Here is a 56665-nt window from a genome sequence, read left to right as displayed (position 1 = left end):
CGCCCCGATCAGGGCCAGGATCACGGCGGCGGTCGAAGCGGTCACCAGCGCCGCGCCGAGCAGGTCGAGACGCGTACGGGAAACCGGGGTTGACCTGGACGGCAGCCGGCGGGCCAGCACGAACGCGACGATCAGACCGACCGGGACGTTGACGTAGAACACCCAGGGCCAGCCCGGACCGGCGGTGATCAGGCCGCCGAGCAGCACGCCGAGCGCCGCCCCACCGCCGCCGAGCGCCGACCAGACACCCAGGGCGCGGTTCCGCTCGTCGCCGTCGAACAAGCCGATGACCAGCGACAACGCGGCGGGGGAGAGTAGTGCGGCGCCGACGCCCTGGGCGATGCGGCCGCCCAGGAGCGAACCGGGTGACCCGGCGAGACCCGCCACCAGGGAGGCCGCGGTGAAGATCAGCAGTCCGGTGAGCATGACCCGTTTGGCCCCGGCCAGGTCGGCGATGCGCCCGCCGAGCAGCATCAGGCCGCCGAACGTCAGGGTGTAGGCGCTCACCGTCCAGGTCAGGGCCTCGCGGCTCAGGTCGAGATCGGCGCCCATGGACGGCAGCGCGATCGCCACCACGGTCACGTCGAGGATCAGCATGAGCTGGGCGATCCCGAGGAATCCGAGGATCCGCCAGCGCAGGGGGTGGGGTGTCATGATCAGCCTCCGGGCTCTAACTCGTACTCACCTGTACGAGATAACCGGCAGCATAACTCGTACATTCCCGTACGAGATAAGATCGGTGACGTGGCTCCCACCCGAACACGCGCCCGCCGGGCCGACGCCGAACGCAGCATCGCCCTCATCGTCGCCGCGGCCCGGTCCACGCTGAGCTGCGATCCGGACGCCACCGTCGACGACATCGCCACCGCCGCCGGGGTGGGCCGGATGACGGTGTACGGCCACTTCAAGACCCGTCCCGATCTGGTCGAGGCGGCTTTGGTCGACGCGTTGCGGGCGGGCGAGGAGACGCTGTCCGCAGTGGATCTGACCGGCGACCCGCGCGACGCGCTGTCCCGCCTGCTGGCGTCCAGCTGGTCCCTTGTGTCGGAATCGGCGGCCCTGCTCGCGGCGGCCGAGAAGGTGCTGCCCGAGGGCCGCATCCGCGACCTGCACGCCGGGGCCGCCGACCGCATCGAGGCGTTGATCCGGCGGGGTCAGGACGAGGGCGTGTTCCGCACCGACCTGCCGCTCACCTGGCTGGTCAACGTCATCCAGCACGTCCTGCACGGCGCCGCCGAGGAGTTGCGGACCGGCCGCCTGCGGGAGGCCGCCGTGGCCGAGGTCGTCACCCGTACCGTGCAATCGATCCTGGCTTCCTGACCGCTTCCCAGGCGTGCCATGATCCCGGCGTGAACGAGTGGCCGTACAACAACCGTCCCGCCGACGTCCGCTTCGTGCCCGACCGGATCGCGGAGACCGCCCGCACCGAGATCGAGGACGAGATCTGGTCCTGGATCGTGCGCGGCGACGACGACCCGGCCGACTTCGTCGACTACATGGAGGACGAGGAACAGCGCCACGGCCTCACCGACGACGAGCTCACCGCCGCCTACGAGACCGCCCTGGAGGCCCGCCGCTCCCAGCAGCGCTCGTGGGGTCCCGTGCGCAGCAACCTGACGCTGGCCTTCGACGAGCTCAACGAGCGGGGCGTCCTGGCCCGCGAGAACTTCACCTGCTGCGGCACCTGCGCCGCCGCCGAGATCCACGACGAGCGCGACGATTCCCGCCATTGGCGCGGCTACCTCTGGTACCACCAACAGGACACCGAGTCCCTGGTCACGAGCACGAACGGTTCGGTCTACCTCGGCTACGGCGCCTATCCGCCGGAGGATTTCGACGAGACCGCCTACGGCGCCCTGTCACAGAAGCAGCAGGAGGCCGCCTATCAGGCCGACGTGGAGAGCCTGATGGACGACCACGTCTTCCCGGTGCTGCGCAGCCACGGCATGACCCCCACCTGGAACCGCAAACAGTCCACCCGGATCCTGGTGACGGGCGCCCACTGGTACACCCCGGTCGAGTAACCGCCGGCGCGTGATCCAGGCCGTCAGGACAAGTTCGGCCTCGCCTTTGCGCCCGCGGCGTCCGCGTCCCGGAGCACCTGTCCGGTGACGTGCGGCCCTCCGGGCTGAGCGGGTGGGCGACGCGATCCGGCCGGGAACGCAAGGCCACCTGTGCGCCGCCAAATCCTTGGTGTCAGCCCCCGGTCCGGCGGCGCATGTCGCTCGGGGTGGTTCCGTACGCGGCCTTGAACGCCCGGTTGACGCCGCTGATGTCGCCGAACCCGCACCCGTGGCGATCGCCGCGACGCCTCGGCCGCCCAGGCTGACGTGACCGCCGTCAAGCAGGTCCTCGACGACATCGACGGACCCGCGGTGCTGGTCGGCCTCTCGTACGGCGGCGTGGTCGTCGCTGAGTCCGGCACTGATCCCCGTGTCGCCGGCCTCGTCTACATCGCCGCCTTCGCCCCGGGCAAGGACGAGTCGGTCAACGTGCTCATCGCCGCCCCGCCGCCCGGGGCGCCCGTCCCGGCAAGGTCACCGAGCCCGCTTGGCGCTCCGGGCTTTGACGTAGGGGCTGTTCCCAACCGCATATCCCACCCTCCCTGGGGGCCTCGGTCCCCGCCCAGTGTGACGGGAAATGGCGATCTCCACGGGCGATGCCGGTGCGCGCTGTGGACAACTCAGGAATGTGGACAGAAGTGGGAGGGGCTGGCCTGGTCGCTGGGGTTGGGACGACCGTGCCGACTTTGCTCAGGGGCGAGGGCAGACCGTCGCCGGGCCGGGGGTCGACTCGACCGTGCCGGCTTGGTTCAGGGGCGAGGGGTGGCCGTTGCTGGGCCGAGGGCCCACTCGACCGTGACGGTTGCGGTCAGGCGCTGGCGGCCGGGCTCGAGCGGGACCGAAGCGTCGGCGGCGGCGTAACGGTCCTGGCCGCCCTGGGGCCAGCTGGGGATGTCGGCCTCGGTCACGCGGACCACGCGGCCCAAGGGGCGGCCGGCCTCGCTTGCGTAGAGGGTGGCCTTGGCCCGGGCGTCGGCGAACGCCTTCTTGCGGGCCTCGGCCAGCAGTGCGGCGTCGTCCTCGATGGTGAACGCGACGCCGTTGAGCCGGGAAGCGTCGCCGCCGGCCTTGATCGCGGCTGTCATGAGGGCGCCGCCCTGGGCGAGCTTGCGGATCTTCGCGGTGAGGCCCTGGTTCACGGTGTAGCCGGTGATCGGGCCGTTGTCCTTGCGGGTCGCGGTGACGTTGACGTTCGAGGTCTGCAGGTCGGCCTTGGCCACGCCGCCGCTGACCAGGGCGTCGCGCATCCGGGTGGTGGCCGTGGTGGCGCGGCTCAGGGCCTCGGCGACCGTGGGGGCGGTGGTCTCGATCGCGAAGTCGGCGTTGAGCGTGTCGGGCTCGCCGAACACCACGCCCTGGCCGGTGACCTGCACACTCTCCCGCGGCTGATCGACCGCCACCGAAACGGCCGCAGCCCGTGCCGCCGGAACGGCCCGCGCCGCCGGAACGACCGCAGCCCGCGCCCCCGAAGAGAACTCAGCCGGCGCTGCCAGGGAGACCGCTGCCCGCGCTCCCGGGGAGGACGCAGCCGGGGAGTAGGCAGCCGGAGCAGCCGAGGCGACCGCGGGAAAGACCCCGACCAGCGCGGCCGAGACCGCGACCAGCGCTGAGACCGTGCCAACGCCCTTGAAGTCCTTTTCCATACCTTCTACGTTATATGTCCATTTAGCAAAAGTGGCGGACCTGAGCCCGTACCGCGGAAATGGTCGTGATCTTTTCGTTACCTGAACCGTGAAATCAGAACTCCGCGTGGGGCGTGTCCGTGGCATAACACCCCCACATGAAGGAGTCACCCCATGCGTTCGATCGTGCTCGGAGCCACCGCCGTCCTCGGCGCCGTCAGCCTCACGGCCTGCGGCAGCAACGCCAAGCCGGCCGCCCAGCCCGACCCCGTCACCTCACCGGTCGCGAACGTGGTGAAGGAGGCGAGCACGGCAGCGGCCACCAAAGCCAAGCCCAAGCCCAAGCCGAAGAAGACGCCGACCTCGGACGTCCGCCAGCTCGTCCGGCTCGGGATCACGATCAACGAGGGTGTGCTGATCGACGTGGCCGACGACGGCGTGAACCGGTGGCTGCAGGTCGGCAAGGGTGGCGTCGTCGACTTCACCGGCACGAAGCGGCTCGACTCCACGATGATGTCGCTCAAGCCGGCGCCCGTGAAGGGCAGGAACAAGGTGCTGATCAAGCCGCCGTTCTGGAACGAGGACCTCGGCGCCGGTTACTGCGTGGCCGACACCAAGGGTGCCGCACTGAAGCTGGAAGTCTGCAGGACCGGGCGTACGCAGCAGGTCTTCACGGTTGTCCCGGCCGGCGACTCGGGGCAATTCGAACTTCGCGGCACGTACGGGATCATTCGCGTCGACAATGGCAAGATCACGACCAGTGGCCAGGGCCGGACCGGACTGCAGACCATCAAGTACGCGAGCTGACCCTCGCCCGGATCGACGGAGTTCCCTCCCGCATGCGCGACGCCGAGGACTTCGACACCTTCTATGCGATGTCCTCGCGTCGCGTGCTGGCCCACGTCGCCATGATGGTGGGCAACCGCAGCGAGGCCGAGGACGCCGTGGCCGAGGCGTACCTGCGCGCCTGGAACCGGTGGGCGAAGGTCAGCCGCTACGAGAACCCGGAAGCCTGGGTGCGCCAGGTCGCTTACCGTCTCGCGGTGAGCGCCTGGCGCAAGGCGGTCAACCGGATCCAGGCCCACTGGCGCGAGGCGACCGATCAGAGCGTCGACGAGCTGGGCCCCGACCATGTCGCGATCGTCGCGGCGTTGCGTAAAATTCCGGCCGACCAGCGACGGGTCATCGTTCTGCACCACATCGCCGGCCTGAGCGTGGCCGAGATCCACCAGGAGACCGGTATCCCCGCCGGCACGGTCACCACCTGGCTGGCCCGCGGCCGACGGGCCCTGGCCGCCCATCTGAGCGACCGTGACACCTTCGAGACGGGCCGGGAGCGCCGCGATGCCTGACGACCACATTCAGGACGGCCTCGACGCGTACGCGCATCATCTGCAGCACACCACGAGCCTCGCGCCCGCCGCCGAGATCCGCCGTCGCGGCGACCGCCGCCGTCGTAACCGCACTACCGCCGCCGCGTTCGCCGCCGTCCTGATCGCCGCGGCCGGTGTGGGCACCCTCGTGACCCGCGACGGCGGCACCCCCGACCGCCCGCTCCAACCGGCGGCGCCCAGCGCGACGACGTCGGCCCCGAGCCCGCCCCGCCCGACGGTGACGTCCAACGTCACGCAGCTCCGCAACGCGACCGTCGACGTGAACACCAGCGTGCTGCTCGACGTCCCGGACGACGCCGGCGACCTGTGGATGCAGGTCGCCCCGGACGGCGTGGTCGACTTCACCGGCACCACGAGGGACGACACGACCGAGCTGAAGCTGGTGCCGGCCCCCGTCTCGGCCCCGAACCGGGTGGTGATCATCCCGGTCGCCCAGCCCACCATGTGCGTGGCGGCCACCGCCGGAGTCCAGCTGTCCCTGCAGCCGTGCAGCCCCGGCGACGCGGCCCAGACCTGGCAGGTCGTCCTCGAGGGCGACGCCGGCGCCTTCTCCCTGCGCGGCCCGGACGGCGAACTGAGAGTCGGCGACACCGGGCTGAGCACGTCCGGCCGGTCCATCCTCCAGACGATCGACTTCTGAGCCCGGCCGGCGCCGGATTTCTGAGCCCGGCCGGCGCCGGATTTCTGAGCTCTGCCGGCGCCGGATGAGGAACCAGGTGATCCAGCCCGCGCCGATGATGAAACCGAAGCTGATGATGCGATAGAGCACGACGGCAGCGATCGCGGCCGGGGTGTCGTGGCCGCCGGCGACCAGGCCCAGGATCAGGGCGCTGTCGATGATGCCGAGTCCACCGGGGACGATCGTGATCGTTCCGGCCGCCATGCCGGCGCAGAAGGCCAGCAGGACCTGCGTGGCGTTGATCGGGTCGTCGGTGACCGCCCGCAGGCACATCCACAGGCAGACGGCGTCCAGCCCCCAGTTCAGAACCGCGAGGACGGCGGCGGCGGTGCCCGTGCCGGCGGTGAGACGGGCCGCGCCCAGCTGCCCGATGAAGCCGCGGACCCGGTCGAAGCCGTCCTCGGCCGGGCGGCGGCGCCAGCGGTTGACCACGGCCAGCGACCACCGGGCCGGCGCGTGCACGACATCGGGTCTGCGGGTCACCAGCCGCACCCCGGCGATGATCAGGCCGACGGTCGCGATCAGGCCGGCCAGGCCGTACCACCGGGGCTGTTGCTGCGAGGCGAGCGCCCCGGCCGCGGTGACAAGGGCGAGGGCCGTGGTCGACAGGATGCCGGAGAGCGCGATGCACCACGCCGCGACGGCCGGTGTCGCACCGAAGCGGCGCATCTGCTGATAGTTGAACCGGGTGGAGAACGCCGGGCCGCCGGGCAGGGTCTCGTTGAGCGAGTGGGCGGCGTAGGCCACGGCGATATTGCGGTACGCGGGTACGCGCAGGCCGGCCGAGCGCAACAGGAACTGCTGCATCCGCCCGTACATGGCCATGGCGACCACCTCGGCGGCGACCGCAGCCGCGAGCCAGCCGGGGCGGGGTGCGCTCAGATGGGACACCGCCGCGGTCAGGGCCGGCCATCCGGCGACGAGCTCGGCCGTGAACAGGGCGATCAGCGCGGCCACGGCGCCCCGCCGCGCCCAGGTGCGGGTTTGTCGGCGGGGCATCGTGGTCAGGCCGCGGCGGGAACGGGCGACGGGGTGGCCTGGCCCGCTCCGGCTTCCGCGCGGACGGCGGCCCGGCGGGACCGCAGGCCACCGAGCAGGCACAGTACGACGCCGAGGGCGAGCCAGCCGCTCAGGACGAGAATCGAGTGGGTGGCCCCGTGCCCGTCGAAGAACGCGGTGGAGCGCAGCAACTGGTTGCCGGCGCCGGGCGGCAGCAACTGGCCGAGCACGCCGGACCAGCCGGGCAGCATCTCGGGGGCCGACGCGCTGCCCGAGAGCGGGTTGCCGACGAGCATCATCAGCACGCCGCCCAGGCCGAAGCCGGGATAGCCCAGCAGCGATTCCAGGCCGAGCAGGGTCAACGAGGTGGCACCGATGCTGAGCGCGACCGCGCCGCTGTTGGCGAGGTAGGAGCCGTCGAGCGAGCCGAACCAGAACTGCAGGATCGCGGTCAGCGCGAACCCGCCCGCGACCGCGAACCCGAGCGCGCCGGCGACCCGGCGGCTGGTGCCCTTGAGCAGGTTGGTGAGCAGCACGGCGGCGAGGAGACCACCCATGACCAGCGGCAGCGCTCCGGCGGCGAGGCCGGCACCGCGCGGGTCGTCGGCGGGCAGGGCGACGATGTCGCGGACCGCGACGGCCGGGCTGCTGCCCTGGGCCTGGGCCTGCGCGAGGGCGGTGCCGATGCCCTGCAGGGTCTGGGCGACCGAGGCGCTGGCGGCGGTGGCGGTCAGAACCTGGGGGTTGCCGCCGCTGACGTCGATCGCGCCGTAGACCTCCCGGTCGCGGATCAGCTGCTCGGCCGCGGCGCCGCTGCCGACCGTGGTGATGTCGAACGCGTCCGGCATCCGCTGCTCGAGGGCGGCCGTGACCTGGGCCGTGGCGGCGGCCGGGCCGGCGATCGCGATCGGCACGTCGTGGACCGAGGACCGCACCGACGGCCAGGCGAAGGCGGTCAGAAGCACGCTGACGATGACGGTGAGCAGGGCGACGGACGCCAGCACCTTCGACCAGGGCGAGGGCTTGGTCTGGGCGGACATGGGGTCTCCTCCAAAAGAACGGACGTTCGTTTTAGTCTGCGCACGACGCTCCCGGTTGTCAAGAACGAACGTTCGCTTTTAACATCGGCGCATGCCACGCGTCTCCGAGCAGTACCGGGCCGACCGTCGCGCCGAGATCCTCGCGGCCGCCGCCCGGCTCTTCTCCGCCAACGGGTTCCACGCCACCTCGATGGCCGACATCATCGGCGAGGCCGGTCTGTCGGCCGGGGCCGTCTACCGGTACTTCCCCAGCAAGGAAGACCTGATCGCGGCGGTGGCCGAGACCGCATTGTCGGCCGCCGACGAGGTGTTCGCGCAGTTGCTCGCCGACGACGCGGCCCCCGCCCCGGCCCACGCCGTCACCGTGCTGATCAAGGAGATCACCGCCCGGCTGGTGAACGAGCCGAAGACCGGCGTGGACTTCACCCGCGTCGGCGTGCAGGTGTGGGCCGAGGCGCTGCGCAATCCCAGCCTGGCCGCCCGCGCCGACTCGGTCTATCTGCGACTCCGGGGCCAGTGCGCCGAGATCGCCCGCCGCCGGCAGCAGCTCGGTCTGCTCCCGGCCGACACCGATCCCGACCACGTCGGAGCGGCCATGCTGGGCCTCGTCCAGGGGTTCGTCCTGCAGCACCTGCTGATCAGCGGAACCGAGCCGGCCGCCTACACCGCCGGCATCAACGCCCTGTTCGCGGAAACGGCGGGAGCAACGGAAACGGTGGGAGCAGCGGTGCCGGCGGACCGCACCCCGCCCGGAAACTGATCGGAAATCCGGCCCATCCGCGACCCGTCCCGTTCCGAATTAAGGGGGTAAAGGCCCCCAAATAGGAGGAACGGACTCATGCGTACGACCAAGATCACCGCCCTCGCCGCGGCCACGCTCTTCTCGATCTCGCTCGCCGCCTGTGGCAGCGACGACTCCGGCGAGCCGGCGGCCGCGCCCACCATGACCAGCCCGGCCCCGATGATGTCGAGCGCCGCACCGGCCACGGAGAACTTCGGCAGTGGCTGCGCCGCCGTGCCGACCGACCCGTCGGACAAGGGCAGCTTCCAGGCCATGGCCCAGGTGCCGGTGGCCACGGCCGCGTCCGGCAACCCGCTGCTGTCCACGCTGGTCACCGCGGTCAAGCAGGCCGGGCTGGTCGACTCGCTCAACTCGGCCGACGGCATCACCGTCTTCGCGCCGACCAACGACGCCTTCAAGAAGATCCCGGCCGCCGACCTCAAGAAGGTCCTCGCCGACAAGAAGATGCTCACCGACATCCTGACCTTCCACGTCGTGCCCGGAAAGCTGACCCCGGCCGACCTGTCCGGCGCCCACAAGACGCTCGAGGGCAAGGAGCTGACCGTGATGGGCTCCGGTGAGGACTTCACGGTCGACGGCAACGCCTCGGTGATCTGCGGCAACGTGCAGACGGCCAACGCCAACGTCTACATCGTCGACACCGTGCTCATGCCGAAGAGCTGATGAGAACCCTGCTGCGCGACGCCGCCGCAGGGGTGATCGCCGCCGGGCTCGGGATCGCGGTCGCGGAACTCTTCGCCGCCGCGACCCGGCCCGACGCGGCGCCCTTGATCGCGGTCGGCGGCGCGATCATCGACGCCACTCCCACGGCGGTCAAGGAATTCGCCGTACGGGAACTGGGCACCCATGACAAGCCGGTCCTGCTCGCCTCGATCGGCCTCGTCCTGGCGTTGTTCGCCGCGGCGATCGGCGTCCTCGGCCGTCGCCGCCGGGTCCTGGTCGTCGCCGGCACGGTCGTCCTCGGAGCAGCCGGCGCCACCGCCGCGCTGAGCCGGCCGACCGCCTCGGCCTTCTCGCCGGTCCCGTCCCTGCTCGCGGCCGCGATCGCCGGATCCGTCCTCTGGTGGCTGTTGCGGACCGCCGAGCCGCCGCGCCATCGACGGGCCTTTCTCCGCGGCGCGCTGCTCGTGGCCGGCGCCGCCGTGCTCGCCGAAGCCGGAGCCCAGCTCGTCACCCGCACGACCGGCCGCGTACGCACCGATCTGGCCCTGCCCGCACCCGCCTCCCCGGCGAAAGCCCTTCCCGCCGGCACCGCACCGGGTTTCACCACCGCGAGCGCGGACTTCTACCGGGTCGACACCGCACTCACCGTTCCCCGCATCGACCCGGACACCTGGACGCTGCGTATCCACGGCATGGTCGGCACCGAGCTGGAGCTGTCGCTGGAGGAATTGCTGCGGCGGCCGCTCATCGAACGGGACATCACCCTCAACTGCGTCTCCAACGAGGTCGGCGGCCCCTACATCGGCACCGCCCGCTGGCTCGGCGTGCCGCTGGCCCCCCTGCTCACCGAGGCCGGCCTGCGACCGGAGGCCGACCAGATCGTCGCCCGCTCGGTCGAAGGCATGACCATCGGCACCCCGGTCGCGACCGCCCTCGACGGCCGCGACACCATGCTCGCGGTCGCCATGAACGGTGAGCCGCTGCGACCCGAACACGGCTTTCCGGTCCGCATGCTGACCCCCGGCCTGTACGGCTACGCCGGCGCCTGCAAGTGGGTCACCGAGCTCGAGCTGACCACGTTCGCCGCGTTCGACGCCTACTGGGTCAAGCGCGGCTGGGCCCGTACGGGAATGGTCCGCACTGCCTCCCGCATCGATCAGCCGCGCCCGTTCGCCCGCCCGGCCGCCGGACCAGTGACCGTCGCCGGAGTGGCCTGGGCCCAGCGCCGCGGTATCACCAAGGTCGAGGTCAGCGTCGACGGCGGCGCGTGGAAGCCGGCCGAGCTGCGTCCGGTCCCGTCGATCGACACATGGGTGCAGTGGCGCTGGACCTGGAACGCCACGGCCGGGCCGCATTCGCTGTCGGTGCGGGCCACCGACGGCACGGGGCAGGCCCAGACCGAGGCCCGGGCCACGCCGTTCCCCAGCGGGGCGACCGGCCGGCACACCATCACCGTCACCGTCGGCTAGATCCCGGCCCATCCGCAACATCATCGGCGCCGAATCCCTCTCATGAATGAGCTGGTAGGCGGCCGGTACCGGCTGCTCGAACTGATCGGCTCGGGCGGGATGGGCCGGGTCTGGCGGGCGCAGGACGAGCTGCTCCAACGGGTGGTGGCGGTCAAGGAGATCACTGTTCCGTCCAGCGCCCTGCTGGCCACACAGACCATGCGGGAGGCGCGGGCGGCGGCCCGGCTCGACCACCCCGGCGTGATCACCGTGTACGACGTCGTCTGGCAGCAGGAACACTCCTGGCTGGTCATGGAGTACGTCGCGGGCCGTTCCCTGCAGGAGGCGATCCGCCAGGACGGGCCGCTCCCACCGGCGGACGCCGCCCGGCTCGGCCTCCGCGTGCTCTCCGCCCTGCGCAGCGCGCACGCCGCCGGGGTCCTGCACCGCGACGTCAAACCGGGCAACGTCCTGCTCGGCACCGATGGCCGGGTCGTGCTCACCGACTTCGGCCTGGCCATCATCGGCGACCGGGAATCCGGGGGGCCCGATCCGCGGCTGGGCTCGCCGCACTACGTGGCCCCGGAGCGCCTGCGCTCGCAGCCCGCAGGGGTGCCGGCCGACCTGTGGTCGCTGGGCGCCACCCTCTACACCGCGGTCGAGGGGCGGGTTCCGTTCGCCCGCGACGAGGTCGAGGCGTCTCTGCACGCGGTCCTCCACGACGACCCCGACCCGCCGCGTCGCGCCGGACCCCTGACCGGTCTGCTGCTGGCCCTGCTCGACAAGAACCCGGACCGGCGGCCGGACGCCGCCCGCACGGCGGCCCGGCTGGAAACGGTCGTCGGTGAAGCGGCCGGCACGGCGTTCGCGCCGGTCGCCCGGGGCATCGCCACCGTGACCCGCCGGCGGCGCCGGCCCCGGGCCGCCGTCGTCGCCGGCCTCTCGCTGGCGCTCGTGATCACCGGTGGGGGCGCCTACGCCGCCCGGTCCCAACGGGCCGAACCGACCCGGCCGGCCGCCGTGGAATCGTCCGCTCCCGCCACCGCGCCGGCCGATCAGGCCGGCGACCTGTGCGGGATCGGTGCCGACCGGCAGTCCGTCGCCGCCGCGACCAGCCGGGTGCCGGCCGGGCTGCCGCCGGGCTGGATCTGGTCGCGTGACCCGGCCGGTTTCGCGCTGGCCGTGCCCGCCGGGTGGCAGCGCTCGACCAACGGCAACGACGTCTGTTTCGGCGATCCGGCCGGGCGGCGCGCCTTCGAGGTGACCCAGTCCCCGGTGCGGACCCAGCAACCACTGGCCTACTGGCAGGCCCGGGAGAAGGCCGGCGGCCGGCCCGGCTACCAGCGGATCAGCATGGGCGTCCTGCTGCTCCGACGAGGTGGCGCCGACTGGGAGTACACCTGGCGGCCCGACTCGGACACGACGCTGCACGAACGCCGAATCCTGGTCGCGACCTCGGACGACCAGTCCTACCTGCTGCGCTGGACGACCGCCGCCCCGGACTGGGCGCGGGCCATGCCCGTACAGAAGCAATTGGTGAATTTGTTCGCCTCGGCCCGCTGACCGCCCCCTGGAAAGGAAACCGCATGAGATTCCGCCGGACCCTGTTCGCCGTCCCCGCCGTGGCCGCGCTGCTGCTGGCCAGCCCGGCCCCGGCCCTCGCCGATGAAAGTGTGCACGTCCAGCTGCTCGAGCTGAACAACTCCGACGCCCGCGGCAGCGCCACGCTCACCGCCACCGACACCGGCGACCTCCGGATCAGCATCCGCTCGACCGGCCTGGTGCCGAACTCGCCGCACGCCCAGCACCTGCACGGCTCGATCACCGGCATGGATTTCCACTGCCCCGACATGTCGGCCGACACCAACGGCAACGGCTACGTCAGCACCGAGGAGGGCATGCCGGCCTACGGCGACATCTTCGTCTCGCTCACCACCAGGGGCGACACGTCCAAGGCCAGCGGCCTCGCGGTGGACCGCATGCCCACGGCGGACGCCAAAGGCACCCTGACGTACGACCGGACGATCGCGGGCGCCGACCTGCCGGCCGGCACGATCAAGCACCTCAAGGATCTGCACATCGTCCAGCACGGGGTCGACGCCAACGGCAACGGCAAGTACGACCTCGACGGCCTCGGGGAATCCACCCTCGCCAAGTCGGCCGGCCTGAGCGGCATCCCCGAGGAGGCCACCGACCCGGCCACGTGCGGCATGGTCTCGGGCGCCGCCGCGGGATCGGTTCCGGTCGGCGGCGTGGCCACCGGCGACGGCAGCACCCGAGACCAGGCCGCCGTCTGGTACGGCGCCGGAGGGCTCGCCCTGCTCGCCGCGCTCGGCATAGTCGTGATCGCGCGTCGCCGCTCGTACGTGCTGAGCCGCGCCCAGCGATGACCCACGCCCGTACGTCCGCCCTGGTGATCGCCGCCGCCCTGGCGGTCACCGGAGTGGCCGCGATCGCCGTCGGCCGGCACGACCAGCCGGTCGCCGAACCGCCCCGCAGCACGCCACCCTCGGTCCAGCCCGCCCGCACCGGCGGCGACGTCCTCACCCGAGGGGAACTGCTGCCCACGTCCGCCCCCACCCGGGTCCGGATCCCGGCGCTCCACGTCGACGAGCCGGTGACCGGCCTGGGCCAGAACCCGGACGGTTCGATGGAGGTGCCCACCGACGCGCGCACCGTCGGCTGGTACACGAAGGCGCCCACCCCGGGTTCCCTCGGCCCGGCCGTGCTCGCCGGGCACGTCAACTACCGCGGCGCCGACGGCACGTTCGCCCGCCTCGCCACGCTGCGCACCGGTGACCGGATCAGCGTCATCCGGCAGGACGGCGTCACCGCGGTCTTCGCCGTCACCCGCGTCGACCGTTACGCCAAGGACCAGTTCCCGGCCGACGCGGTCTACGGCGCCATCGACCACGCCGGACTACGCCTGATCACCTGCGGCGGCGACTTTGACCACCGCTCCGGCCACTACGTCGACAACATCGTCGCCTACGCCGAACTCCGGTCGACGCAGAGCGGGTAACCGGTTGTTGCGCCCCGCTGATACCTAGAACTACTATGCCTCGTACTTCTAGGTATGAGGGGGCTGCCCATGCGGGTGACCAAGGACCTGGTGGCCGCCTCGGCGACACCCATCGTGCTCGGCATCCTGGCCGAGGGAGAGAGCTACGGGTACGCCATCCTGCGCCGGATCAGCGACCTGTCCGGTGGCGAGCTGGACTGGACCGAGGGCTTCCTCTACCCCCTGCTGCACCGGCTGGAGCGTCTCGGCCATGTCGAGGCGACCTGGCAGGCGGTGGCCGGGGAACGGCGACGCAAGTACTACCGGATCACCCGTTCGGGCCGCGCCGAGCTGGCCGAGCAGCAACGCCAGTGGCAGACCGTCGTCGAGGCGCTCCAGCAGGTCTGGCCGAGCGTCGGCGGCATCCGGCCCCTGTTCACTCCGCTGGAGGGCAACGCGTGACGGTCACGAACGGCGAGGACGAACTGGAGGCCCAGTTCGCGCAGTGGCGGGAGTACGTACGCCGGCGCCCCGAGCTGGTGGAGTCGGACGCCGACGAGCTGGAGGACCACCTCCGGGGCACGGTCGACGATCTCGTCGCCCGGGGGCTGGCCCCCGACGAGGCGTTCCTCATCGCGGTCAAGCGGATGGGCGGCCTGGACGACCTGTCCCGCGAGTTCGCCCGTGAGCACTCCGAACGGCTGTGGAAGCAGCTGATGTTCACCGGCGGGTCCGGTGACCCGGCCCGGGCCGGGCGGTCCCGGCGCGACGTGATCGCCATGCTGGTGTGCGCGTTCGGCGCCGCCGTCTCGGTGAAGGTCCCGGAGCTGGCCGGGCTGAGCTTCGACAGCGGCGACGACACCTTCTACGGCCGCAACATCGCCCTGTTCGCGCTGCCCTGGCTGGCAGCGTTCCTCGTCTGGCGGCGGCGGCCCGGCGCCGGTGTGATCGCGACCCTGGTGGCGCTGTTCGCCCTCGGGGCGGTGGTGGTGAACGCCTACCCGCTCGACGACGACTCCCAGTCGTTTGGCCTGATGGTCACGCATCTGCCGATCGCCCTGTGGCTGGTGGTCGGGCTGGCCTACGTCTCCGACGACCTGCGTTCGGCCCGGCGGCGGATGGACTTCATCCGCTTCACCGGGGAGTGGTTCGTCTACCTGGTGCTCATGGGGCTCGGCGGCGGGGTTCTGATCGCCTTTCTGCACGGGATCTTCGATGCCATCGGGGTCGACTCGGACTCGGTGATCTCGAACTGGGTGGTGCCCTGCGGCCTGGTCGGCGCCACGGTCGTCGCCGGATGGCTGGTCGAGGTCAAGCAGGGCGTCATCGAGAACATCGCGCCGGTCCTGACCCGGCTGTTCACACCGCTGTTCACGGTGGCGCTGCTGGCCTTCCTGGTCACCATCGGCTGGAACGGCCGGGGCATCGAGATCGACCGGGAGACGCTGGTGATGTTCGACCTGCTGCTCGCGGTGGTCCTGGGCCTGCTGCTGTACTCGCTGTCGGCCCGCGATCCCCAGGCCCCGCGCGGCCCGTTCGACGTGCTGCAGCTCGCCCTGGTGGTGAGCGCGCTGGTGATCGACGCCCTGGTGCTCTACACGATGACCGGCCGCATCGCCGAGTACGGCACCACCCCGAACAACGTGGCCGCCCTCGGCGAGAACATCGTGCTGCTGGTCAACCTGGCCTGGTCGGCGTGGCTGCTGCTGGGTTTCGTGCGCCGCCGCAACAGGTTCGCCGCCATCGAGCGCTGGCAGACCTCGTATCTGCCGGTCTACGCCCTCTGGTTCTGGACGGTGGTCCTGGCTCTGCCCGTCCTGTTCAGCTTCCGGTGACCCCGCCTCGGCACGGCGTCAGCGCTTGGTGCAGACCGGGACCGAACGGTCGATGTTGTTCGTCGAGTACGCCACGGCGATCGTGAAGCAGTAGTTCAGCGACTCGTTCAGGCCGTAGACCACATAGTCGCTGCTGCCCGCGGCCAGCTGCTGGAACGGCTTCTGGGGCTGACCGGCCCGGCCGCCCGAGACCAGCACCGGGCCCTCGGAGCCCTGGGGATAGGTCCACTGCAGCAGGACGCTGTCACGGTTGTCGCGCAGCCGCACGTTGGTGGGGGCTCCCGGGTCGGCCGTGGGCGGGCGGGTGGTCGCCCGCGGAGGCGGCGTCGTCACCGGCGCGGCGGGAGCCGAGGCCCGGGTGGTCGGCGCGGCGGCGGTCGGACCCTCGGCGCCGTCGGCGTCGGGAAGGGTCAGGGCCACCACCGCCACCGCGGCCGCCACGCCCGCGACCAGCACCGCGGCCAGCACGAACGGCTGCCGGCGGCGCGGTGCGGTATCGGCGGGAGGCTCCGTGCGTACGGGAAGACGTCTTTCGGTGTTGGGTGGCAGCGTGTATGTCGAGGCGGGCGCCGAACCGATCGGCTGTGGACGGCCGTCGGGACCGTAGTCGGGGGCGCGCCGGCCCGGCATCGGCGGCGGAGTGTCGGCCCGGGCGTGGCGTCCTTGCAGGTCACCGGGCTCCTGATGCACGTCGGCGAGATAGAGCGGCTGCTGATAGACCGTGCCGTTGGGGTCGGTGGGCCGGTTGTCGGGCGGCGGCACACTCGGGTCTTCGGGCGGGAAGCCCTCGCCGGGGTCGGGCACCGTGGGACGCCGGGGAAACGGCAGCGTGCGTACGCCCGGAGCCCCGACCGTGGTGACGCCCGGTGTCTCCTGGGTGACCTCGGGCGGCCCGTCGGACTGTTCGACCCGGCCGCAGACATGCTTGCCCGACGCCTTGGCCTGCACCAACGCGGCCACCTGACGGACCAGGGGGTGGTCGGAGGGCAGGTAGCGCGCGCACAGCTCCTGCGCCTTGGCCAGGTGGTCGCGGGCCTCGGCGTCGCGGCCGCACTCCCGTTCCATCGCCCCCAGGCGGGCCAGCATCTTGATGCCGGCCGGAGCGGCGTCGCCGTAGCGCTGATGGTGGCGCCGCCACGCGGCCGTGAGGCGCGAACGGGCGGCCGAACAGTGGCCCGCGGCGTGTTCGGCGGTGGCCAGGTCGGCCTCGGCGGCGAGGACGCGCGGGGAGTCGGCACCCTCCAGCTCGGTGAGGTCGCCGACGAGCTGGCGATAGACCTGGGCGGCCCGGCCGAAGTGACCCGCCCGCTGCAGCACCGCCGCGTGGGTGGCCGCCGCGCCGATCGTGCGGTCGTGGTGCGGGCCGTGCAGCCGCTCCTCGGCGGCGTGGGCGTAAGCGGCCCAGAGCCGGGCCCCGTGCACGTCGCCCAGCGCGATCAGGATGCGCGCGTGCAGGGCGGCGGCGAGGGCGAGGTCGGCGTTGGCCCGGCGCGGGTCGGCGGCATCGGCCGGATCGAGCACATTGGCCAGCACCCGCCGGGCACCCGCGAGGTCGCCGGCAGACGACAACGTCTGGGCGCGCGCGGTGAGCTCGGCGAGCGGAGGAGGGGCCACGTGTCCCATAGTGCTCATGTGACCACTGTAGGTACAAGTGCAATGTTGCGAACGCCTCGCTGGCCGGACACTGTAGAACTCGTATATGTCCTACGCCGAGATCGACACCGTCAAGCGGGAACTGCTGGTCCGCTACCTCGAGGCCTGGGTTCCGGCCGCACTGCACCGTGCCCGGCGGGTGATCTATGCCCACGGATACGCGGACGCCGACGGCGGTGCTGCGGCCGAGGCGGCGATGCGGGTCCTGGCCGAGCAGAGCGATCTCGTACGGGGGCGGGAGCTGGCCATGGTGGCCACCGGCGACGACCTCGGCGCGATCTCGGAGCGGCTCTCGGCGATCCAGGAACAGTCGGGCGCCGGGGCCGGTCTGGCCGTGCACACGATCTCGGGCGGAACGGACGGGCGGCTGCCGGTCGGGCTCAAGGCGATCGGGGCTCAGCGCGTACCGGTGCTGGGGTTTCTCGATGCGTCCGGCACCGGTTCGCCGCCCGCGCCGGCCACGGTGGCCGCCCTGACCGCGGGCAAACCGGCCGAGGTCATTCTGGTGCTGCCGGCGGGGGCGTCAACCGATTCCCTCCGTACGGGCTGGCCTCTGTTCACCTCGGTCGAGCTCGCGGTTTCCGACGAACCGGGCGAGTTGCTGGCCTTCGGCACCACGGCCGGCAAGAGTCTCGAAGGCTTCAAGGAGGCACTGTGGTCGGTCGACGAGTTCGCGGGCGTACGGTATCGGGACCCCGGTGACCCGGACCGGCACCTGATCGACATCTCGCTGACGCCGCACCCGGGGCCGCTGCGCCGCGAGCTGCTGGCTCACCTGGAGCAGGTCGGCGAGGCGACGGTGACCGAGCTGCGGACGTTCGCGCTGACCGAGACTGTCTATCGGGCGGCCGACGCCACGCGGGTGCTGCACGGGCTGGTCGACGCGGGGACGGTCGCCCGCCGGCCGTCGCACGGACGGCTCGGCGGGGACGTCGTTATCGCCCTTGCCTAGGTTCTTTTCGTAGCTGAGGCGGGGCGGCGGCGCGGCCCCGCTCCGAAACAGGCGCTAGGACCGGCTCTTGTCCTGCTTCCAGCTGAACGGGCCGGGCAGGTCGTAGCGGTGCGCCCGGCTACGGGAGTTCCAGGACCAGCGGCCGATCTTGAGACTCCACGAGGAGTAACCGTTCTCGGTGAAGTTCAGGATCAACGGGCCGATCTTCTTGCGCTTGCGGAAAACGAGGCCCATCGGTACGTCCCTCCATGTTCGTTCGGATAGACGTTCGATTCCCTGCGTACGAAATCGGCAAACTTCGTGCTGTTGGGCCGGCGCTTACCCGGCTTTGGCCGCGCTGCCGCTCACCTCGGTTGCCACGCGTCCGGGCGTGTCGTCAGCTTGCGGACGTGGGCCGGCATGCGCCCGCTGATCAGCTCGGCCAGGTTGACCTCGTCGACCACTTCGCGCACGGCCGCGCGTACGGCGACCCAGAGGTTCGGAAGGTTTTCGGCGGCGCCGGTGTAGCGAGTCTCTTCCGGACGGAGGCCGCGGACCCCGGCCAGCGGACCGTCGACCGCGCGCAGGATCTGGCCGATCGTCACATCGCGAGGAGACTGTGACAATGTGTAGCCACCCTCCGCGCCACGCTGCGCCCGCACGACCCCGGCGCGGCGCAGATCGGCGAGCACCGCCTCGAGAAACTTGCGAGGCATTTCCTGGTCCTGGGCGATGGCTTGGGCCGACATCAATGCCGGGTAGGCCCTAGCCAAGCTCAGGGCCGCCCGGACCGCGTAGTCGCCGCGCGCGGAGATCTGCACCCATTCATCATGCCCCCTCCGCGCTCGGGACTCGCACATACCCCACGGTTTTATGGGAATTACGCTCAGTCAGATGATCGTCGCTGTGCGGGGATGACGCCGCGGGGTTCGGACGCGGCCTCGGCGCGGAAGTGGCCCGGGCTCATCCCGACCTCGCGGTGGAAGAAGCGCCCGAAGTTCGTCGGCTCGGGAAAACCCAGGTGACGGCCGACCTCGGCCACCGACAGGGGGGTGCACGCGAGCAGCCGGCGGGCCTCCAGCGCGACCCGGTCGTCGACCACCTGCTTGGCCGTGCGGCCGGTGACGGTCAGACAGGCCCGGGTGAGCGTACGCACGGAGCAGCCCAGTTCCTCGGCATAGTCCTCGACCCGGCGGCTGTGCGGGTGGCCGGCCTCGAGCAGGCCCCGGAACCGCGAATAGGTGCGGCTCTCGGGCCCCGGCGGCGCGTCCGTGCTGAGCAGGGAGAGGCGTAGCCGGAGGACGTGCAGCTGGTGACGCAGCAGGTCGGCGGCGAGCGAGCTCGGCGCGAGCCGGTCGCAGTCGACCGCGAGCTGGCTGAACTCGCTGATCACAGCGTCTTCGTCCTCGCCGCGCAGCTGCCAGCGGTTCTGCAGGGGCTCGTCCTCACCCTGCTCGGCGAAGCGGGGCTCGAAGGTCACCACGGAAGCGATCAGGCCGTTGCGGCCGACACGCAGGGCCTGGCCCGGACGGATCCAGAGGAGGGTGCCGGGACGGCAGGCGTGGCCGAAGAAGTCGACCTCGACGGTGCCGTGACCCGCCGTGGCGAGCAGCAGCACGTGGTACGGAAGACGCACCGGCGGTTGGGCCGAGGTGGCGTCCAGGGCGCAGGTGCCGACGCCCGCCCAACCGGGCGGACGGAACGTGATCGCGGTTTCTTCCCGCGGGGCTGCAGTGGACATCGCGCCACGACGGTAACCGCCCATGACCAGCGATGCACGAGGCAAAACGCGACGCGGACCCCTGCTGTCGCCTTTCCGCCTGTTCTCTGCCGTTCTCCGCTCGATCTCCGTCCGATCGAACGGCATTTCTGCGATGAATGTCCGGTTATTTGTATTCGGGACGGTTTATGCAAAAGGCGACCCTCGCGGACCGGCAGTGTCCGCTTGGGTCGCCTGTCGCTTTTCGCCCGTTATCGGCCGGTCAGCGTTATCGGCCGGCCAGCAACCGATTCACGGCCGCGTCGACGTCCAGGTGTTCGGATTCCCGGCCGCGCGGCACCACCACATAGGTGCGACGGAGGAATCGGACAAGGACGCTGCGAGGCACTTCGAACAGCGCGTTCCCGTCGGGTGACGACAACGCCAGGGCCACGAAGTCGCCCCGCGGCGTGGCCCACGGCCACACCCGGACGTCTCCGATACCCGCGGGCTCATCGAGCCCGGTCACGAGCAGTTCCCGCGCAAAGGACCAGCTCACGGCTTCCCCACCGGCTGATTCTGCGTGGAACAACACGTGGACCGCATAAGGGTCGGCTGGGTCGTAGCGGAGACTGGCGCGCACGGGCAGAGCCGTGGCGTCAGGTGCTACGAGCCGCAGTGAGGTCTCGACCTCGACGGTCGTTGGACGAATGGTACTCATGGACGAACTCCCCCCGGCACCGCTGCGAGGCTGGTGAACCCCGCGTTTCCCATACTCAGGTGATCCCTGTCGTTACGCTCCGCCATACGCTGATCTCACCCAGTAGTGGGAAGACGGTTCCGAAAACCCTTTCGCACAAGACGTAAAGCGATATCTTGTACTGTTCTGCCCCAAGTACTCGGTTCCGCCCGGCGTCGGGTGGTCCAGCAGTTGACTTACTCCGGTAACGTCCATTTCTCCCGGGTGGTGACGGGGCTCCGGAACACTGGGGGATGAAATGACTACGAAACCGGACGAAGACCGGGCCCCGTCGGGTGTGCTGGAGAAGATCCGCGCCAACCCCACGGGCCGGCTCGCACTCAAGATCTCCATCGCCGCCCTGGGCGCCATCGTCGTCGCCGTGGGCATCGTGGCGATCCCACTCCCCGGCCCCGGCTGGGCGATCGTGATCGCCGGCCTCGCCATCTGGGCCATCGAGTTCGCGTGGGCCAAACACCTGCTCGAGTTCACGAAGAAGCACGTGCTCGCCTGGACGCACTGGATCGGCCGTCAGTCATGGCCGGTGAAGGGGCTGGTCGGCCTGGCGACGTTCCTCTTCGTGAGCGCCGTCGTCTACGTCTCGTTCCGCCTGAGCTTCGGCATAGACCTGATCGAGGTAGGCCGCGACTGGCTGTCCTGACCCCAGCCGGCGGCGACCGTGACACCTATAAGTGGCAGTCCCGGCCCCGGGCCCGCGGCGGCCGTGACACCTGTTGGTGGCGGTTGTGACCCCTGTTCGCGGAGAAGGGCTGCCGTCTAGTACAGTCAGTCTCCGTTGAGGGCGATTAGCTCAGCGGGAGAGCGCTCCGTTCACACCGGAGAGGTCACTGGTTCGATCCCAGTATCGCCCACGAGTCGGGGGCGGTCGTGTGTCTGCGGAAAGCGCAGACCTGGCCGCCTCGTTCCTTCCGGCGCGACTTCGTCGCGCCAGAGCGGGGGCTACGCCACCCGCACCCCCTCTGCCGCTCTCGCCCTTCGGTGATGGGCTGGGCTGGAAGGTGGCTTCGCCACCTGGCTTTCGGGCATGCCTGCCCTCCGCGTGACTTGACCTTCGGTGATGGGCTGGGGTGGAAGGTGGCTTCGCCACCTGGCTTTCGGGCATGCCTGCCCTCCGCGTGACTTGACCTTCGGTGATGGGCTGGGGTGGAAGGTGGCTTCGCCACCTGGCTTTCGGGCATGCCTGCCCTCCGGGTGACTTGACCTTCGGTGATGGGCTGGGGTGGAAGGTGGCTTCGCCACCTGGCTTTCGGGCATGCCTGCCCTCCGCGTGACTTGGCCTTCGGTAGCGAGTGAGTCGGCGGTCCGAGCGTGACGTCCGTGGCCGGCGTGCTTTCCCTCTGATCCTGATGCGGGACGAGCCGGATTTGTTGCTGCTGGACGAGCCGAATGTGTTGCTGCTGGACGAGCCCACCAATCACCTGGCGTGCGCCTGGGATCGCAAAGACATCGTGCACCTGAGTGCGGTCAAGGCGGGCGCCCGCACCTCTTGCGCGGAAGGTGAACACGGCTCGTACGGTGCTGTCGAGGACGTTCCCCTCAGCGAGGGGCAGCGACAGTTCGACGTCAACGTGTACGGGGCGATCCGGCTCATTCAGCTGATCACGCCGATCATGCGGCGGCAGAGGTCCGGGCGCATCATCAACGTGTCCTCGGTCGGCGGCGAGATCCACACCCCGTTCGGCGCCTGGTATCACGGCAGTAAGTTCGCGCTGGAGGGCATGAGCAACGTGCTGCGCATCGAGCTGGCCCCGTTCGGCATCGACGTCGTCGTGGTCCAGCCGGGCGCCACCAAGAGCGAATGGTCGGCCATCGCCGCCGATCACCTGCGCAAAACCTCTGCTGGCCGGCCTGCGCCAAGCCTGAAGTTCCCGCTCCTCAGGGGGCCCTCCTGTCACTCCACGCCCGCCCGCAGCCGAAGGTTGACTGCGCCGGCGGGTGGAAGCCTGCGGGCTGGTGGGTGGGAAGTCCTGGGGCTGCGGGTGTCTTGATCCGCCGGTAGCTTGCAGCCATGGTGTGGATGCGGGGGCTGGCACTGGCTGGGGTTCTGTGGTGTGCGGGGCTGTTGGTGGCGCTTGCACTTCCCGGGGGGCTGTCGTGGCCCATGCCCGTCATCGTGGTGACGGCACTGCTGCCGATACTGCCGGGCTTTGTCGCCGTCGTGGTGACGGGCCGGAATCTGCCTGGCTCGGAGAGCGGCCGTCGTGTCGACCGGGCCCGGGCGTTGTGGGTTCTGTTGCGGGAAACGCTGCCGGGGTGGCTGCTCGCCGGCAGCTTTCTGCTGTTCACCGGCTTCTGGCTGGTCGCCGTTCTCTCCTCCGTCGCCTCGGAGGGCGTGCCGGAGAAGCGCGACGGCACGTACGTCGTCAACAACCACGGCGAGACGACGGTCATCAGCGAGTCCGAGTTCCAGAGCCTGCGGACACGGGATTCGCGGAACCTTGTCGCCATAGCGGGTGGCTTCGGCGTGGGTACCGTCGTCCTCTCCACCGCCCTGCTTCGCCGAAAAGCTGCCGAGGCCGTACGACTGGAAGAGTGATCTCCGAAGTGTCGGCGATCGGCACCGCCGAGACTGCGTTGACGCTGATGACCGGCTTGTCGCGCGCGCCCGGCCCGGGTCGGCGTGGGTGGATTCACCGAGGGGTGGGTGGGACGGGCCCGCCTATAGATAGGTGAATCGACCGACGCGTGAGGTGTGGGCTCGTTCCTACCGTTCTCCTGTCAATGTTGCTGGAGAGAACGGAACACAACGACCATGACTACGTCAGTCGTCGACAATGGAGTGAACGTCGAGGCCTTGCTGGGGGCCCGTACGGCGTTTGCCGACGCGCCGCAGATCGCGCAGTTTCAATGGCGGTCCACGGTTTCGTGGATCAAGGGGACGCACAGCCGGGCCGGCGTCGAGACCTTCTTCGGGTTTGCGGAGGAGCAGCGGCACAGCACGGATTTCTCGTTCGACATCGACCACCCGCTGCAGTTCGCCGCGCAGGACAAGGGGATCACGCCGGTCGAGTACGTGCTGGTGGCCCTGGGCGGATGCCTCACGGCGGGGATCGCCGCGGTGGCGCAGCAGCGGGGGATCCAGCTTCGCTCGGTGCACGCGACCGTGTCCGCGGAGATGGATCTGCACGGCATCCTCGGCGCCGACCCGGACGTCCGTAACGGATTCAGCGGGGTCCGGGTCGAATATCGCATCGACGCCGAGGCCGACCGGCAGGAGATCGAAGCCATCGTGGCGCAGTCGCAGAAGCGGTCGGCCGTCTTCGACATCCTGACCAACCCGACCGCCGTGACCGTCTCCGTCGTCTGATGCCGTCCGGCCAGCGTACGACGACGGTGATCGTCGGCGCCGGGCAGAGCGGGCTCGCCATGAGTCGCCACCTCGCTGACCGCTCGGTGGACCACGTGGTCCTCGAGCGGGGGGTGGTGGCGAACTCGTGGCGGAGCCGCCGGGCCTCGCTCCGGCTGCTCACGCCCAACTGGATGACCCGGCTGCCGGGGTTCGCCTACACGGGACCCGACCCGGACGGCTATCTCAGCGCACCTCAGCTGGCCCGGCTGATCTCCGGCTACGGGGAGGCGGCGCCGGTGCTGACCGGCACCAGCGTGACCTCGGTCCGCCGACAGGCGACCGGCTACCTCGTCGACACCGATCAGGGCCCATGGCGTACGTCGTCCGTGGTCGTCGCCACCGGGGCCGCGGCCCTCGCCTCCGTGCCGGCCGGGCTGGCCGCCCAGGTGCCCGCCGGGGTGGTGAGCAGGACCGCGGCCGACTATCGCGTCCCGTCCGATTTGCCGCCCGGCGGTGTGCTGGTCGTCGGGGCCTCGGCGAGCGGCGTGCAGATCGCCGCCGAGCTGCGGCGTTCCGGGCGGCCGGTGACGCTGGCGGTGGGCGAGCACGTACGGGTGCCCCGGCGCTACCGGGGGCGGGACATTCTCTGGTGGATGGACGCCGCCGGTGTCCTCGACGACCGATTCGAGGACCAGCCGGACCCCGAAAGGGCGCGGAATCTGCCCTCGATGCAACTGGTGGGATCGGCCGGGGACCCGCTCGATCTCAACGCGTTGAACCACTTGGGCGTACGGCTGGTGGGGCGGTTCGCCGGCGTACGGGATGGGTGTGCGCAGTTCGCGGGGTCGCTGGCCAACGTGTGCGCCCTGGCCGATCTCAAGCTGGGCCGCCTGCTGGACCGCATCGACGGATGGGCCGCTCGCGCGAGCGTCGAGGCCGGCCGCCCGGACCGGCCGCCACCGACGCTTGTGCCCGCGCCGGTTCTGTCCGCGCCGTTCGGCGGAGACGGGATCAGGTCGATCGTCTGGGCCACCGGGTTCCGGCCGGACCTGTCCTGGCTGGACGTCGACGTGTTCGACCGTCGCGGGCGGGTGGTGCACGACGGCGGCGTCACCGCGGCACCCGGCCTCTACGTGCTCGGTATGCCGTTTCAACGGACGCGCCGGTCGACGCTGATCGACGGCGCCGGAGCCGACGCGCGAGAGCTGACCGAGCGGCTGACCCGCCGGCTGGTCCTCGCGGCGTGAAGGAGGAACAGATGAGACCCCACCCCGTCGCCAAGGGGATCGCCGACGCGATCGCCCGTCGCGACCCGCCCGGGCTCGCCTCGGCGCTGACCGAAACGGTCAGGCTGCGCGCCCTGCTCCCCGGCGGTGCCATCCAGACGCACGGCCGGGAAGGCGTCGCGGCGCGCCTCGTGTCGTTCTTCGCCGATTTCGACACCGTCGACGTGCTCGAGTCGGCCGGCGAGGACGTCGCGGACCTGCTGCTGATCCACTACCGGCTCGCGGTGAGCCAGGGCGCCACCGCGTGGCTCTGCACCCAGACCTCGGTGTGCAAGCTCGTCGACGAGCGGCTCGCCGTCATCAACCTGCTGTGTTCCGGCTTCCGAGAGGTGAACCACGATGACCACGTCGCTGTCTGAACTGGACGCCTGGGGCGACTTCGACCGGGACGACCCGTTCCCGCTGTTCGCCCAGGTGCGGTCGGCCGGGCCGGTGCACGAGGTCACGCTGGCCGACGGCCACCGCGCCTGGCTGGTCGCCGGTTATGAGGAGGCCCGGGCCGCACTGAGCGATCCGCGGCTGTCCAAGGACATGCACGCCGCGCTGGCCCACAGCGGCGAGGTCGTCGCGGAGGGGCTGCCGGGGCCGGCGCTCGCCCGGCACATGCTCGCGGTCGATCCGCCCGACCACACCCGGCTGCGCCGGCTGGCGATGCCGGCCTTCAGCAAGGGCCGGATCGACGGCCTGGAAGCCCGGGTCCGGGCGATCTCCGACCGTCTCCTCGACGCCCTGGAGAGAAGAGGTGGCACCGCCCGCCCGGTCGATCTCGTCGCGGGCTACGCCTTCCCGTTGCCGTTCACCGTCATCAGCGAACTTCTCGGTATCCCGGAGGGGGATCGGGCCGATCTCGGCGGGTGGTTCCGGGCCTTGCTGGACCCGCACCCGGGCCCGGCCGGGCACAACACCGCGGTGGCAGCGTCCCGGCAGCTCATCGCCTACCTGGGCGAGCTGATCGAGCTGAAACGCCGGGCGCCGGGCGTGGACCTGGTCACCGACCTCGTCGTCGCCGCCGATCGCGACGGGGCGCTGACCGAGCAGGAGATGGCGTCGACGATCTTCCAGCTGGTGGTGGCCGGGCACGACACGACCACCAGCCTCATCGGCAACGGAACGGTTGCGCTGCTCCGGCACCCCGTGCAGCGCGACGCCCTGGTCGCCGATCCGAGCCTGGTCCCGCGCCTCGTTGAGGAGTGCCTGCGCTGGGACGCACCCGTCCCGCACTCCACGTTCCGCTACACGACGGAGGAGGTGCGCCTCGGCGGGGCGGTCATCCCGGCGTACGCGCAAGTGATCGTCTCTCTGGCGGCGGCGAACCGCGACCCGGCCCGCTTCCGGGATGCCGAGTCGTTCGACCCCGACCGCTCCGACGCCGGTCACCTCGCCTTCGGTCACGGCATCCACCACTGCCTCGGCGCACCGCTGGCGCGTCTCGAGGGGCGTATCGCGCTCGGGGCGTTGCACCGGAGTTTCCCGGCCATGCGCCTGGCCGTGGACCCCGCCGACCTGCACTGGAATCACGGCGACGGCCTGGTGCTGCGCGGTCTTACGGAGCTTCCGGTGCTGCTCGGGCCGCGGGCGGCTTGACGACGTCCAGTCCCAGCCGCCGGGCCGCCGCGACCGCCTCGCCCCGCGAACGGACCTGCAGTTTGGCCAGGATCGCCGACACGTGATGGTCCGCCGTCTTGGGCGAGATCACCAGGCGGGCGGCCACGTCGGCGTTGCTCATCCCCTCGACGAGCAGACCCAGCACGTCGAGTTGGCGGTCGGTGAGCCCGGCCGGGTTGGTCCGCGTGGTCTGCGCCGGACCGCGGGGCGAGCTCGGCACCCCGAGCTCGCGCAACCGGCCCCGTACGCGGGTGGCCACGGCCCGGGCGTCCAGCCCGTCCAGACCGGGCAACGCGGCGAGCAACTGCGGGACGGACCCGTTGTCCCACTGCGTCATCGCCTGCTCGTACGGCAGGTGATCGGCGCGGGACCGCTCCGGCCCGGTGCCGCCGACGTCCTGGATGCCCTCGACGGCGAGCCGCCACAACCACTGGCGTTGCTGATCCCCGCTGACACCGGGGGTGTCGCGAACGGCTCGCGCCGACGGGTCGCCGAGGCGGGGATCGGGCCGGCGGGTGATCCAGGCCTGTTCGGCCAGCGCCGCGACGGCCGGAGTCAGCTTGCCGGCCACCCCGATGTTCGTCCCGATCTGCCACAGTTCGTCGAGGTGCGGGTTGTCCGCGGGTGCTTCGCGGCGTGCGGCGAGCAACCCGAGCACAAAATGCGCCCACAGCCGGCCCAGCGGGAGGTGTCCCGCCGCCAGCACGGCGAGGGCATCCTGTTCCGCCTCGGCCCAGCGGCCCTGGAGCAGCCGCAAGCGGGCCCGGATGCCCTGTTGCCACATGTGACAGATCAGGACACCGCGTTCCTCACTCAGGCGCAGCGCGTCGGCCAGCACGGCGTCGGCCTGCGCGAACCGGCCGTGCTCGACATCGGCGTTGGCGAGGTTGCTCATCGGCACGGTCACCAGGTCGTCCACCCGGAGCCGGATGCCCTGGTCGCGGGCCGCCAGCAGGTCGGACCGCGCCGCCGGATCGCCGGCCGGGAGCCGGGCCAGGGCGTCGCCGACCATCGCGGCCGACCTCAGCGCGGCGTCGTCCAGCCGGTCCGCGATCCGGAGCGCGTCCTGGGCGGCCCGCAGGCCCATCGCCTGGTAGCCGTAGCTCGCGGCCAGATAGGAGCGATTGACCAGCGCGTACCCCATGGTCCGGGGTTCGTCGGCGTCGCGGAGGAGCGCGATCGCCGCCTCGTCGTGCCGTTCCGCCTCCGGCCGGTTCGCCGCATAGCGCTCGAACCGCGAGAGCGCGCAGTGGCCGGCGCCGACCCCCGCGACGTCGCCGGACTCCCGGCGCAGTTCCAGAGCCCGGGTCCGGGCGCCGATCGCGTCGCCGAGCCGGTCGGTGAGGTAGAGCTCCTCGGCGAGGGCTTCGAGCAGGTCCGCGTCGTCGCCCCGATGACGCAGCACATGCCGGTAGAAGGCGACGGCCTCCCGATGGGCTCCGGACCGGGCCGCCTCCTCGGCCGCGGTCCGTGCGTACCGGATGACGCGGGGCACGTCGGCGGCGGCGGACGCGTGGTGGGCCAGCACGCTGGCGTCGGCGCCGATCGTCTCGAGCGCATCGATCAGGGTCGCGTGCAGAGCCGGCTCCGCTCCCGGGGGGATTCCCTCCAGGACCGCCAGCCGGGCGATCTCGTGCCGGAACGTGACGCCCTGCCCGTGGCGGTCGAGCAGCCCGGTGGCCCCGAGCGCCTCCACCGTGGCGTGCGGCATGAAGAGCACCGCGAGCAGTTCGCCGCTGACCCCGTCCGGAGCGCACGACAACAGTTCGAGCGCACGGCGGTCGGGCGGGGAGAGCCCAGCCGTACGGGCGATGACGGCGTCGCGCACGCTGCCGGGCAACGGCGAGTCGGGCTGGGCCAGAATCTGACTGACGTAGAACGGATTTCCCGCGGTCCGCGCGTGCACGTGGGCCGGGTCGAGGCGCCGGCCGCCGATCAGCTCCGCGACCGCCTTGCGGCTCAAGGGCGCCAGCTGAAGCCGCTCGGTGTCGGGCCCCGAGCCCAGGTCGCCCAGCACGGACCGCAGCGGATCGGTCGCGCCCAGCGGTTCCCGATAGGACAGCACGAGCAGCAGCGGCAGCGTGCTGATCCGGCGCCCGAGGAACCGTACGAGATCCAATGTGGCCTCGTCGCCCCAGTGCAGATCCTCGACGACGAGCGCCCGGGGACCACCCCGCAGCTCGGCCAGAACCGCGGAGAAGATCTCATGCTGCGCCGTCGCTTCCCGCAGGGCCCGGGCCACGCCGACGCCCAGCTCGTCCGCGACATCGCGGAGCGGACCCAGCGGACGCGGAGTGCTGAGAGCGTCGCACAGACCCCAGAGAACGGGCGCCGCCGCCTCCGCGGCGAACGCGCGCAACAAGACGGTCTTGCCGACCCCGGCCTCGCCCGCGACGAGCACCACCGCCCCTCGGCCCTCGGCCGCACCGCGGGCGTGGCGGCAGAGAACCTCGAGGGGCTGCGCTCGCTCGAGCAGCCGCATCCCCGGAGTGTACGGCGGCACCCGGGCCGGGGAGCATCCGGAATTCGGACGGTCCTCCAGCCTGGGCCGACGGTCGCAATCGTTTGTTACTGGCTCTTGATTTCGGTGAAGTTGCGTGCGTAACCTGCCTGGACATCGGGTCGCAATCGATTGCGGCTCGGTTCGGAAGGAGCTTCCTGTGACCGTGACCCTTCCTTCGCCGTCCCCCTCCGAGTCGTCCGGCCGCGAGCTGTGGAGCGCCTTCATCGGCGGTCAATGGGTTCCGGCCGACGGCGGCGAGACCTTCACCGTCTTCGAACCGGCGACCGGCCGGCCGCTGGCCCGCGTTCTGAACACTCCGGCCGTGCTGGTCGACCGCGCCGTGGCCGACTCCCGGCAGGCCGGCCGGGCGTGGCGTGAGCTGCCGCCGCGCGAGCGTGGCCGCTATCTGCGCCTGGTCGCCGCGAAGATCCGTGAGCACGTCGACGAGCTGGCCGACCTGGAGGCTCGCGAAGTGGGCAAGCCCCGCCGGGACGCGTTGCGCTTCGACATCTCCTACAGCCACGCCGCGTTCGACTACTACGCGGGCCTGGCCGACACCCTGCACGGCGAGATCCTCGACCAGGGGCCGATCGAGGCCCGGGTGATCTATGAGCCGTACGGGGTGGTGGCCGCGATCCTGCCGTTCAACTGGCCGCCGATCCACTTCAGCAAGAAGTCCGCGCCCGCCCTGGCCGCCGGCAACACCGTGATCATCAAGCCGGGGGAGCAGGCCCCGCTGACCGTGCTGCGCCTGGTCGAGCTGGCCAACGAAGTTCTGCCGCCGGGCGTGCTCAACGCGGTGCCGGGCATCGCCGCCGGTCCGGCCCTCTCGGCCCACCCGCGGGTCGAGCGGATCACCTTCACCGGCGCCACCGTCACCGGGCAGCGGGTGCTGCGCAGCGCCGCCGAGAACCTGACGTTCGCGACCATGGAACTGGGCGGCAAGAACGCGCTGATGGTGCTGCACGACGCCGACCTCGACGTGGCGATCGACGTCGCGCTGGAGGGCATGTTCTACAACCAGGGCGAGGCCTGCACGTCGACCGCCCGCATCCTGGTCCACGACTCGGTTCACGACGAGTTCCTGGAACGGTTCGCCCGGGCCACCGAACGGCTGGTCGTCGGCGACGGGCTCGACCCCGCCACCGACATCGGCGCCATGGTCGATGCCGGCCAGCGGGACAAGGTGATGACGTACCTCAAAATCGGTTTGGAAGAGGGCGCCACGCTGGTCACGCAGGGTGCGCTGCCGAGCGACGAACGGCTCAAGGACGGCTACTGGGTTCCGCCGACCGTGCTGGCCGACGTCACGCCGTCGATGACCCTGGCCCAGGAGGAGATCTTCGGGCCGATCGCGTGCGTCATGCGGTTCACCGACGAGGACGCGGCCGTCGAGATCGTCAACGACACCGCATACGGGCTGACCACCGCGATCTGCACCACCGACGAGGCCCGCGCCTGGCGCATCGCCCAGCGGCTCGAGGTGGGCATGGTGTTCGTCAACAACTACATGCGCCGGGCGTTCCTCGGCTCCCCGTTCGGTGGGCAGAAGGGCAGCGGGTTCGGCCGCGAGAACGCGATCGAGACGCTGCACGAGTTCGTCCGGTCCAAGAACATCCGGTTCCCCTCGGGCCGCGGTGTGATCCCGACCTGGCCGCCGAAGGACTGACGACATGAGCGCATGGAACTGGGCGACCGATCCGGTGAGCAGCGACGAGCTCGCCGACTACTACCTGGCCGAGACCTTGGACGGGCTCTACACGCCGTACGCGTTGCGCATGCCCGCCGGGGACGGCCCGCACCCGTTCGTCTTCGTCGCCTATGGCAACGGCGGCGGCGGGATGCAGTGGCTGCGCGACCGCGTGCACCGTTTCCGTCACGTCACCGACGTGCTGCTGGAGGCCGGGTATGCCTGCGCGTGGAGCCGCTACCGCACGGAGGTCGAGCTCGGCTATCAGAACGGCGGGGTGCTGCGTACGGACGTACGGCAGGGAATGGAACTGATGAGCCGCGCGCCGCTGGAGTATGAGGACGAGGTGGCCGTGCTGCGTCACGTCGCCGGGTTGCCCGCGATCGACGGCGGCCGGCTCTTCCACCTCGGCGTCAGTCATGCCGGCGAGATGCTGTTCAAACTGCTTTCCCAGTACGGGGGTCTGCTGCGCGCCGGGGTGGCGGCCGAACCCGCCTCGCACGAGCTGCTGACGCTCGACCTGCACAGCGACGAGAAGGTGACCGTGGCCGACGGGCTGCGGGACATCGAGACCCTGGAGATGCGCAGCGTGAGCCGGGCGAGGCGGGCGATGACCGACCCGTACGAGGTCTCGCGTCGCCTGGCCGGCGTCGACATCCCGGTGCTGGTGCTGGGGCGTGAGCAGGACGAGTTGCAGGGCATCTTCCGGCTCACGTACGAACTCCTGGCCGCGCGACGGGCCGACGCCGAGTGGCGTTCGTGGAGTCATGACGTGCACGGCTACATCTATCCGGAGGGTGAACCCGATGACGTACAGAAGGAAGCCCTCGCGGCCATCGTCGACTTCTTCGACCGGCACCGGGGCATCGGGGGCTGAACGATGACGATTCCGCAGGAGGTGGACGTCGTCATCATCGGCGCCGGCCACAACGGACTGGTGTGCGCCGGATACCTGGCCGAGGCGGGTCTCGAGGTGCTGGTGCTCGAGGCCGGGCCGCGACCAGGCGGCAACACGATCACCGAGGAGCTGACGCTGCCCGGGTTCGCGCACGACTCGTGCTCGTCGGCCCACGTGCTGATCCAGTCGAACCCGCTGCTGGCCGACGACGAGCTGGGGCTGCTGTCGCGGTGGGGCCTGGAATACGTGCACACCGATCCGGCCGTGGTGCTGCCCCGGGCCGACGGCACGACGATGACGGTGTACCGCGATCTCGACGCCACGGCCGAGGAGATCGGACGGTGGTCGGCGTCCGACGCGTCGGCGTTCCGCAAGCTGGTCGAGGAGTGGAACGGCGGGCTGGCCGCGGTGCACGGGCGCTGGTCGTCCGGTTTCGACCTGGGGACGGGCGCGGCCGCCGACGCGTACCGGGAGTTGCGGGCGCGCTCGGCCTGGGACGTGATCCACGAGCGGTTCGAGCATTCCGCCGTACGGGACCTGATGTTGTGGCTCTCGCTGGCGACCATCCAGGATCCGCGTCGGCCCGGCACCGGGGTGCTGCCGTCGTCGATCACCGCTGGGCGGTTGCGTTTCGGCTGGTCGACGCCGGTGGGTGGGTCGGGTGCGCTGCCGGCCGCGCTGATCCGGCTCCTTTCGGCCCGTGGCGGGACGGTCGCCTGTGATGCTGCGGTGTCGTCGGTGGAAACTCGCGCCGGTCGGGCGGTTGCCGTGCACACCACGGACGGGCGCCGGGTAGCCGCTCGCCGCGCGGTGGTCACCAGCAGCCACCTGGCCCGGCTGCCGGAGATGCTCGAGGACCCGCCGGCCGACCTGATCGCGGCCCGCGACGCGTGGCAGCCCGGGTTGAGCGTGTTCGCCGTGCACGCCGCGCTGCGTTCCGACCTCTCCACCCAGGCCGCGGCGGCCGGGCTGGGCAGCACCGAAGGGGTGGCGCGGCAGCTCGACGCGTTCTACCGCGGCGAGACCGACGCCACCGACCCGTGGTTGCTGGTGGTCAATCAGACGGTGGTCGACCCGACCCGGGCCCCCGACGGTGCCGGCACGTTCAAGATCCTCACGGTCGCGCCCTGGGACCGGGCCGACGGGCAGGACTGGTCGGTGGCCAAGGAGGCGTTCGCCGGCGAGATCGTGCAGCGGGTGCGCGAACGGGTCGGCGGCCTGGAGCCGGACGACATCCTGGCGCTGCGGGCCGAGTCCCCCCGCGATGTGGCCGCGCACAACACCCACAATCTGGGCGGCTCGTGCCACGGCGGCGAGTTCCAGATGCCGGACGGCGAGTGGCTGGTCGGTTGGCCCTCGTACGCGACCGGGGTCGACGGCCTGTTTCTGACCGGCTCGACCAGCCACCCCGGCGGCAGCGTCAGCGGACGGCCGGGCCGCAACGCCGCCCGGGCCGTCCTGGCGGCGCTGGACCTCGACCCGGCCCTGGTCATGGGGTCTCGCTGACGTCCACCGCTTTGTTTCGTCGGCGCTTCACCGCCTGGGCTCGCTGACGTCTACCAGGATCTTGCCGACCGTGCCGGACTCCACCGCCCGGTGCGCGTCGGCGGTCCGGTGGAGCGGGAAACGCGTCAGCGGCAGGCCGTGCTCCTCGCCGACCGGTAGCGCGCCGTCGCGAAGGGCGGCGCTGACGTCCTCGACGGCGTGGGCGCGGGCCTGCGGTCCGGCTGTGTAGAGCACTATGAAGTGCAGGTGCGAGTTGAGCACCATGTTCTGCCCGACGTTCAGCTCGACCTTCCGGCCACCCTCGTTCGCGTACGTGGCGATGGTCCCGCCCGTGCGCAGGACGGCCAGGTCGAGAGCGAGGTTGGCCCCGAGCGCGACCTCGGCGATGAGGTCGACACCGTCCGGCATCGCGGCGGCCGGGTCGCCCTCGCGGTAGTTGACGACCTGATGGGCGCCGGCCGCGGTGGCGAGCTTCGCCTTCTCGGGGCCGCTGACCGTGCTGATCACGGCGGCGCCGGCCCAGCGGGCGAGCTGGATCACCGCGTGGCCGACCGCCCCGGCCCCGCCCGCGGCGAGCACGACCTTGCCGTTCAGAGCGCCCGGGTGCAGGCGGCTCGGACCGTTCCCGGCCACGGTCAGGGCCCGGTGGGCGGTGAGGGCGGGCACGCCGAGCGAGGCGCCGACGTCGAACCCGGCGCCGTCGGGCAACGGCACGGCCTGCCCGGCAGGCACGACGGCGAACTCGGCGGCGGTGCCGGTGGGTCGCCCGGCGGCCGCCATGAACACCCAGACCCGCTGGCCGATCCGGCTCGGGTCGACCCCCTCACCCACGGTGTCGACCACGCCGGCGCCGTCGAGATGGGGTGTGACCTCGGGGAACAGCTTGCGGTGGGCGACGCCGGAGCGGGCCTGCCAATCGGTCGGGTTGATGCCGGAGACGGCGATCCGGACGCGGACCTCCCCGGGACCGGGCTCGGGGAGGTCACGCTCGACGAGGTGAAGTACCTCGGGGCCGCCGTTGTCGCGATAGACGATTGCCTGCATGCGTCGCTCCCTTGTTCGATCTGGATCGAACAGTACGACGCTGATCGAACTAACCGCAAGATCGCGCTAGGCTTCCTCCTGTGACCGTGGTGACCGAACCCGCCATCGAGACCGTGACGATCGATGCCGTGCTCAGCGCGCTGGCCGATCCGGTGCGGCTCACGTTCGTGCGGGCCCTCGACGCCGCCGGTGACTGGACGTGTGGAAGCGACGTGCTGCGGGAGACCGGCGTCACCATCGGCAAGTCGACGCTGTCGCACCACATCAAGGTGCTGCGTGACGCCGGTCTGATCCGCACCCGGGTCGACGGGGTCCGTCGTCTCGTGACGCTCCGCTACGACGAGGTGGAGGGCCGCTTCCCCGGGTTGCTGGCGATGCTGCGCTGAGCCGGCTTTCCGTCCGGCCGGCCGCTGGCTCAGCTGGACCGGACGTCCACCGCGGTGATGCCGGCCATCGGGTGGGTGCGGCCGGTCAGCATCGGGTCCAGGCTCTTCTCGCCGCCTAGGTAGCGGCGGAAGAACGCGGAGATGTAAGCCGCGCCGACCCGGCGCTGCTGGGCCTCGCTCAGCTTGCGGTCGAGGGCGCCCTCGGGGCCGCACTTTCCGGGCTCGGGCAGCGGCAACGCGTCGTCCACGGCCTGCACCTGGCCGCTCTCCGGCGACCACTGGGTGTTGAAGAAGTTGTGGTTGGCGCCGTGGATCGTCCACAGGTGAGCCGGCGCCTGGTTGCGGCCGCGCAGGTGGTCGAAGTAGTCGGTCGAGCCGTAGCCGCAGGTGCCGACGATCGAGGCCGACGGGATACGGGTGACCAGGTACGGCGTCTCCCACTGGGGGTCGTCGTCGGCGCGGAAATAGCCGACCGCTTCCAGGCCCAGAACGGCACCCAGCCGTACGCCCTCAGGGATGCTCGACGCGTTCACGTCGGCGGCCTGGGTCATCACGCCCCGGCCGCCGCGCGAGTGGCCGACCAGGCCGACCCGCTGCAGGTCGACGTGGCCGCGGAACGCCGCCGGGAGACGGCCGGCCAGCGCGCCCCGGCCCGAGGTGACCAGGTCGCGCCACATCTTCAGGTGCTTGTTGGCGACCTTGGCCCGGGCGTCGTCCTGGTCCTGGCCCATGTCGCCGATGTTGACGCCGTTGACCCCGATCGACACCACGACGAAGCCGTGGCTCGCCAGTTGCCGGGCCACGTAGTCGTAGCCGCGCAGGCTCGGGATGCCGGGCGTCCCGGGCGCGCACGGCCACTGGTTGAGCAGGGCGCCGGTCCGCTCGATGATCGCCTCGAGCCGGGCCACCTCGGCCTCGTCCTCCGGCGCGTCCGGTCCGTAGAGCACACCGGTCGCGGCGTCGAACTCGGCCGACGCGGCCCGGTCGGCGCACGTCGAGAACAGGCCGTGCGCGAACATCACCAGCGGATAGCGGCCCTTGGTCAGGTCGCGCGGGTAATGGACGCGGCCGGCCAGTTCGAGCGGGGCCACCTGATCGGTGCCGAACGTGTGGAAGCCCGGGATGGCGAAAGCGCTGTCGCCGAGGCTGTAGTCCGCGGTGGCGACGGCGTGCCGCCCGTACGCGGTGGGGTCGGCCGGTTTTGCTTTCGTAGCCGCTTCAACCGAGCCGGCTCCGGCCTGTTTCGCCGTCCCCGCCGCCGCAGCCGGAGCGGCTCCGGACAGCAGGACCGCGGCGGCAGCGAGGATCGCTACGCGCATGTTGATCGATCTCATGCGGAAGATCCAACCGCGCGGTTATGAGGTTCCTGTCAGCTCACAGACACGGCGGCGTGTAACGGTCGACGCGCAGCCCCCGGAACTCGATCTTGTTGGCGGTCTTGCCGACGAAGACCAGCCCGCGGGCCTCGCTGACCGCCGACGCGAACGTGTGGGCCGGCTCGCCCAGCTCGGGCACGGCGGCCCAGGCCTGGGGGCGCAGGCTGAAGAACCGGGTCACCGTACGGCCGTGGGTCGACGGGATCTTCGTGGCCCACTGGGCGCCGCCGCTCCAGTGCGAGGCCGGGCGCAGCTGCACCCAGAGGTCGTCGGTGGCGCTGTAGGTCATGCGGAAGCCGGCCGATCGCGACAGGTCGGCCTGGGCCTCGAACTCGTTGCCCAGCCAGAGCACGGCCACGTGCCACTCGGCGTTCACGAACTCGATCCGGGCCGCGTACTTCTGGCCGTGGTGCACCGGCACCAGCATGCTGCCCGTGGCCGGGACGGTCGTTCCCTCGCCGCTGGCCAGCCACTGCTGGTAGCGGTCGATCGACGGGGTCGCGCACTCGCGCGAGTGGCCGGCGTAGGCAGGCGCCGGGGCGCCCAGGACCACAAGGGACAGCGCCGCCGCGATCAACGACTTCCGCATGTTTCCTCCGAATAGTTAGGTTTATTCAGAGTTACCGGAAGCCGAGCCTCCCAGTCAAGCCGATCGATACGTTCGCCGGTATTCGTGAACCGGCCGCCACCGATCGTGCAGCGTCGTGATCAGCGAAATCATGATGAGGAAGAACAGCGTGTCGAAGCCGTCGAGCTGGTTGTCGAGAATCCAGTTGGCCGCTGTCGCGAACGCGATGTTCACCAGCAGCCGGCCGAGGAAGGCCAGCCCGGTCGAGCGGATCGTCCAGCTGCGCCGCGCGATCGCCAGCGAAATGGCGGCGTTGAACACAACGGTGATGCCGACACCGACGAACAGGTTGCTCGTCGAGCCGGTGTAGTCCGGGAGCATTTCCCCGAAGATGCTGCAGATCAGCCCGAGCAGCACGGCCTTCTCGAACGTGTTCCACGACCACACGGCGTCGTTCTTGATCCGCCAGGCGCTCTGCTCGTGCGGTTCGTCAATCGCTTCCGGCAACGGTTCGGGCCGGATCTGCCAGTCCCAGTCGGGTGGCCGCAGCCGGGGCCGCACGGCCCGCCGGAACAGCACCACCAGCCCCACCGCGACGGCCACCAGCAGCCCGATCACCCACTGATGTTCGGCCAGCTCATCGGTGACGTCGAGCTGGGCCACGTGGAGCCACCACTCCTGCGGCAGCTTGATGACGACCCAGATGACTCCGGCCACGCTCATCCACCAGCCGACCAGCAGAGTCACCGGAGACCAGCGGGAGCGGACGGTCTCGTACGCGATGAAGAAGTACTCGAACACATTGGGAAACACGAGAAGCAGCCACCGGGCGCCGGTCAGCTCGAACAACAGCGCGCCCACGAGCCGGTAGAAGAACAGGAACCGCGAAATCCGAAAGGCGGGTTCACTGGCCCAGTTCCGAAGGGTCGACAGGTAGGCGATGGACAGGTAGTAGACGTCCATGGCCTTGTCGTACGACTGGTATCCCGGCGGGTCGTACCCGAAGGCCTGAAAGATCGTCTGGTCCACCCCGTCCAGGACAAGACACCCGATGACCGCCGGTAGCGGAAAATACGGAATGGCCAGGGGTAGCAGGAACCGAGCCGCCACCACGGCAACAAAGACCAGCCCAGCGCCCGTGCTCACAAGGTTCTACTCTGCACCATAAAAGCCCGGCGGCCAGTGTTCCGACTGGGCCGACATACCGAGCCCGTGCCTGGGGCGCGCTGCGACACCTTTGAGCAGCAAGCCTCCGGCGCCGCTACGAATCCGCTGGGCCCGGCTATCGTGGTCTGTTGCGATCAGGTGGCGCTGCGTCAAGGGAGGCCTCGGGTGGGTTCTGAGGTCGAGCGGTCGGCGCACCCCCCGGAAGCTCAGCTCCCCGCAGTGCACACGCGTGAGGAGTTTGTCGATCTGCTCGGTCAGCTGTCCGAGTCTCACGGCGGCACGCAACCGGTGCGGGTGATCGCGCTTGCCAGCAAGCGCGCCGGGCATGAGATCTCGCCGACGACAGTGCACAACATCATTACCGGGGTCACCGCACCCACTCGCGCCTCGCTGGTCGGATTTCTGTACGGGTGTGGAATCCCTGAGGTCAGTCATGAGCCCTGGCTGGCGAAGCACAGGGCGCTTTATCCGACCAAGGCTGAGCAACGCCGGGCGGCCACAGCTCGTGCACGTTCGCGGCCCGTCGACCGCCCTTGGCCCATGGTCGGCGCCGGCGGGTCGGACGCACGCGCACACTTCACCGCACGAGCGAACGGATATCGCAGTCGCGCGTTAGGTGGCGACCTCTTTCGAGGCCGTTCAGCCGCGGTAGAAGCAGTCTGTAGCTGGCTCACCAGACCCGACCCGCCCGGCACGCCGATCGTGGTGACGGGCCAGCCCGGAGCCGGGAAGTCGGCTGTGCTCGCTCGCGCCTGCTTGCAGTTGGAGGAGCGCCGTCGTTGGGCGGGCGTGGGAATACACGCCCGCGGCGCCACCTCCGCCGATGTGGTTGCGGCAGTGGCGTCGGCTGCCGGTGCGCCGGGCGCCGACTCGGCCGATGCATTGTTGGACGCACTCGACACGGACGAGGATTCGCCGTCCTTACTGGTCGCCGTGGACGCCCTCGACGAGGTATCGATCCTGGCGGAGCGCCGGGCCATCACTCAGCTGCTGGTGGAACTGGCCCGTCTTCCCACCGTGCGCGTCGCGATCGCCACCCGGCCGCTGTCTTCGGGCGACCGATACGGGATGGGCGCCTTGCTGCCGGCCCTTGGTGTTCTCGGGCCAGACGACCGGCACCTGGTCGATCTGGACACCGACGAGTACTTCGAGATCGGTGGGCTCCGAGACTTCGCGGCCGCTGTCCTCGCCCAGGAGGGGGCGCGTCATCCTGGTCCACCGGGTGCCGCATGGGTTTCGTATCGGGCTGATCCGGTCAGCGCGAGCCGCCTGAGTGACGTCGTCGCCCGGCGCGCCGACCGGAATTACCTGGTCGCCGCCCTCGCGGCTACGCACCTCTCCGGACGCGCCGATGTGGTGGATGCCGACGCACCTGGATTCGATGAGAACACCGTGCCGTCCACCGTCGGAGAGGCGATCACCAAGTACCTCGAGATTCTTCCCGAAGGCCGGCAGGCGCTGACCGTTGCCATGCTGACGGCTCTGGCGTACTCCCATGGCGACGGCATCCACGACAGCCGGTGGATCGCATTCACCAGGGCGTTGCGCTACGAAGTGAGCCAGCTCGACATCGACACTCTGCGCAACTCGCCGGCGGCGGACTATCTCCTGCAGACGAACAATGACGCCACCGGGACGGTGACCCGCTTGTTCCATCAGGCGCTCGTGGACGACCTCGTCCGACGTCGTCCGGACCGGCGCTCCGACAACCGCGCCCTGTTCGAGACGTTGTTGCCGAGTTCACCCACCGGGTGGTCCGGAGCCGACGAGTATTGCTGCTCCCACGCTGGTCAGCACTCGGCAGCGGCCGGAACGCTGACACGGCTTCTGTTGGACATCGAGTATCTGCTGGTCGCTGATCTTGATCGTCTCCTGCCGCTGTTGCCGGCTCAGCCAGACGCGCACGTCGCACCGATAGTGGGGGTGCTCCGTAACTGCCATCACAGGGCTCGCGTGCTCCCGGCCGACCGGCGGGCGGGCCTGTTCTCGGTCGATGCTGCCTCTGTAGGTCTGGAAGACTTGCGAAATCAGCTGGCGACCATCGGCGCTGCACGTCGCCGGGTCAGGTGGTCGCACGACCGGGGCCAGCTTCACCAGCAGATCGCCACCGGGCTCCGATCTGTCGTCGGCTTGGCGGTCGGGCGCCTGGCCGGAAACGATGTCATCGTCGCTGTCAGTCGGGCCGAGGGGCAGGTTCGGATCTGGAACAGTACCGGCCAAGTGATTGGCGAGTTCGTCGCATGGCATGCCTACGGTGGCGTCACGGCACTGGCCATGGGCCGGCTCGGTGACCGTGACGTGATAGCCACCGCTGGATCGGACAACGCCGCCCGGATCTGGACCACGACCGGTCAACAGATCATGGAGCCGTTGACCGGGCACATGGAGAAATTGACGGCGATCGCGATCGGCGGTCTCGGTGGACGCGACGTTGTCGTAACTGCCAGCACTGACTACACCGCCCGCATCTGGGACAGGTCCGGGGCGCTCGTAAGCCCGCCTCTCACCGGCCATCGCGGTTCGTTGACCTCGGTGGCTATCGGGCGGCTCGGTAAGCACGAGGTGGTGGCCACAGCCAGCAAGGACGGCACCGTCCGGCTGTGGAATTCCCGAGGCGAACCTGTCGGCACACCCCTGGCGGGGCACTCGGGAGCGGTCCTCAGCGTGACGATCGGACAGCTCGATGGCCGCGACGTGGTGGTCACCGCCGGCGCGGACCGCAGCGTGCGGATCTGGGGAAATGCGAGTTCGAGGAGACCCAGCTGCAGGCCGCTGACCGGCCATACCAACAGAGTTTTAGGGACGGCCGTCGGCCGCCACGGGGACAATGACGTCATCGTGTCTGCCGGCATCGACGGCACAGTACGGATCTGGGACGATTCAGGGCGATCGATCGGTCAACCCCTGGCCGCTCATCGCCGTGCGGTTCCCGCGGTTGCGGTTGGTCGCCTCGACGGCCGCGACGTGGTCGTCTCAGCCGGGGCCGATCGCGCCGTGCGAATCTGGGAGAACGTCGGCCGGAGTCTCGGAACACCGCTGGTCGGGCCGAAGAACCGAGTCCTGGCAATGGCCGCCGGTCGGGTCGGTGAGCGGGACGTCGTCGTTACCGCCGAGGCCGGCTCTGTGCGGTTCTGGGACAACGCGGGCCGGCCCTCGGCCGAACCTCAGTTCAACGTGACCGGCGACATCATCGCGATCGCAGTCGACCAGACCTCAGCCGACGGCGGCGCCGTCATTGTGGGCGCCGACGGGTTCGGCCGCACGAGAATGTGGGACGCGGACGGACGTTCTGTCGGGCAGACACCGGCGGTGAGAGCCTCCTGGCTGAGCGCCGGACCCGCCGTGGTGGGGCTCGGCATCGACGGGCCGTTGGTGGGTATACAGAATTACTCGGCCTTCACCGTCAAAGATCTACGCTCGGGAACCGTTGTGGGTGAGGTCAATCTGGGCGGACACCGAGAAACCACAGTTGTTCTCGGCCGTCTGGGAGATCGCAACGTCGTTGCCGCCCCCAGCGACAATGTCGTCCGCTGGTGGGACCTGAACGGTCAATCTCAGGGCATCTTGAAGAGCTCCCACCGAGCCGAAGTCACCGGCCTGACCATCGGCCGGCTTCTCCGCCGCGACGTGATTGTTTCAGCGGGCAGCGACGCGGTTCAGGTCTTCGACTCGAACGGCCGGCGGCTGGCTCGGATATCCGGTCATCGGCGGGTGGTGACGGCGCTGGCCGCCGCGACCGGCGGAGGACGCGACCTCATCGCGTTCGCCTGCGACGACTGCTCGTTGCGTGTCTGGGATGTGCAGGCCCGCGAATACGACACTCTCGACCTGCTGGACCAGGTCATCAGCATCGCCATTCTGCCCGATGGCGCACTTTGCGCCGCCACCACCACGGGACTTTGTTTCTGGAATGCTCCTAGACCGTAGGAAGGATGAAGTTAAGAACCAGGATCGAAAGCGTCGTTGTCGCGGCGAACCCGCAGGCGCCGGTCATGATCGCGCCCGGCACTGAACTGCCGCCGAACGCAGAGAGCGCCCCTGCAGCGGCCCCGACGATCACGGCAAACAGGAGAACAAAGGTCAGGCTTATGCGCCGGACGGCGGCTGGCTTCATGTGTGTCCCTCCCGGAACGGATGTCGAAGGTGTTGAACCCACATCAGCCGTTGAAGTGTTCACCCGGAACCCGGACGAACACGTTGAACGGATTGAACGTGCACGCATCCCACAACGAAGCGCGCCGCGAGCCTGTATGTGTGCACCCATCCCCACGCGGAGGTCAGAACCTCCCAGTCTCGTGCGGGAGGGAACGCTGATGGGGACGCGACTCGACATGGGGCGGATCCGGGCGGCCCGCGCGGTGATCGATCCGGTTTTTCTGGACTCGCCGCTTTACCGCTGTGACGCCCTGTGGGACAAGCTCGGGTGCGCCGTAAGCGTCAAGCTGGAGACCGCGAACCCGGTTCGTAGCTTCAAGGGCCGCGGCGCCGAACTGGTCGCCAGTCGGCTGGCCGCCGACGGTGGCACGGCGATGGTGTGTGCCAGCGCCGGCAACCTCGGGCAAGCCTTGGCCTGGTCGGGCCGGCGGCGTGGGCTGGACGTGACGGTGGTGGCGAGGCGCGGGGCGCCGGCGGTCAAGCTCGAGCGGATCCGGGCCTTCGGGGCCGACCTGGAGCTGGTCGACGGTGATTTCGAGGTGGCTCGGGCGGCCGCCGCACGGTTGGCGCGGGAGCGCGAGGTGCGGCTGGTCGAGGACAGCTTGGACATCGAGACGTGCGAGGGGGCGGCGACCATCGGTCTCGAGCTGGCCGGCTCGGTGTCCGGCGGCGACGCCGTTCTGATCGCGTTGGGCGGCGGCGCCATGGCCACCGGCGTCGGCCACGTCGTGAAGACTCTGGCTCCGGGGGTGGAGGTGATCTGTGTGCAGCCGCTCGGTGCTCCGGCAATGACGCTGTCGTGGCGCGCGCGCCGGGTTGTCACCACCGACACGATGGACACCATCGCCGACGGTGTGGCCGGCCGGTTCCCGATCCCGGAGGTTCTGGACGACCTGCTCCAGGTGGCCGACGACGCGGTCCTGGTCCGCGAGGAGTCGATCGTCGCCGGGATGCGGATGCTGCTGGAGGACGCCGGCCTGGTCGCCGAACCGTCGGCGGCTCTGGGCGTCGCCGCCGTTCTCGAGGATCCGGGCCGTTTCGCCGGCCGGCACGTGGTCACGATCGTCTGTGGGAGCAATACGTCGATCAGTTGATGGCCGGCGCGCGTCTGGTTCTCGAGGAGGATCACGGCCGGGCTCGGACGGCGATGACGACGTCGTTTCCGACTGCCGGGTCGATCGTGCGGTGCAGTCCCAGGGTGGTTATGCGTCCGTCGCGGGGGTTCCACTCGTGGGCGCCCGGGTCGTGTCCCAGCAATGAGCCGAGTGAGTCGATCGTGGGTTTCCAGAGGTTCGCCCAATTGCGGTTCGGCCCCACCACGAACGCGAGCTGAAGCGTGATGCCGCCCTCGGGTAGCGGCGCGCCGGCGGGGATCTGGTCGCGGATCTGTTGCTTGTAGCCGACGGTTTCCGACGACGCCGTGGTCCGCACGTCGAAGGAATGGGTTCCGCCGGGATCGTCGACTGCGTGGGCCTCGTCCACCGCGACCGACGATGTCGCCCCGTGACGCTTGGTCGCCCAGACCGTGGTGAACGGGCGTCCGATGTGGTTTGTCAGTTGCGGGACGAGCGGGAACAGGTAGTTGTCGAGGTCGTTGAGCGCGAGCAGGTGCACATAGTCCTTCAGCGCGACATCCAGGCGTAGTGCCAGCGGATCGGCCGTCGTCCGTGCTTGCGTCGCGACAACCGAGGAGACGTCGCCGAGGAAAGTCGCGAAACGGATCTGGCCCGCTGACTCGGCCTTGTCCCAGCTGGCGAGTGCGGGTGCGACGGTCAAGCCGCTACCTGACGCCGCCGGCCGGTCGTAGAAGACAGGCATATTCATGGTCCGAGAGCATCCGCGCCGGGAACTCGGATGTCTATCGGCGTCGTGACGGGGAGCAATACGTCGATCGGTTGATGGCGGGTGTGCATCGGTCGATTCGGGGTGGGGTGGGGCGGCCGAAGACTGAGGGCATGGATGTCAAGGAACGTACGCAGCGGGCCCTTGCGCCCGATCTGGCGCGGGGGCTCATGCTGGCCCTCATCGCGCTGGCCAACTCTGCTGTCTATCTCACTGGGCGGCCCTATGGGGTTCGTCAGCACATTGTGGAGCACGGGCTGGTCGATCGGGTGGTCAGCGTTCTCACCGTGACCCTCGTGGATGCGCGGGCCTATCCGATGTTCGCGGCCCTCTTCGCGTACGGGATCGTGCAGTTGCTGCAGCGGGACGGCAAGCAGGTCGTGCGGCGGCGCAGTCTGTGGCTCGTCGTCTTCGGGTTTGTGCATGCCTTGCTTTTGTTTCCGGGGGACATTCTCGGCCTGTACGGGTTGGTCGGTCTGGTGCTGGTGGGGTTCTCGCGGGTGTCCGACCGGCGGCTGCTGATCGGGGCCGGTCTGTGGCTCGTGGTGGTCGCGGCGGTTCAGGGCGCCGCCTATGCGATGCCCTCGACGGGGGAGCGCACGTTCTTCTGGTCGTTCGAGATGACCGATCCGTTGCAGGCCATGATGTGGCGGCCGGTCGAATGGGTGATGACTCCGTTCGGCGTGATCGGGGTCGGCAGTGCGGTTCTGGTCGGAACGTGGGCCGGGCGGCGGGCGATTCTGGCGAACCCGAAGGCACATCGGAAACTGCTTTCCCGTACGGCGTGGGCCGGGCTCAGCATTGCTGTCGCGGGTGGGCTGCCGTCGGGGCTGGCGGTCGGGCACTTCTGGGAACCGGGTTCGTTGTGGGGGATCTCGGCCCTGCACGCGGTCACCGGAATCGGGGGCGGCCTGGGCTACGCGGCACTGATCGGGTTGCTGGCAGCCGGAATGCAGCACCGGGAAGGCCGCATCACCACAGCGCCGGCGGCCGGAATGCAGCACCGGAATGGCCGCGTCACCACAGCGCCGGCGGCTGGAATGCAGCACCGGGAAGGCCGCGTCACCACAGCGCTGGCGGCCTGTGGGCGACGGTCTCTGAGTTGCTATCTGTTCCAGTCCGTGGTGTTCGTGGTGCTCCTCATGCCGTACGGGCTCGGGCTCGGAGGGAAACTCGGCACGGGCGCGGTCGCTCTGGTGGCGCTCGGCACGTGGGGTGTCTCGGTGCTGCTGGCCGATCGGTTGGGGCGGGCCGGACTGCGCGGACCGGCCGAGGTCGTGCTGCGGAACCTGACGTATAAAACAGGCAAGATGGCGGTGTGACGGCCGTGGAGGAGCTGCGCCGGGAACACCGGTGGAACCAGGCGTGGGCCTATCTCCCGTACGGGCTGCTGCTCCTCGCGTACGGCATCTCGCTCGCGGAGGCGAAGACCGACCCGAAAGCCACACTGGCCGTCGTCGCGGGATTCGCGGTGTGGCACTGGTGGTTCATCGTCGCGCATCCGGGCTGGTGGGAGCGGCGGCGCGGGCTGATGGCCGGCTACTACCTGGGCGTGCTGGTCTTCTCGACCCTGCTGCTGACCCGGGCCGAGGCGTTCGAACTGTTCGTGCCGGCCTGCTATGTGCTCGCCTTCGTGGCGTTGCCGGGCTGGTGGGCGTACGTGGGTGTGGCCGTCGCCAACGTGCCGTGGCTGATCGTCTTGCACGCCAACCTGGGGTCGGTGCTGATCAATCTGGGGATCATCACGCCGCTGGCCGCGCTGTTCGGCACGATGATCCGGGTGATGGAACGCGAGGCGATCCGGCGGCGTGAGGTCAACAGCGAGCTGGTCGCGATGGCCGCCGACAACGCGCGGCTGAGCCGCCAGGCGGGTGTCGCCGAGGAGCGGGCCCGCCTTGCCCGCGAGATCCACGACACCGTCGCCCAGGGGCTGACCGGCATCGTCACCCAGCTCGAGGCGGTCGGGGACCTGCCGCCCGAGCAGGCCCGGCGGCTCGACACGGCCCGGACGCTGGCCCGCACCAGCCTGGACGAGGTGCGCCGCTCGATCGAGGCGCTGCGGCCGGGGCCGCTGCAGAATGCGCGGCTGTCCGAGGCCGTACGGGTGGCCATGACGACCTGGAGTGAGCAGCATGACGTGGCCGCGAACTTCACCGTGACCGGCACGCCCGTTCCGGCCCACGCCGAGGTCGAGGTGACTGTGCTCCGCGCGGCCCAGGAGGCGCTGGCCAACGTCGGGCGGCACGCGCGGGCCGGGCGGGTCGACGTCACGCTGTCCTACATGGAGGACGTCATCGTGCTGGACGTGCGGGACGACGGGGTGGGCTTCGGAGGAGGGCCGGGCGGCGGGTTCGGGCTGGTCGCGCTGCGCGACCGGGTGCTGGCGCTGGCCGGGTCGGTCGAGATCGAGTCGGCGCCGGGGCAGGGGACGACGGTCAACGTGACGTTGCCGGCGATCGGGGCGGGCTCGTGACGACGCTGCGGCTTGTGGTTGTCGACGACCATCCCGTCGTACGGGACGGCTTGCGCGGCATGCTCGGCACCCAGCCCGACTTCGAGATCGTCGGGGAGGCCGCCGGGGGTGCGGAGGCGCTGACCGTGGTCGAGGCGGTGCGGCCCGACGTCGTGCTGACCGATCTGCGGCTGCCCGAACCCAGTGGGGGAGCGCTGATCCGGCTGCTGCTGGAGCGGGTGCCGGAGGTGCGGGTGCTGGTGCTCACCACCCACGACACCGATGCCGACGTGCTGCCCGCGGTCGAGGCCGGAGCGATCGGTTACCTGCTCAAGGACGCGCCGCGCGAGGAGCTGTTCCGCGCCGTGCGGGCCGCCGCGAGGGGCGAGACGGTGCTGTCGCCTTCGGTGGCGGCGGTGCTGCTTTCCCGCGTACGGCCTCCGAAAGCCCCGCCGAGCCGCCGGTTGAGCGCCCGCGAGATCGAGATCCTGGCGCTGGTGGCCCGGGGCCGCACCAACCGGGAGGTGGCGTCGGCGCTGCACATCAGCGAGGCCACCGTGAAGACGCATCTGCTGCACATCTACGCCAAGCTGGAGGTGCCCGACCGCGCCGCCGCCGTCGACGCCGCCCACCGCCGAGGCCTGCTCTAGCCGGTCAGGTCCGAGACGGTGACGGCGGTCAGGCCTCGGGTGGCCAGCGCGGTCAGCAGCTCGTCGGTGGTGGCCACGACCCCCTGCCGTTTGTCGGTGCCCTCGTGCAGCACCACGATCGAGCCGGGCCGGATCGAGGTGAACAGCCCGCCGGCGATCGCCTCGTCGCCCGGGCCTCCGGTGTTGCCGGCGACGAGGGTGCCGAGAACCGCCCGCAGACCCTGATCGGCGGCCGACCTCAGCATGCGGGGCGTGTAGAAACCGGAGCCGGGGCGGAACCAACGGACTTTCCCGTACGGGGTGAGCAGGCGCGTCGTCTCGGCCAGGTCACGCCGGAACTGGTCGTCCGGCACGAGCACCGAGCGTTCGTCGCGCATCAGGTGGTTGGCGACCTCGTGTCCCTCGGCGACGATCGGCCCGACCAGCTCCGGATGCGCCGCGACGCGCTCGCCGACCAGGAAGAACGTGGCCCGCGCACGGTGCCGCCGCAACACGTCGAGCAGTTGCGGCGTCGTCCGGGGGTGGGGACCGTCGTCGAACGTGAGCGCGAAGACGGGCTCCTCGGTGTCGGCGAACCAGAGCACGTCACCGGGCATGACCCGGGAGAGTGCCCGCGCGGCGGGTTCGCGCCACTGCAGAAACAGGCCCATGCGCCATCGTAGTCAGACGCGGGGGAGCAGCACCTTCGCGACCTTCTTGGCGTCGGCCAGGTTCTGGTCGTCGGAGCCGCCGCGCGAGTAGATGTCGAGCTGGACCGTGCCGTACAGGACGTAGAGGTGGCCGGAGAGCAGGAACGCGTCCTCACCCACGCCGTCGACCGGCTCGGCCTCCTCGATCACCACGTCGAAGTCGGAGGCGGTGGTGCGGCTCAGGAAGACCGCGAGCTGGCCGTCCTCCTGCTGCCACTGGCAGAAGCGGGTGGCCACGCCGGGCTCGGCGCCGTCCTCGTCGATCTGGGTGATCGTGCGGCCGGTCAGCGAGGTGACCTCCTGCTTCGACAGCAGCGTGCACGGGTCGGGGATGTCGCCCGAGTCCTTCACCGAGTCGCCAAAACCGGTATCGGCTTTGCCCGTCGGCGTGGGCTTCTGCGCCGCCTTGGTGGCCTCGGTCGTGGCGGCCGGGGCCGGGGTGGCGCCGCTGACGGCGGACTCGATGAGGCCGCAGCCCCCGGTCAGGGAGACGGCGACGAGGGCGGCCAGGGCGACGAGGCGGTGCTTCACGAGGTCTCCTCAAGAGAAGTGCTGATGGGGAGAACGATGGGGGAGGCCGCCAAAGAATCTCTAAAGAAGCTCCTCCACCGCCGCCACCAGCGAGGTCTCCGAGGCGGAGCGGTAGGCGCGGGCCACCTGTTCGGATGACAGGGCGGCCCGGGCGGCGGCCTCGGCGGCGTCGCGGTCGGCGATCTCGTCGGGCGTGAAACTGGGCGCGCCCAGGGCCGACCGTTCCCGTTCGGCCACCACGAGCAGCCGCAGCCCGTTCTCGGGGGCGTCGGAGAGCACGTCCAGCTGAGCCAGGCCCTCGACGGCGTCGAGCTGTCCCTCGGCGATACCCAGCTCGGTGTAGATGGCCAGCGCCTCCCGCATCGCGAAGCGGGCGGGCGCGTACCGGCCCCGGCGCCGGTCGGTGGTGGACAGGTTGGACAGCGCCGCCGCCTCGCCCCGCCGGTCGTTGAGGGCCCGGAACCCGGTCAGCGCCCGCGCGAACAGCTCCTCGGCCTCGTCGAGGCGGCCCATGCAGCGCAGCGTCCCGGCCGTGTTGTTGGAGGCGGCCGCGACCATCCGCGCGTCCGACTCCCGCTCGGCCAGGTCCAGCGCCTCCCGCCCGAACTCCAGCGACGCCGGATAGTCCTCCTGGGCCTGCGCGGTGATCAGCAGGTTGTTGAGCGCGGCGATCATGCCCTTGGCGTCGTCCAGCGCCCGGAACGTGGCCAGCCCCTCCTCGCCCAGCCGCCGCGCCTCGACCAGGTCACCCGAGTTGCGGGCCAGCGCCGCGGCCGCCCGCAACGCCCGGGCTCGCAGCGCGGTCGGCTCCGAGGCGGCCGAGAGCGCGCGTCCGAGCCAGCCCAGCCCTTCGGCCATCCGCCCGGCGACCCACCAGAACCACCACATGGCAGCCGCGATCTCCAGCCCCTCGGCCGGGTCTCCCTCGCGCAGCGCCCAGTCGACCGCGGACACGATCGTGTCGTGGTCGGCCCCGATGCCGGCCAGCCATGCGGTGTGCGCGGGCCCGTCCACCGGCGGCGGCACGGCCAGCCGGGTGCGCCAGAGGACCACCAGGTTCCCGTACGCCGAAGCCCGCTCGACCGGACCGAGACGCTCGCGGGCATATTCGCGGATCGTCTCGATCAGCCGGTAGCGCCCGTCCCGCCACTCCACCATGGACCGGTCGACCAGCTGGGTGAGCGGATCGAGCGGGTCGAGGCCGGCCACCTCGGCCGCGGCCGCCAGGTCGAAGCCACCCGCGAACACGCCGAGCCGGCGCAGCAGCTCCTGCTGGGGGATGTCGAGCAGCTCGTAGCCCCAGTCGATGGCCGCGCGCATGGTCTGGTGCCGGGCCACCGGCGACCGGCCGGTGAGCAGGTCGAGCTGGCGGTCGAGGCGCGACACGATCTCGGACAGCGGCAGCGCGCGCAGCCGGGCCGCGGCCAGTTCGATCGCCAGCGGCAGGCCGTCCAGGCGGCGGCACAGTTCGGCGGCGACGGCCTGTTCGGCCGGGGCGAGCCCGGTGCCGCCGCGCGCCGCCGCCACCCGGTCGGCCAGAAGCCGTACGGCGTCGGACTGCGGATCGGTCGCACCGGGGGCCGGGGTGGACAGCCCGCCCAGGGTGAAGATGACCTCGCCGCTGAGACCGAGCTGTTCCCGGCTGGTCGCCACGAGCCGCAGACCCGGGCAGGTGGCCAGCAGCGTGTACGCCAGTTTCGCAGCCTCGGCCAGCACGTGCTCACAGTTGTCGAGCACGAGCAGCACCCGCCCGCCGAGGTGCCGGGTCACCGTGTCGAGCATCGGGGTGCCGGGTTCCTCGCGGATGCCGGCCGCCGCGGCCAGCCGGTTCTCCAGCGGTCCCTCACGGTGCTCGGCCAGCTCGACCACGTGCACCGTCTCGTGGTCGGCGGCCACCTCGCGGGCCAGTTCGACGCTGAGCCGGGTCTTGCCGGCCCCGCCCGGTCCGACGATCGTCAGCAGCCGGGCCGTGCCGAGCAGGTCGATCACCCGGTCGAGTTCGGCCCGCCGTCCGATGAACCGGTTGCGTTGCGCGGGCACACCGGGCGCCGGGCGGTCGAGGGTCGGATCCTGCCTCCGTACGGCGGCGGCCAGCGCGTCGAGCTCAGGGCCGGGGCGGGCGCCCAGGTCGTCCAGGGCCGCGGCCGTCCGGTCGTACGTGGAAAGCGCCTCACCCGCCCGTCCGGAGCGGTAGAGCGCCAGCATCAGCTGCTTGACCAGGCCCTCGGCGGTGGGCTGGGCGGCCACCCAGCCGGCCAGTTCGGTCGCGGCCTCGACGTGCCGGCCCGCGGCCAGGGCTCGCTGCGCCCACTCCTGCCGCGCGTTCAGCCGCAGCTCGGCGAGCCGGGCCGAGGCCGCTGCCACGCTCGGTCCGGCCGCCACCCCCTCGTACGCGTCGCCCCGCCACAGATCGAGGTCGTGCGACTCCTCGAACTCGGCCGCGTCGAAGGTCGCGCCGGACAGGTCGAGCCGGTAGCCGCTCGGGGCCGTGCCGACCCGGTCGCCCACCACCTTGCGCAGCGCCGAGACGTGCATCTGCAGCGTCGCCGTGGCCGTGGACGGCGCGCCGTCGGGCCACAACTCACCCAGCAACCGCTCGACCGTGACCGGTTTGCCGCGCGCCGCAAGCAGCACCGCCAGCAGCGCCCGCGGTTTCGGCGGCACCGCCACCTCACCCTGGTCCCCGCACACCCGAACCGGCCCCAGAACCTCGAACCGCACCCGCGCCTCCGCTACGCCGCTTCACCCAGGACCACTATTGGTGCGACCGGCCATTCACGACAGCGAAGTCCCGGTCAGCGCTTTCGGCTGATCGGTCGTGTGGCACCGCTGATCGTATGAGTTGCCATTCTCCGGGCCGCGGCGGAAATAGGCAGCATTGCTCGGCCGATGGGAGGGCCACACCATCACAACGGGGGATTCTCTGGTCACCGCGCGCGTTAGATGCTCGCAACCGGACGATTTCTGAGGAAGATATTGGTGGACGGGAGCCGGCTGCGTGGCCAGACAAACGCGGAAACCTGTTCGGGCGGCGACCGGGAAACGAAGTTTTCTCATTTGGCTCTCCGGGGCCGATCCGGACACATTGGCCCGGAGCCCGCGCGAGCGCCGCAAATTCTCCGGGCTGGGCGGGGTGGTGCTCACCACCTCCTGCATGGCCGCCGTGTCGGCCGCCTTCGCGCTGCACAACGGCGCCCGCGCCCCGCTGTGGGTCGCGCTGGTCGTGGCCGTGCTGTGGGGGGTGGCGATCGCCAACCTGGACCGCTGGCTCGTCGCCGCGGCCTCCCGGCGCGACAAGTGGTGGCAGAACCTGGGGACGCTGGTTCCCCGTCTGCTGCTCGCGCTCGTGATCGGCGCCGTGGTGTCGACGCCGCTGGTGTTGTGGATCTTCCAGAGCGAGATCCAGGCCCAGCTCACCGTCACCCAGCAGGCCGAGCGGAACGCGTTCGAGACGAACCTGAGGAACGACGCCCGGTTCGCGGTCATCCCCGCGCTGGAGAAGGAGGTCAACGATCTCCAGAAGACGGCGGCCGGCGCGGTCGCCGGCGGCCCGGTCTCCGACGACCCGGCGGTGGCCCGCGCCCAGACCGAGTTCGACCGGATCGACAAGCAGTACACGGCGGCCCAGGCCAGCGCGATCTGTGAGTTCGACGGCACCTGCGGCACCGGCAAGAAGGGCGGCGGGTCGGCCTACAAGACCAAGCTCAAGGTCGCCCAGGATCTGCGGGCCCAGCGCGACGCGGCCAAGCAACGGCTCGACGCCGCCCAGAACGCGGCCCTGACCAGGCAGAGCGCGACCGCCAGCGGCCAGCAGGCCGACGCCCGCCAGGACCTGCCGGCCAAGCAGGAGGAGTTGGCCCGGCTCAAGTCGCTGAAGGCCCAGGAGGAGGACGCCTACCTCGTCGACAGCCGCAACGACCGCGGACTGCTGGCGCAGATCGAGGCGCTCAGCAAGATCACCGACAGCAACGGGACGCTCAAGACGGCCTACCTCACGCTGCTGCTGTTCATCACGGCCATCGAGATCCTGCCGGTGTTCACCAAGTTCCTGCTCAACATCGGCAAGGCCTCGGCCTACGACGAGATCCTGGCCTCGGCCGAGCGCACCGACGTCGAGGTGGCCAAGGCCAACCTGAAGCTGGAACGCGAGCGGCGCGAGAAGGAATACGCGGAACGGGCCGAACGCGAGGCCGAGGTCGACGCCGACCTGCGCAACCGGGAGATCGCCCGGTGGCGTTCGGACGAGATCCGCCGGATGAAGGGCCAGCGCACGGCCAGGACGACGACCACGTCGCGCTGGCGTTCGGCGCTGCCGGGCCAGCGAGCCGACCGGCAGACGACCGTGGGCTACAACGAGTGGCCGGACGAGGAGGAGCGCGACGGAGCGGGCGGCGAGACGACGTCCTTCGGCGGCTCCGACGGAACCGCCAACGGCTGGCGCTTCCGCGACTGATCGACACGACAAAGGTGGCGGTTCCCGCGAGGGGTGCCGCCACCTTGGTCGGTCGCTACGAGGTGTAGACGACGAAGACCCGTATGACGCCCGGCTTCGCTCCGTCGCGAGTCTCGTTCCACTGGACGGTCTGACGCTCGACCTTGTCGAAGAGCTGGTTCAGATCGAGATGTTCGATCAGACGCCGTGACCGCTCCTCCGCGTCGGGTTTCGCCTCGGCCAGGATGAACACGGCACCGACCTCGCGCCCGCCCTGGGCCTCGGCGAACTTCCGGTCGAATTCCCGTGCGTCGGCATCGGACTGGTTCTCCCCGTCCCGCGCCGGCGACAGGTCGATCCGGGCGATCCTCTTCGGCGTGACAACCGGCGGTGTGGTCGTCTCGCGGACGACCGGCGTGGGATCGGTCGGCGCCGGAATTTCGGGCCGGTCGTCCGGCTTGAGCAGCACCACCAGCGCGATCACAGGCACCGCGACGAACGCCGCCGCCACCACGGCCGCGCCCGCCCACTTCAGCCGTTTCTGGTTGCGGTCGTCCAGCTTGGTCAACAGGCCCTTCGGGTCCGGCGAGATCCGGCGCCGGGTCTCGAGCCGGTCGCGGTCGTGATTCCGGTCCCGGTCGTGGTCGTGGTCGCGATTCCGGTCGCGATCCGGGACGTAGGTGACATCCGGTGGATCCTGCACGGCCGTCTGGAACGGGACCGGGGTCGCCCGCGCACCCGCCGGGACGTGGGCCGGCCGGGACCGGCGCTCAGCCACCGCGATCGCCGCCGTCGTGTCGGAGGGCAGTGGTGTCTGCTCCTGCACCTGGCGGCTCACGGCCAGCAGCTCGCCCCGCGGCGCCTCCGGATCGTGCTCGGCCAGCACGCGCAACCCGCCCGCCAGCAGATGCCCGGCCAGCCGGTAGTCGGGCCGCACCCGGCCGACCAGCTCGGTGAGCCAGCCCTCGGTCTCGTCCATCGACTTCGAGCGCAGCCAGCTGTTCGTGACCCCGGTGGCGATGGACTCCAGGGCGGCCGACCCGTCGTCGCGCCGGGCCAGGTTGGGCCGGTCCGCCGCCTTGATCAGGTCAACCACCGTGACGGCCGGGAGCCAGCGCAAGGTCGGGTTCTGGCACAGGGAGGCCAGCAGCACCAGGGGATCCGGCTCGAAGTCCAGTTCCGTCCGGACCACGTCGGTCACGGCCTTCTGGATGTTCAGGTCGTAGAGGACCTTCTCCTGTTGCGCGTGGTAGAGGCTGGGCCAGGTGTCTTTGTCCAAGCCAAGCGCCAGCAGGAAGGGCCGCCCGGCGGCCGCGTCGGCGGAGTCGGCCCAAACCGTCCGCAACCACACGCCGGCGTGCTTCTCCAGTTCGGCCGCCGGGTAGTCGGCGGTGAGCACGTCGATCAGCCGGTCGTGCCACGTGTCGGGCCCGGGCTGCTCGGCCGTGGGCAGGCCGAGCAGGTTGCGGGAGTCGCTGCGCTGTGCCTGCAGCAGCTCCCGGAGGATCAGGCTGAAGGCGCCCGGATGCAGCACCTGCGATATCAGCTGCGACGCGTCCTCGGGGCGGCGGCCGGCCCACTGCGTCAGCAGCTTGGGGTGCTCGGCCAGCAGCTCCTGAGCGCCCATCGGTGAGACGACCATGTCGGCGACGTCGTCGATGCCCAGCTTGCGGGTGGACCGGCGGATCCGGGAGATGAGCTCGGCCAGGTCGCGGCTGCCGCGCCGCAGGTCGGCGTCGACCTTGCCGCGCACGGCCTGCCCGGCGAACTCCTCGAAGCCTTCGATCCGGGGCCCGTCGAGCAGCTGCCGGAGATCCTGGGTGGAGGCGATCGCCTCCTCGAACGAGGCGGCGACGGTGCCGGCCCGGCGCGGCTCCCACTGGCGGAACTCCTCGGGCCAGGCCCCGGAGACCTCCCGGCGCTTGGTGCGTCCGGGCGGCACCAGCGCGCACGTCGTCCACGACCAGTTGCGGGCGTCGGCCTCGGGCAGCACGCCGAGCACGCAGGCGATGATGCGGGCGGTGTCGGCCGGTCCGAGCCCGACCGGGATCCGGTCCTGGGCCGCGATCAGGCCACGCAGCACCTCGCGGACCCCGGCCGCGAACCGGGCCTCGGACATCTGCGGCTCGGCCGGTCGGACCCCGGTCGCCTCGATGCCCCGCCGCCAGGCGTCGGCCGCCTCCAGGTCCTCCGTGGCGAAGGCGAACCGGCAGGTGCCGGCCACGCCGAAGCCGCCGTCGCCGAGCCGGCCCTGCACCACGAAGCACCAGGTGCGACGGCGCCCGACCTGCACGTGCCGCAGGGTCCAGATCGGATGCCGGCCGGTGTCACGGATCCCGTCCGGTGGCTGGCTCAGATCGGTGCGCAGCAACCCCTCCGCCGCGGCCCAGTACTCGGCGGGGGCGTCGCTGTCCCGGCGCTGCGGGCTGAACCCGGTCCCGGTCAGGTCCGCCCACTGGACGACCGCCATCCCGTTCTTCATCGGCGTGCCCTCTCCAACAGAGCCAACAGAAGCTGCGTGAGGCCGGCCGCCCGGTCGTCGACGGGTGGGAAGCGGTCGCGTGGATCGAGCGGTTTCAGATGGAGGTTGTCCACCGCCACCGGCACCGTGGTCAGCGGCGAGCAGAGGAAGAACCGCAGCTCGATCCACGGCTCCTGTTGCATCCGGAGCAGGGCCGTCTCCTGGTTGAGCGCGTACGCGATGCCGCAGCCGACCGTCGACATCACCAGGTCGCGGATGAGGAACTCACCGGCGCTGCCCGGCCGCCGGGCCGAGTCGAGATGCTCGTCGAGGGTGGGCACCCGGATCTGCTGCGGGAGCTCGGCGTTGCTGGTCGCCTGGATCTTGATGTGGCTGTCCGTGCCCCAGTGCAGCAGTTTCCAGAACTCGGCCTCCTGCGAGTAGTGGTCGAGCAGCCCGCGGGCCACCTGTTCGATGCGCAGCCGGCGACCGGAGGCGGCCGCGTTGGCCGAGCCGCGCAGGTATCCGAACAGCCGGGCGGCGTCCGGGTCGGCGCCGGCCAGCTCCTTCATCCACCGGTTGAGGGCGAACGACAGGTAGCGGGCGGCGCCGCGCTGCACCTGACCGGGCGTGCCCAGATCGGTCAGATGCAGGCCGGACTTGCTCAGGGCGGCGTGGATCAGGTCGCACTTGCTCACCGCCACCAGCATCTGCAGGGCCCGGCCCTCGTTGCGGGCGAACGGGCCGTCGATCACCGTGATCCGCCGGCCGATGGTGTCCTGGATCTGCTCCCGGTTGATCCGCACGACGTCGGTGCCCGCCGGTCCGGACGTGCCTGGTCGCAGGCTGCCGTCCAGCTGGGCCTGCTCGTCGGTGCCGGGGTCGACCGCGATCCAGTCCATCGCCCGCGGCGCCACGGCCGGGTCGACCACCCAGACCAGCGCGTCGAAGGCGCTCAGCTTGCCGGCCTCGCGGCGGTTGACCGCGTTGGGCATGAACAGCTCGCCCGGCAGATCGGCCACCCCGGTCCAGGTGCGGTGATCGTCGCTGTCGGTGCGCAGCACGAGCGGCTGGCGGAACCCGGTTCCCCAGTCCTCGGCCCGTCTCCGGCCGTCCAGCACGGTCTTCTCGATCAGCGCCTGGATCGCGTGCAGGGCATCCGGGAACTCCTCCTCCATGATGCCGGACGGGTAGGAGGCGTTGCCGGTGCTGGTCGGGGCGATCGCCGTGCCGCTGTAGCGCGTCTCGTTGAAGTGTTCGACCCGGTTGGCCGTCGGCAGCGCCTCCAGGGGGCTCAGTTCGCGGCTGCGGATCCGGCCCACGTCGTCGTCGTCATCGGTGTGGGTGAGGATGTCGAGGTTCTGGCTGAGCGTGCGGATCAGCAGGTACGTCTTGCCGCTGGCGGGTGAGCCGACCGCGGCCACCATGTTGAAGTCGTCGACCCGCTGCCGGGCGTCGCCGCCGCGGTGCGCGCCGGCCCGGAAGGCCGGTGTCTCGTCGGGGAACACGTGCCCGTCGCCGCAGAGCAGGTAGACGAACTCGACGT

51 protein-coding genes, 1 tRNA gene and 1 pseudogene (2 of these 53 only partly in view) are annotated in these 56665 nt (G+C 70.7%); 32 read left to right on the top strand and 21 right to left on the bottom strand.

All coding sequences use genetic code 11. The features are described 5' to 3' along the window. Positions 1-654, bottom strand: the 5' end (the start) of a protein-coding gene (locus tag JIG36_RS41955; protein ID WP_203382393.1) for an MFS transporter. The gene continues 729 nt to the left of window position 1, outside the view; the window shows 654 of its 1383 coding nt (coding positions 1-654); its start codon is at positions 652-654; the stop codon falls past the left edge of the window. Between the two features lie 90 nt (positions 655-744). Here JIG36_RS41955 and JIG36_RS41950 point away from each other — a divergent pair, with 90 nt between their 5' ends. The 3 genes and pseudogenes from JIG36_RS41950 to JIG36_RS54710 all read left to right on the top strand — a co-directional run. Next, complete coding sequence (locus tag JIG36_RS41950) at positions 745-1320, top strand: TetR/AcrR family transcriptional regulator (protein ID WP_203382391.1); 576 nt, start codon at positions 745-747, stop codon at positions 1318-1320. 29 nt (positions 1321-1349) lie between these two features. Beyond that, positions 1350-2024 carry a DUF6891 domain-containing protein gene (locus JIG36_RS41945; protein ID WP_203382389.1) on the top strand — a complete coding sequence of 225 codons (675 nt, stop codon included), beginning with the start codon at positions 1350-1352 and terminating at the stop codon, positions 2022-2024. Positions 2025-2306: 282 nt separating this feature from the next. Next, positions 2307-2924: pseudogene (locus tag JIG36_RS54710) on the top strand (alpha/beta fold hydrolase); the annotation flags it as partial. Here JIG36_RS54710 and JIG36_RS41935 read toward each other — a convergent pair. Beyond that, positions 2813-3706, bottom strand: coding sequence for an SIMPL domain-containing protein (locus JIG36_RS41935; RefSeq protein WP_203382385.1), 894 nt, complete (start codon positions 3704-3706; stop codon positions 2813-2815). The pseudogene JIG36_RS54710 and the gene JIG36_RS41935 overlap by 112 nt on opposite strands. A 153-nt stretch (positions 3707-3859) precedes the next feature. On the opposite strand from JIG36_RS41935, the gene JIG36_RS41930 reads away from it, so the two are divergent. After that, positions 3860-4492 carry a hypothetical protein gene (locus JIG36_RS41930; RefSeq protein ID WP_203382382.1) on the top strand — a complete coding sequence of 211 codons (633 nt, stop codon included), beginning with the start codon at positions 3860-3862 and terminating at the stop codon, positions 4490-4492. Between the two features lie 32 nt (positions 4493-4524). Continuing rightward, a complete protein-coding gene (locus tag JIG36_RS41925; RefSeq protein ID WP_203382381.1) occupies positions 4525-5037 on the top strand; it encodes a SigE family RNA polymerase sigma factor in 513 nt (170 codons plus the stop codon). On the opposite strand, the gene JIG36_RS41920 is transcribed toward JIG36_RS41925, so the two are convergent. Both JIG36_RS41920 and JIG36_RS41915 read right to left on the bottom strand, forming a co-directional pair. After that, complete coding sequence (locus JIG36_RS41920) at positions 4943-6757, bottom strand: lysylphosphatidylglycerol synthase transmembrane domain-containing protein (RefSeq protein WP_203382379.1); 1815 nt, start codon at positions 6755-6757, stop codon at positions 4943-4945. The two genes, JIG36_RS41925 and JIG36_RS41920, sit on opposite strands and share 95 nt — an antisense overlap. Positions 6758-6762: 5 nt before the next feature. Further along, entirely contained in the window at positions 6763-7797 is a 1035-nt protein-coding gene (locus JIG36_RS41915) for a hypothetical protein (protein ID WP_203382377.1), read from the bottom strand. A gap of 91 nt (positions 7798-7888) precedes the next feature. Here JIG36_RS41915 and JIG36_RS41910 point away from each other — a divergent pair, with 91 nt between their 5' ends. The 8 genes from JIG36_RS41910 (at position 7889) to JIG36_RS41875 (ending at position 15546) form a co-directional block, all read left to right on the top strand. Then, positions 7889-8557, top strand: coding sequence for a TetR/AcrR family transcriptional regulator (locus tag JIG36_RS41910; RefSeq protein ID WP_203382375.1), 669 nt, complete (start codon positions 7889-7891; stop codon positions 8555-8557). A 78-nt stretch (positions 8558-8635) separates the two neighbouring features. Beyond that, the gene (locus JIG36_RS41905; RefSeq protein ID WP_203382373.1) at positions 8636-9262 is read left to right on the top strand and encodes a fasciclin domain-containing protein; all 627 of its coding nucleotides are present in this window, start codon (positions 8636-8638) and stop codon (positions 9260-9262) included. Further along, entirely contained in the window at positions 9262-10731 is a 1470-nt protein-coding gene (locus tag JIG36_RS41900; protein WP_203382371.1) for a molybdopterin-dependent oxidoreductase, read from the top strand. The genes JIG36_RS41905 and JIG36_RS41900 overlap by 1 nt, the downstream gene beginning before the upstream one ends. Positions 10732-10773: 42 nt before the next feature. After that, a complete protein-coding gene (locus JIG36_RS41895) occupies positions 10774-12273 on the top strand; it encodes a serine/threonine-protein kinase (protein ID WP_203382369.1) in 1500 nt (499 codons plus the stop codon). Between the two features lie 23 nt (positions 12274-12296). Beyond that, entirely contained in the window at positions 12297-13100 is an 804-nt protein-coding gene (locus JIG36_RS41890) for a GVDTG sorting domain-containing protein (RefSeq protein WP_203382367.1), read from the top strand. After that, a complete protein-coding gene (locus JIG36_RS41885; protein WP_203382365.1) occupies positions 13097-13732 on the top strand; it encodes a class F sortase in 636 nt (211 codons plus the stop codon). Before JIG36_RS41890 ends, JIG36_RS41885 begins: the two co-directional genes overlap by 4 nt. Positions 13733-13801: 69 nt before the next feature. Continuing rightward, positions 13802-14173: a PadR family transcriptional regulator gene (locus JIG36_RS41880; protein WP_203382363.1), complete on the top strand. Its 372-nt coding sequence runs from the start codon at positions 13802-13804 to the stop codon at positions 14171-14173. Then, a complete protein-coding gene (locus JIG36_RS41875; protein ID WP_203382361.1) occupies positions 14170-15546 on the top strand; it encodes a permease prefix domain 1-containing protein in 1377 nt (458 codons plus the stop codon). The genes JIG36_RS41880 and JIG36_RS41875 overlap by 4 nt, the downstream gene beginning before the upstream one ends. An 18-nt stretch (positions 15547-15564) precedes the next feature. Here JIG36_RS41875 and JIG36_RS41870 read toward each other — a convergent pair whose 3' ends face one another. Then, entirely contained in the window at positions 15565-17178 is a 1614-nt protein-coding gene (locus JIG36_RS41870; protein ID WP_236049272.1) for a fibronectin type III domain-containing protein, read from the bottom strand. A 67-nt stretch (positions 17179-17245) separates the two neighbouring features. Between JIG36_RS41870 and JIG36_RS41865 the strand changes: the two genes are divergently transcribed. Then, positions 17246-18151 carry a hypothetical protein gene (locus tag JIG36_RS41865; protein WP_203382359.1) on the top strand — a complete coding sequence of 302 codons (906 nt, stop codon included), beginning with the start codon at positions 17246-17248 and terminating at the stop codon, positions 18149-18151. Positions 18152-18205: 54 nt separating this feature from the next. On the opposite strand, the gene JIG36_RS41860 is transcribed toward JIG36_RS41865, so the two are convergent. The 4 genes from JIG36_RS41860 to JIG36_RS41845 form a co-directional block, all read right to left on the bottom strand. Further along, the gene (locus tag JIG36_RS41860; RefSeq protein WP_184956001.1) at positions 18206-18385 is read right to left on the bottom strand and encodes a DUF4236 domain-containing protein; all 180 of its coding nucleotides are present in this window, start codon (positions 18383-18385) and stop codon (positions 18206-18208) included. Between the two features lie 110 nt (positions 18386-18495). Beyond that, a complete protein-coding gene (locus JIG36_RS41855) occupies positions 18496-18951 on the bottom strand; it encodes an RrF2 family transcriptional regulator (protein ID WP_184956002.1) in 456 nt (151 codons plus the stop codon). A gap of 65 nt (positions 18952-19016) precedes the next feature. Further along, the gene (locus tag JIG36_RS41850) at positions 19017-19871 is read right to left on the bottom strand and encodes a helix-turn-helix transcriptional regulator (RefSeq protein ID WP_203382357.1); all 855 of its coding nucleotides are present in this window, start codon (positions 19869-19871) and stop codon (positions 19017-19019) included. A 247-nt stretch (positions 19872-20118) separates the two neighbouring features. Next, on the bottom strand, positions 20119-20550 hold the full coding sequence (locus JIG36_RS41845; protein WP_020514863.1) for an SsgA family sporulation/cell division regulator: 432 nt from the start codon (positions 20548-20550) through the stop codon (positions 20119-20121). 277 nt (positions 20551-20827) lie between these two features. On the opposite strand from JIG36_RS41845, the gene JIG36_RS41840 reads away from it, so the two are divergent. The 8 genes from JIG36_RS41840 (at position 20828) to JIG36_RS41805 (ending at position 26748) form a co-directional block, all read left to right on the top strand. After that, entirely contained in the window at positions 20828-21229 is a 402-nt protein-coding gene (locus JIG36_RS41840; protein WP_203382355.1) for a TIGR02611 family protein, read from the top strand. Positions 21230-21368: 139 nt separating this feature from the next. Continuing rightward, positions 21369-21440: transfer RNA gene (locus tag JIG36_RS41835), tRNA-Val, on the top strand. Between the two features lie 495 nt (positions 21441-21935). After that, on the top strand, positions 21936-22577 hold the full coding sequence (locus JIG36_RS41830) for an SDR family NAD(P)-dependent oxidoreductase (RefSeq protein ID WP_203382353.1): 642 nt from the start codon (positions 21936-21938) through the stop codon (positions 22575-22577). A gap of 20 nt (positions 22578-22597) precedes the next feature. After that, complete coding sequence (locus JIG36_RS41825) at positions 22598-23125, top strand: hypothetical protein (protein ID WP_203382351.1); 528 nt, start codon at positions 22598-22600, stop codon at positions 23123-23125. A 216-nt stretch (positions 23126-23341) separates the two neighbouring features. Further along, entirely contained in the window at positions 23342-23896 is a 555-nt protein-coding gene (locus JIG36_RS41820; protein ID WP_203382349.1) for an OsmC family protein, read from the top strand. Continuing rightward, positions 23896-25125, top strand: coding sequence for a flavin-containing monooxygenase (locus JIG36_RS41815; RefSeq protein WP_203382347.1), 1230 nt, complete (start codon positions 23896-23898; stop codon positions 25123-25125). Before JIG36_RS41820 ends, JIG36_RS41815 begins: the two co-directional genes overlap by 1 nt. 11 nt (positions 25126-25136) lie before the next feature. Then, positions 25137-25523: a nuclear transport factor 2-like protein gene (locus tag JIG36_RS41810; RefSeq protein ID WP_203382345.1), complete on the top strand. Its 387-nt coding sequence runs from the start codon at positions 25137-25139 to the stop codon at positions 25521-25523. Next, positions 25504-26748, top strand: a complete 1245-nt coding sequence (locus JIG36_RS41805) for a cytochrome P450 family protein (protein ID WP_203382343.1) — start codon at positions 25504-25506, stop codon at positions 26746-26748. Before JIG36_RS41810 ends, JIG36_RS41805 begins: the two co-directional genes overlap by 20 nt. Here the strand turns inward: JIG36_RS41805 and JIG36_RS41800 are convergent. Continuing rightward, entirely contained in the window at positions 26708-29251 is a 2544-nt protein-coding gene (locus tag JIG36_RS41800; RefSeq protein WP_203382341.1) for an ATP-binding protein, read from the bottom strand. The two genes, JIG36_RS41805 and JIG36_RS41800, sit on opposite strands and share 41 nt — an antisense overlap. A gap of 178 nt (positions 29252-29429) precedes the next feature. Here JIG36_RS41800 and JIG36_RS41795 point away from each other — a divergent pair, with 178 nt between their 5' ends. From JIG36_RS41795 to JIG36_RS41785, 3 genes are read left to right on the top strand one after another with little or no spacing between them, the layout of a single operon-like run. Further along, positions 29430-30941: an aldehyde dehydrogenase family protein gene (locus JIG36_RS41795; RefSeq protein ID WP_203382339.1), complete on the top strand. Its 1512-nt coding sequence runs from the start codon at positions 29430-29432 to the stop codon at positions 30939-30941. 4 nt (positions 30942-30945) lie between these two features. Continuing rightward, the gene (locus JIG36_RS41790) at positions 30946-31839 is read left to right on the top strand and encodes an alpha/beta hydrolase family protein (RefSeq protein WP_203382337.1); all 894 of its coding nucleotides are present in this window, start codon (positions 30946-30948) and stop codon (positions 31837-31839) included. A gap of 3 nt (positions 31840-31842) precedes the next feature. Continuing rightward, positions 31843-33366, top strand: coding sequence for a phytoene desaturase family protein (locus tag JIG36_RS41785; protein ID WP_203382335.1), 1524 nt, complete (start codon positions 31843-31845; stop codon positions 33364-33366). A 27-nt stretch (positions 33367-33393) separates the two neighbouring features. Here the strand turns inward: JIG36_RS41785 and JIG36_RS41780 are convergent, their stop codons facing one another. Continuing rightward, positions 33394-34410, bottom strand: coding sequence for an NADPH:quinone reductase (locus JIG36_RS41780; protein ID WP_203382333.1), 1017 nt, complete (start codon positions 34408-34410; stop codon positions 33394-33396). An 80-nt stretch (positions 34411-34490) separates the two neighbouring features. Here JIG36_RS41780 and JIG36_RS41775 point away from each other — a divergent pair, with 80 nt between their 5' ends. Continuing rightward, on the top strand, positions 34491-34796 hold the full coding sequence (locus JIG36_RS41775; protein WP_307873130.1) for an ArsR/SmtB family transcription factor: 306 nt from the start codon (positions 34491-34493) through the stop codon (positions 34794-34796). 29 nt (positions 34797-34825) lie between these two features. On the opposite strand, the gene JIG36_RS41770 is transcribed toward JIG36_RS41775, so the two are convergent. Genes JIG36_RS41770 through JIG36_RS41760 form a run of 3 tightly spaced genes read right to left on the bottom strand, consistent with a single transcriptional unit; the run spans position 34826 to position 37886 of the window. Further along, a complete protein-coding gene (locus JIG36_RS41770; protein ID WP_203382332.1) occupies positions 34826-36130 on the bottom strand; it encodes a poly(ethylene terephthalate) hydrolase family protein in 1305 nt (434 codons plus the stop codon). Between the two features lie 40 nt (positions 36131-36170). Beyond that, positions 36171-36761: a hypothetical protein gene (locus tag JIG36_RS41765; RefSeq protein ID WP_203382330.1), complete on the bottom strand. Its 591-nt coding sequence runs from the start codon at positions 36759-36761 to the stop codon at positions 36171-36173. A gap of 54 nt (positions 36762-36815) precedes the next feature. Then, on the bottom strand, positions 36816-37886 hold the full coding sequence (locus tag JIG36_RS41760; protein WP_203382328.1) for a hypothetical protein: 1071 nt from the start codon (positions 37884-37886) through the stop codon (positions 36816-36818). Between the two features lie 186 nt (positions 37887-38072). On the opposite strand from JIG36_RS41760, the gene JIG36_RS54465 reads away from it, so the two are divergent. After that, a complete protein-coding gene (locus JIG36_RS54465) occupies positions 38073-41834 on the top strand; it encodes an nSTAND1 domain-containing NTPase (protein WP_307873129.1) in 3762 nt (1253 codons plus the stop codon). On the opposite strand, the gene JIG36_RS41750 is transcribed toward JIG36_RS54465, so the two are convergent. Continuing rightward, on the bottom strand, positions 41824-42021 hold the full coding sequence (locus tag JIG36_RS41750; protein WP_203382324.1) for a hypothetical protein: 198 nt from the start codon (positions 42019-42021) through the stop codon (positions 41824-41826). The two genes, JIG36_RS54465 and JIG36_RS41750, sit on opposite strands and share 11 nt — an antisense overlap. 199 nt (positions 42022-42220) lie before the next feature. Between JIG36_RS41750 and JIG36_RS41745 the strand changes: the two genes are divergently transcribed. Continuing rightward, positions 42221-43156, top strand: coding sequence for a threonine ammonia-lyase (locus tag JIG36_RS41745; RefSeq protein WP_203382322.1), 936 nt, complete (start codon positions 42221-42223; stop codon positions 43154-43156). A gap of 31 nt (positions 43157-43187) precedes the next feature. Here the strand turns inward: JIG36_RS41745 and JIG36_RS41740 are convergent, their stop codons facing one another. Next, positions 43188-43886, bottom strand: a complete 699-nt coding sequence (locus JIG36_RS41740) for a hypothetical protein (RefSeq protein ID WP_203382320.1) — start codon at positions 43884-43886, stop codon at positions 43188-43190. A 131-nt stretch (positions 43887-44017) separates the two neighbouring features. On the opposite strand from JIG36_RS41740, the gene JIG36_RS41735 reads away from it, so the two are divergent. The 3 genes from JIG36_RS41735 to JIG36_RS41725 are packed head-to-tail and all read left to right on the top strand — an operon-like array spanning position 44018 to position 47006. Further along, the gene (locus JIG36_RS41735; RefSeq protein ID WP_203382318.1) at positions 44018-45226 is read left to right on the top strand and encodes a DUF418 domain-containing protein; all 1209 of its coding nucleotides are present in this window, start codon (positions 44018-44020) and stop codon (positions 45224-45226) included. Then, on the top strand, positions 45223-46377 hold the full coding sequence (locus JIG36_RS54460) for a sensor histidine kinase (RefSeq protein ID WP_203382316.1): 1155 nt from the start codon (positions 45223-45225) through the stop codon (positions 46375-46377). The genes JIG36_RS41735 and JIG36_RS54460 overlap by 4 nt, the downstream gene beginning before the upstream one ends. Continuing rightward, the gene (locus tag JIG36_RS41725) at positions 46374-47006 is read left to right on the top strand and encodes a response regulator (RefSeq protein WP_203382314.1); all 633 of its coding nucleotides are present in this window, start codon (positions 46374-46376) and stop codon (positions 47004-47006) included. The genes JIG36_RS54460 and JIG36_RS41725 overlap by 4 nt, the downstream gene beginning before the upstream one ends. Here the strand turns inward: JIG36_RS41725 and JIG36_RS41720 are convergent. The 3 genes from JIG36_RS41720 to JIG36_RS41710 are packed head-to-tail and all read right to left on the bottom strand — an operon-like array spanning position 47003 to position 50947. Beyond that, the gene (locus JIG36_RS41720) at positions 47003-47656 is read right to left on the bottom strand and encodes a polysaccharide deacetylase family protein (RefSeq protein WP_203382312.1); all 654 of its coding nucleotides are present in this window, start codon (positions 47654-47656) and stop codon (positions 47003-47005) included. The two genes, JIG36_RS41725 and JIG36_RS41720, sit on opposite strands and share 4 nt — an antisense overlap. Positions 47657-47668: 12 nt before the next feature. After that, positions 47669-48226, bottom strand: a complete 558-nt coding sequence (locus JIG36_RS41715) for a DUF3558 family protein (RefSeq protein WP_203382310.1) — start codon at positions 48224-48226, stop codon at positions 47669-47671. Positions 48227-48286: 60 nt separating this feature from the next. Beyond that, positions 48287-50947 carry an AfsR/SARP family transcriptional regulator gene (locus JIG36_RS41710; RefSeq protein ID WP_203382308.1) on the bottom strand — a complete coding sequence of 887 codons (2661 nt, stop codon included), beginning with the start codon at positions 50945-50947 and terminating at the stop codon, positions 48287-48289. A 364-nt stretch (positions 50948-51311) separates the two neighbouring features. On the opposite strand from JIG36_RS41710, the gene JIG36_RS41705 reads away from it, so the two are divergent. Further along, positions 51312-52679: a DUF4407 domain-containing protein gene (locus JIG36_RS41705; RefSeq protein ID WP_203382306.1), complete on the top strand. Its 1368-nt coding sequence runs from the start codon at positions 51312-51314 to the stop codon at positions 52677-52679. 55 nt (positions 52680-52734) lie between these two features. Here the strand turns inward: JIG36_RS41705 and JIG36_RS41700 are convergent, their stop codons facing one another. Both JIG36_RS41700 and JIG36_RS41695 read right to left on the bottom strand, forming a co-directional pair. Next, positions 52735-55140 carry a hypothetical protein gene (locus JIG36_RS41700; RefSeq protein WP_203382304.1) on the bottom strand — a complete coding sequence of 802 codons (2406 nt, stop codon included), beginning with the start codon at positions 55138-55140 and terminating at the stop codon, positions 52735-52737. Then, positions 55137-56665, bottom strand: the 3' portion of a protein-coding gene (locus JIG36_RS41695; protein WP_203382302.1) for a hypothetical protein. Its footprint extends 259 nt past the window's final position; the window shows 1529 of its 1788 coding nt (coding positions 260-1788); the start codon falls outside the window, past its right edge; it ends in the stop codon at positions 55137-55139. Before JIG36_RS41695 ends, JIG36_RS41700 begins: the two co-directional genes overlap by 4 nt.

The sequence above is a fragment of the Paractinoplanes ovalisporus genome, assembly GCF_016834655.1.
Lineage (GTDB): Bacteria > Actinomycetota > Actinomycetes > Mycobacteriales > Micromonosporaceae > Actinoplanes > Actinoplanes ovalisporus.
This window is presented reverse-complemented; position numbering and strand designations above follow the sequence as displayed.

Bases quoted from the DNA above. Each gene is read 5' to 3' on its own strand.
- JIG36_RS41935 (WP_203382385.1), bottom strand. From the start codon at position 3,706: ATGGAAAAGGACTTCAAGGGCGTTGGCACGGTCTCAGCGCTGGTCGCG.
- JIG36_RS41930 (WP_203382382.1), top strand. From the start codon at position 3,860: ATGCGTTCGATCGTGCTCGGAGCCACCGCCGTCCTCGGCGCCGTCAGC.
- JIG36_RS41925 (WP_203382381.1), top strand. From the start codon at position 4,525: ATGCGCGACGCCGAGGACTTCGACACCTTCTATGCGATGTCCTCGCGT.
- JIG36_RS41920 (WP_203382379.1), bottom strand. From the start codon at position 6,757: ATGCCCCGCCGACAAACCCGCACCTGGGCGCGGCGGGGCGCCGTGGCC.
- JIG36_RS41915 (WP_203382377.1), bottom strand. From the start codon at position 7,797: ATGTCCGCCCAGACCAAGCCCTCGCCCTGGTCGAAGGTGCTGGCGTCC.
- JIG36_RS41910 (WP_203382375.1), top strand. From the start codon at position 7,889: ATGCCACGCGTCTCCGAGCAGTACCGGGCCGACCGTCGCGCCGAGATC.
- JIG36_RS41905 (WP_203382373.1), top strand. From the start codon at position 8,636: ATGCGTACGACCAAGATCACCGCCCTCGCCGCGGCCACGCTCTTCTCG.
- JIG36_RS41900 (WP_203382371.1), top strand. From the start codon at position 9,262: ATGAGAACCCTGCTGCGCGACGCCGCCGCAGGGGTGATCGCCGCCGGG.
- JIG36_RS41895 (WP_203382369.1), top strand. From the start codon at position 10,774: ATGAATGAGCTGGTAGGCGGCCGGTACCGGCTGCTCGAACTGATCGGC.
- JIG36_RS41890 (WP_203382367.1), top strand. From the start codon at position 12,297: ATGAGATTCCGCCGGACCCTGTTCGCCGTCCCCGCCGTGGCCGCGCTG.
- JIG36_RS41885 (WP_203382365.1), top strand. From the start codon at position 13,097: ATGACCCACGCCCGTACGTCCGCCCTGGTGATCGCCGCCGCCCTGGCG.
- JIG36_RS41880 (WP_203382363.1), top strand. From the start codon at position 13,802: ATGCGGGTGACCAAGGACCTGGTGGCCGCCTCGGCGACACCCATCGTG.
- JIG36_RS41870 (WP_236049272.1), bottom strand. From the start codon at position 17,178: ATGAGCACTATGGGACACGTGGCCCCTCCTCCGCTCGCCGAGCTCACC.
- JIG36_RS41865 (WP_203382359.1), top strand. From the start codon at position 17,246: ATGTCCTACGCCGAGATCGACACCGTCAAGCGGGAACTGCTGGTCCGC.
- JIG36_RS41860 (WP_184956001.1), bottom strand. From the start codon at position 18,385: ATGGGCCTCGTTTTCCGCAAGCGCAAGAAGATCGGCCCGTTGATCCTG.
- JIG36_RS41850 (WP_203382357.1), bottom strand. From the start codon at position 19,871: ATGTCCACTGCAGCCCCGCGGGAAGAAACCGCGATCACGTTCCGTCCG.
- JIG36_RS41845 (WP_020514863.1), bottom strand. From the start codon at position 20,550: ATGAGTACCATTCGTCCAACGACCGTCGAGGTCGAGACCTCACTGCGG.
- JIG36_RS41840 (WP_203382355.1), top strand. From the start codon at position 20,828: ATGACTACGAAACCGGACGAAGACCGGGCCCCGTCGGGTGTGCTGGAG.
- JIG36_RS41830 (WP_203382353.1), top strand. From the start codon at position 21,936: ATGCGGGACGAGCCGGATTTGTTGCTGCTGGACGAGCCGAATGTGTTG.
- JIG36_RS41825 (WP_203382351.1), top strand. From the start codon at position 22,598: ATGGTGTGGATGCGGGGGCTGGCACTGGCTGGGGTTCTGTGGTGTGCG.
- JIG36_RS41820 (WP_203382349.1), top strand. From the start codon at position 23,342: ATGACTACGTCAGTCGTCGACAATGGAGTGAACGTCGAGGCCTTGCTG.
- JIG36_RS41815 (WP_203382347.1), top strand. From the start codon at position 23,896: ATGCCGTCCGGCCAGCGTACGACGACGGTGATCGTCGGCGCCGGGCAG.
- JIG36_RS41810 (WP_203382345.1), top strand. From the start codon at position 25,137: ATGAGACCCCACCCCGTCGCCAAGGGGATCGCCGACGCGATCGCCCGT.
- JIG36_RS41805 (WP_203382343.1), top strand. From the start codon at position 25,504: ATGACCACGTCGCTGTCTGAACTGGACGCCTGGGGCGACTTCGACCGG.
- JIG36_RS41800 (WP_203382341.1), bottom strand. From the start codon at position 29,251: ATGCGGCTGCTCGAGCGAGCGCAGCCCCTCGAGGTTCTCTGCCGCCAC.
- JIG36_RS41790 (WP_203382337.1), top strand. From the start codon at position 30,946: ATGAGCGCATGGAACTGGGCGACCGATCCGGTGAGCAGCGACGAGCTC.
- JIG36_RS41785 (WP_203382335.1), top strand. From the start codon at position 31,843: ATGACGATTCCGCAGGAGGTGGACGTCGTCATCATCGGCGCCGGCCAC.
- JIG36_RS41780 (WP_203382333.1), bottom strand. From the start codon at position 34,410: ATGCAGGCAATCGTCTATCGCGACAACGGCGGCCCCGAGGTACTTCAC.
- JIG36_RS41770 (WP_203382332.1), bottom strand. From the start codon at position 36,130: ATGAGATCGATCAACATGCGCGTAGCGATCCTCGCTGCCGCCGCGGTC.
- JIG36_RS41765 (WP_203382330.1), bottom strand. From the start codon at position 36,761: ATGCGGAAGTCGTTGATCGCGGCGGCGCTGTCCCTTGTGGTCCTGGGC.
- JIG36_RS41750 (WP_203382324.1), bottom strand. From the start codon at position 42,021: ATGAAGCCAGCCGCCGTCCGGCGCATAAGCCTGACCTTTGTTCTCCTG.
- JIG36_RS41745 (WP_203382322.1), top strand. From the start codon at position 42,221: ATGGGGACGCGACTCGACATGGGGCGGATCCGGGCGGCCCGCGCGGTG.
- JIG36_RS41740 (WP_203382320.1), bottom strand. From the start codon at position 43,886: ATGAATATGCCTGTCTTCTACGACCGGCCGGCGGCGTCAGGTAGCGGC.
- JIG36_RS41735 (WP_203382318.1), top strand. From the start codon at position 44,018: ATGGATGTCAAGGAACGTACGCAGCGGGCCCTTGCGCCCGATCTGGCG.
- JIG36_RS41720 (WP_203382312.1), bottom strand. From the start codon at position 47,656: ATGGGCCTGTTTCTGCAGTGGCGCGAACCCGCCGCGCGGGCACTCTCC.
- JIG36_RS41700 (WP_203382304.1), bottom strand. From the start codon at position 55,140: ATGAAGAACGGGATGGCGGTCGTCCAGTGGGCGGACCTGACCGGGACC.